The organism is Deinococcus radiopugnans ATCC 19172 (assembly GCF_006335125.1).
GTDB classification, from domain to species: Bacteria; Deinococcota; Deinococci; order Deinococcales; family Deinococcaceae; genus Deinococcus; species Deinococcus radiopugnans.
Genome location: NZ_VDMO01000027.1, coordinates 1 through 49,767, shown reverse-complemented (window position 1 = coordinate 49,767; position 49,767 = coordinate 1). Strand labels below are relative to the sequence as shown.

Annotated in this window: 43 protein-coding genes, 3 tRNA genes and 1 pseudogene; 28 read left to right on the top strand and 19 right to left on the bottom strand. The window is 68.5% G+C overall.

Features of this window, described 5'->3' with window-relative positions; translation table 11 throughout:
• Positions 1 to 87: pseudogene (locus tag FHR04_RS17890) on the bottom strand (IS5-like element ISDds9 family transposase); the annotation flags it as partial.
• Between the two features lie 69 nt (positions 88 to 156).
• Between FHR04_RS17890 and FHR04_RS17885 the strand changes: the two are divergent.
• The gene (locus tag FHR04_RS17885; RefSeq protein WP_139404580.1) at positions 157 to 774 is read left to right on the top strand and encodes a transposase; all 618 of its coding nucleotides are present in this window, start codon (positions 157 to 159) and stop codon (positions 772 to 774) included.
• An 88-nt stretch (positions 775 to 862) separates the two neighbouring features.
• The gene (locus tag FHR04_RS17880; RefSeq protein ID WP_139404579.1) at positions 863 to 1,678 is read left to right on the top strand and encodes a DUF5694 domain-containing protein; all 816 of its coding nucleotides are present in this window, start codon (positions 863 to 865) and stop codon (positions 1,676 to 1,678) included.
• Here the strand turns inward: FHR04_RS17880 and FHR04_RS17875 are convergent.
• From FHR04_RS17875 to FHR04_RS17850, 6 genes are all read right to left on the bottom strand, one after another.
• Positions 1,675 to 2,919, bottom strand: a complete 1,245-nt coding sequence (locus FHR04_RS17875; protein WP_039685479.1) for a polysaccharide deacetylase family protein — start codon at positions 2,917 to 2,919, stop codon at positions 1,675 to 1,677. The two genes, FHR04_RS17880 and FHR04_RS17875, sit on opposite strands and share 4 nt — an antisense overlap.
• The gene (locus FHR04_RS17870) at positions 2,916 to 4,037 is read right to left on the bottom strand and encodes an MGDG synthase family glycosyltransferase (RefSeq protein WP_170214013.1); all 1,122 of its coding nucleotides are present in this window, start codon (positions 4,035 to 4,037) and stop codon (positions 2,916 to 2,918) included. The genes FHR04_RS17875 and FHR04_RS17870 overlap by 4 nt, the downstream gene beginning before the upstream one ends.
• Positions 4,034 to 5,179: an LptF/LptG family permease gene (locus FHR04_RS17865; protein WP_139404577.1), complete on the bottom strand. Its 1,146-nt coding sequence runs from the start codon at positions 5,177 to 5,179 to the stop codon at positions 4,034 to 4,036. Before FHR04_RS17865 ends, FHR04_RS17870 begins: the two co-directional genes overlap by 4 nt.
• A gap of 91 nt (positions 5,180 to 5,270) precedes the next feature.
• On the bottom strand, positions 5,271 to 5,699 hold the full coding sequence (gene fabZ, locus FHR04_RS17860) for a 3-hydroxyacyl-ACP dehydratase FabZ (protein WP_039685472.1): 429 nt from the start codon (positions 5,697 to 5,699) through the stop codon (positions 5,271 to 5,273).
• 74 nt (positions 5,700 to 5,773) lie between these two features.
• Positions 5,774 to 6,814: a rod shape-determining protein gene (gene mreB / locus FHR04_RS17855; RefSeq protein ID WP_039685470.1), complete on the bottom strand. Its 1,041-nt coding sequence runs from the start codon at positions 6,812 to 6,814 to the stop codon at positions 5,774 to 5,776.
• Between the two features lie 128 nt (positions 6,815 to 6,942).
• Positions 6,943 to 8,775, bottom strand: coding sequence for a S9 family peptidase (locus FHR04_RS17850; RefSeq protein WP_139404576.1), 1,833 nt, complete (start codon positions 8,773 to 8,775; stop codon positions 6,943 to 6,945).
• Positions 8,776 to 8,876: 101 nt separating this feature from the next.
• Between FHR04_RS17850 and FHR04_RS17845 the strand changes: the two genes are divergently transcribed.
• Positions 8,877 to 10,394, top strand: a complete 1,518-nt coding sequence (locus FHR04_RS17845; protein ID WP_139404575.1) for a carboxypeptidase M32 — start codon at positions 8,877 to 8,879, stop codon at positions 10,392 to 10,394.
• Positions 10,395 to 10,748: 354 nt separating this feature from the next.
• Here the strand turns inward: FHR04_RS17845 and FHR04_RS17840 are convergent, their stop codons facing one another.
• The gene (locus FHR04_RS17840) at positions 10,749 to 12,323 is read right to left on the bottom strand and encodes a DEAD/DEAH box helicase (RefSeq protein WP_139404574.1); all 1,575 of its coding nucleotides are present in this window, start codon (positions 12,321 to 12,323) and stop codon (positions 10,749 to 10,751) included.
• 267 nt (positions 12,324 to 12,590) lie between these two features.
• The gene (locus FHR04_RS17835; RefSeq protein ID WP_139404573.1) at positions 12,591 to 13,799 is read right to left on the bottom strand and encodes a hypothetical protein; all 1,209 of its coding nucleotides are present in this window, start codon (positions 13,797 to 13,799) and stop codon (positions 12,591 to 12,593) included.
• Positions 13,800 to 13,950: 151 nt separating this feature from the next.
• Here FHR04_RS17835 and FHR04_RS17830 point away from each other — a divergent pair, with 151 nt between their 5' ends.
• From FHR04_RS17830 to FHR04_RS17820, 3 genes are all read left to right on the top strand, one after another.
• A complete protein-coding gene (locus FHR04_RS17830; protein WP_139404572.1) occupies positions 13,951 to 14,652 on the top strand; it encodes a hypothetical protein in 702 nt (233 codons plus the stop codon).
• A 77-nt stretch (positions 14,653 to 14,729) separates the two neighbouring features.
• Positions 14,730 to 15,308 carry an RdgB/HAM1 family non-canonical purine NTP pyrophosphatase gene (rdgB, locus tag FHR04_RS17825; RefSeq protein WP_139404584.1) on the top strand — a complete coding sequence of 193 codons (579 nt, stop codon included), beginning with the start codon at positions 14,730 to 14,732 and terminating at the stop codon, positions 15,306 to 15,308.
• Between the two features lie 106 nt (positions 15,309 to 15,414).
• Positions 15,415 to 15,960 (top strand): hypothetical protein, encoded by a 546-nt coding sequence (locus FHR04_RS17820; protein ID WP_139404571.1) that lies wholly within the window; start codon positions 15,415 to 15,417, stop codon positions 15,958 to 15,960.
• Between the two features lie 60 nt (positions 15,961 to 16,020).
• On the opposite strand, the gene FHR04_RS17815 is transcribed toward FHR04_RS17820, so the two are convergent.
• On the bottom strand, positions 16,021 to 16,479 hold the full coding sequence (locus FHR04_RS17815; RefSeq protein ID WP_139404570.1) for a SufE family protein: 459 nt from the start codon (positions 16,477 to 16,479) through the stop codon (positions 16,021 to 16,023).
• A 124-nt stretch (positions 16,480 to 16,603) separates the two neighbouring features.
• On the opposite strand from FHR04_RS17815, the gene FHR04_RS17810 reads away from it, so the two are divergent.
• Together FHR04_RS17810 and FHR04_RS17805 are read left to right on the top strand one after the other, a co-directional pair.
• Positions 16,604 to 17,464: a sulfurtransferase gene (locus FHR04_RS17810; protein ID WP_139404569.1), complete on the top strand. Its 861-nt coding sequence runs from the start codon at positions 16,604 to 16,606 to the stop codon at positions 17,462 to 17,464.
• Positions 17,465 to 17,580: 116 nt separating this feature from the next.
• On the top strand, positions 17,581 to 17,988 hold the full coding sequence (locus FHR04_RS17805) for a hypothetical protein (RefSeq protein WP_245616340.1): 408 nt from the start codon (positions 17,581 to 17,583) through the stop codon (positions 17,986 to 17,988).
• Positions 17,989 to 18,288: 300 nt separating this feature from the next.
• On the opposite strand, the gene FHR04_RS17800 is transcribed toward FHR04_RS17805, so the two are convergent.
• The gene (locus tag FHR04_RS17800) at positions 18,289 to 18,597 is read right to left on the bottom strand and encodes a hypothetical protein (RefSeq protein WP_039685511.1); all 309 of its coding nucleotides are present in this window, start codon (positions 18,595 to 18,597) and stop codon (positions 18,289 to 18,291) included.
• Positions 18,598 to 18,731: 134 nt separating this feature from the next.
• On the opposite strand from FHR04_RS17800, the gene FHR04_RS17795 reads away from it, so the two are divergent.
• On the top strand, positions 18,732 to 19,511 hold the full coding sequence (locus tag FHR04_RS17795; RefSeq protein WP_139404568.1) for an exodeoxyribonuclease III: 780 nt from the start codon (positions 18,732 to 18,734) through the stop codon (positions 19,509 to 19,511).
• Positions 19,512 to 19,538: 27 nt separating this feature from the next.
• Here FHR04_RS17795 and FHR04_RS17790 read toward each other — a convergent pair whose 3' ends face one another.
• The gene (locus FHR04_RS17790; RefSeq protein WP_139404567.1) at positions 19,539 to 20,771 is read right to left on the bottom strand and encodes a benzoate/H(+) symporter BenE family transporter; all 1,233 of its coding nucleotides are present in this window, start codon (positions 20,769 to 20,771) and stop codon (positions 19,539 to 19,541) included.
• A gap of 106 nt (positions 20,772 to 20,877) precedes the next feature.
• Here FHR04_RS17790 and FHR04_RS17785 point away from each other — a divergent pair, with 106 nt between their 5' ends.
• The gene (locus FHR04_RS17785; protein WP_139404566.1) at positions 20,878 to 22,299 is read left to right on the top strand and encodes an aminotransferase-like domain-containing protein; all 1,422 of its coding nucleotides are present in this window, start codon (positions 20,878 to 20,880) and stop codon (positions 22,297 to 22,299) included.
• A 16-nt stretch (positions 22,300 to 22,315) separates the two neighbouring features.
• Here FHR04_RS17785 and FHR04_RS17780 read toward each other — a convergent pair whose 3' ends face one another.
• The 3 genes from FHR04_RS17780 to FHR04_RS17770 form a co-directional block, all read right to left on the bottom strand.
• Positions 22,316 to 22,825, bottom strand: coding sequence for a YsnF/AvaK domain-containing protein (locus FHR04_RS17780; RefSeq protein WP_139404565.1), 510 nt, complete (start codon positions 22,823 to 22,825; stop codon positions 22,316 to 22,318).
• A gap of 81 nt (positions 22,826 to 22,906) precedes the next feature.
• A complete protein-coding gene (locus tag FHR04_RS17775) occupies positions 22,907 to 23,761 on the bottom strand; it encodes a PRC and DUF2382 domain-containing protein (protein WP_139404564.1) in 855 nt (284 codons plus the stop codon).
• A 343-nt stretch (positions 23,762 to 24,104) separates the two neighbouring features.
• A complete protein-coding gene (locus FHR04_RS17770; RefSeq protein WP_139404563.1) occupies positions 24,105 to 25,337 on the bottom strand; it encodes a 2,3-bisphosphoglycerate-independent phosphoglycerate mutase in 1,233 nt (410 codons plus the stop codon).
• A gap of 92 nt (positions 25,338 to 25,429) precedes the next feature.
• Between FHR04_RS17770 and FHR04_RS17765 the strand changes: the two genes are divergently transcribed.
• From FHR04_RS17765 to FHR04_RS17705, 13 genes are all read left to right on the top strand, one after another.
• Positions 25,430 to 26,704, top strand: coding sequence for a nitrilase-related carbon-nitrogen hydrolase (locus FHR04_RS17765; RefSeq protein WP_139404562.1), 1,275 nt, complete (start codon positions 25,430 to 25,432; stop codon positions 26,702 to 26,704).
• A gap of 74 nt (positions 26,705 to 26,778) precedes the next feature.
• Positions 26,779 to 26,866: transfer RNA gene (locus FHR04_RS17760), tRNA-Ser, on the top strand.
• A 25-nt stretch (positions 26,867 to 26,891) separates the two neighbouring features.
• Positions 26,892 to 26,979, top strand: a tRNA-Ser gene (locus FHR04_RS17755).
• A 23-nt stretch (positions 26,980 to 27,002) separates the two neighbouring features.
• Positions 27,003 to 27,079: transfer RNA gene (locus tag FHR04_RS17750), tRNA-Arg, on the top strand.
• A 315-nt stretch (positions 27,080 to 27,394) separates the two neighbouring features.
• Complete coding sequence (locus tag FHR04_RS17745) at positions 27,395 to 28,738, top strand: ABC transporter substrate-binding protein (RefSeq protein ID WP_139404583.1); 1,344 nt, start codon at positions 27,395 to 27,397, stop codon at positions 28,736 to 28,738.
• Between the two features lie 123 nt (positions 28,739 to 28,861).
• Positions 28,862 to 29,809, top strand: a complete 948-nt coding sequence (locus FHR04_RS17740) for a carbohydrate ABC transporter permease (RefSeq protein WP_139404561.1) — start codon at positions 28,862 to 28,864, stop codon at positions 29,807 to 29,809.
• The gene (locus FHR04_RS17735) at positions 29,806 to 30,669 is read left to right on the top strand and encodes a carbohydrate ABC transporter permease (protein ID WP_139404560.1); all 864 of its coding nucleotides are present in this window, start codon (positions 29,806 to 29,808) and stop codon (positions 30,667 to 30,669) included. The genes FHR04_RS17740 and FHR04_RS17735 overlap by 4 nt, the downstream gene beginning before the upstream one ends.
• Before the next feature lie 2 nt (positions 30,670 to 30,671).
• Positions 30,672 to 31,742: a glycoside hydrolase family 43 protein gene (locus FHR04_RS17730; protein WP_139404559.1), complete on the top strand. Its 1,071-nt coding sequence runs from the start codon at positions 30,672 to 30,674 to the stop codon at positions 31,740 to 31,742.
• On the top strand, positions 31,739 to 32,668 hold the full coding sequence (locus FHR04_RS17725) for a glycoside hydrolase family 43 protein (RefSeq protein WP_139404558.1): 930 nt from the start codon (positions 31,739 to 31,741) through the stop codon (positions 32,666 to 32,668). The genes FHR04_RS17730 and FHR04_RS17725 overlap by 4 nt, the downstream gene beginning before the upstream one ends.
• 656 nt (positions 32,669 to 33,324) lie before the next feature.
• Positions 33,325 to 34,074 carry a spermidine synthase gene (locus FHR04_RS17720; protein WP_211344214.1) on the top strand — a complete coding sequence of 250 codons (750 nt, stop codon included), beginning with the start codon at positions 33,325 to 33,327 and terminating at the stop codon, positions 34,072 to 34,074.
• A 344-nt stretch (positions 34,075 to 34,418) separates the two neighbouring features.
• Complete coding sequence (locus tag FHR04_RS17715) at positions 34,419 to 37,055, top strand: sensor domain-containing protein (RefSeq protein ID WP_139404557.1); 2,637 nt, start codon at positions 34,419 to 34,421, stop codon at positions 37,053 to 37,055.
• Positions 37,056 to 37,184: 129 nt separating this feature from the next.
• Complete coding sequence (locus tag FHR04_RS17710) at positions 37,185 to 37,922, top strand: YebC/PmpR family DNA-binding transcriptional regulator (protein ID WP_039685534.1); 738 nt, start codon at positions 37,185 to 37,187, stop codon at positions 37,920 to 37,922.
• A 30-nt stretch (positions 37,923 to 37,952) separates the two neighbouring features.
• Positions 37,953 to 38,465, top strand: coding sequence for a trypco2 family protein (locus tag FHR04_RS17705; RefSeq protein ID WP_139404556.1), 513 nt, complete (start codon positions 37,953 to 37,955; stop codon positions 38,463 to 38,465).
• Here FHR04_RS17705 and FHR04_RS17700 read toward each other — a convergent pair.
• Complete coding sequence (locus FHR04_RS17700; protein WP_139404555.1) at positions 38,462 to 39,976, bottom strand: amidohydrolase; 1,515 nt, start codon at positions 39,974 to 39,976, stop codon at positions 38,462 to 38,464. The genes FHR04_RS17705 and FHR04_RS17700 overlap by 4 nt on opposite strands.
• Positions 39,977 to 40,115: 139 nt before the next feature.
• Here FHR04_RS17700 and FHR04_RS17695 point away from each other — a divergent pair, with 139 nt between their 5' ends.
• Together FHR04_RS17695 and FHR04_RS17690 are read left to right on the top strand one after the other, a co-directional pair.
• The gene (locus tag FHR04_RS17695; protein ID WP_039685540.1) at positions 40,116 to 41,150 is read left to right on the top strand and encodes an AfsR/SARP family transcriptional regulator; all 1,035 of its coding nucleotides are present in this window, start codon (positions 40,116 to 40,118) and stop codon (positions 41,148 to 41,150) included.
• Between the two features lie 201 nt (positions 41,151 to 41,351).
• Positions 41,352 to 42,707, top strand: coding sequence for an HD-GYP domain-containing protein (locus FHR04_RS17690; protein WP_311734742.1), 1,356 nt, complete (start codon positions 41,352 to 41,354; stop codon positions 42,705 to 42,707).
• Positions 42,708 to 42,717: 10 nt separating this feature from the next.
• Here the strand turns inward: FHR04_RS17690 and FHR04_RS17685 are convergent, their stop codons facing one another.
• Complete coding sequence (locus FHR04_RS17685) at positions 42,718 to 43,764, bottom strand: serine hydrolase domain-containing protein (protein WP_139404554.1); 1,047 nt, start codon at positions 43,762 to 43,764, stop codon at positions 42,718 to 42,720.
• A 298-nt stretch (positions 43,765 to 44,062) separates the two neighbouring features.
• On the opposite strand from FHR04_RS17685, the gene FHR04_RS17680 reads away from it, so the two are divergent.
• Both FHR04_RS17680 and FHR04_RS17675 read left to right on the top strand, forming a co-directional pair.
• Positions 44,063 to 44,476, top strand: coding sequence for a rhodanese-like domain-containing protein (locus FHR04_RS17680; protein ID WP_039685545.1), 414 nt, complete (start codon positions 44,063 to 44,065; stop codon positions 44,474 to 44,476).
• A gap of 214 nt (positions 44,477 to 44,690) precedes the next feature.
• On the top strand, positions 44,691 to 46,802 hold the full coding sequence (locus tag FHR04_RS17675; protein ID WP_139404553.1) for a S9 family peptidase: 2,112 nt from the start codon (positions 44,691 to 44,693) through the stop codon (positions 46,800 to 46,802).
• 87 nt (positions 46,803 to 46,889) lie between these two features.
• Here the strand turns inward: FHR04_RS17675 and FHR04_RS17670 are convergent, their stop codons facing one another.
• Positions 46,890 to 48,122 carry an MFS transporter gene (locus tag FHR04_RS17670; protein WP_249039201.1) on the bottom strand — a complete coding sequence of 411 codons (1,233 nt, stop codon included), beginning with the start codon at positions 48,120 to 48,122 and terminating at the stop codon, positions 46,890 to 46,892.
• Positions 48,123 to 48,150: 28 nt separating this feature from the next.
• Positions 48,151 to 49,230, bottom strand: a complete 1,080-nt coding sequence (locus FHR04_RS17665; RefSeq protein WP_245616342.1) for an FtsW/RodA/SpoVE family cell cycle protein — start codon at positions 49,228 to 49,230, stop codon at positions 48,151 to 48,153.
• A gap of 69 nt (positions 49,231 to 49,299) precedes the next feature.
• Between FHR04_RS17665 and FHR04_RS21060 the strand changes: the two genes are divergently transcribed.
• Positions 49,300 to 49,473 carry a hypothetical protein gene (locus FHR04_RS21060; RefSeq protein ID WP_156123254.1) on the top strand — a complete coding sequence of 58 codons (174 nt, stop codon included), beginning with the start codon at positions 49,300 to 49,302 and terminating at the stop codon, positions 49,471 to 49,473.
• Positions 49,474 to 49,767: the final 294 nt, after the last annotated feature.

The window sequence follows — 49,767 nt, the reverse complement described above, 5'->3', positions numbered from 1 at the left end:
ACAGCGAGGCCGTCCACGTTTGGTGCGCTTGACGGGTTGGGGGAGAAGGGGCGCCAGGACGGCCCACTGATTGTCGTTCAGCCGCATCGCCAGAGTGTGCCGCTCCCTGGGGCGGCACACTGTTATCCAATTTCCGGATGACCTCTACTCCGCACTGTGACAGCCCCGTTGCTGAAGGGGAAACGTCGCCCCCGTCTGCATGCAGATGGGGGCTTCGAGAGTGTCGAGTTCATTCAGGGCGTCCTCGCCCGTGGCCTGGACATCGTGGTCGGCGTGCGCTGCTCCCGGAAATTGGAGGATGGACGGCAGGTCCGTGACCTGAGGGTGCGGGGGAGTCTGGTCCAGCCCACCGGGCTGGATCAGCCCATGTGCGTTTCCTGGGTCTGGCTCTACCGCAACACCGAGCCAGAACAACGCTTCGTGATGTCCAATCTTGATCTGGGGGGCAAGTACCTCGCCCGCGTTGGGAAGCGCCGTTGGCGAATCGAGGCCTGCTTTAAAACGGTCAAGGGGAGATTCGGTCTTGAACGTTTCGCCCAGCACAGCAAGCAGGGGGTCATGCGCTGGTGGTGCCTCTCTGGGATGGCCTTCTTGCTCTGCCATCTCCAGAACCTCGATCTGCCCGTGGAGGGAGCAGGCACGTGGCCCGACTGGGGCGAGCTGGCGAGAACCGTACGGTTCTCGTTCGTCCCCGAAGTGCGTCGTCAAGCCCTCCAACTGGAGCTGGACGCGCTCGACGCCTTTCAGCACGCACTTCTCGCCCCCTCAAAATAAACTGCAAGATGTCAGAGAAGAAACCACTGACAACGCCCTGCAATCCACGCTGGAACGCCTGGCAGCCTGGACACCGCAGGCTGTGGCGGTGGAACTTCTGCCGGGCGACGTGGTGCAGGGCTACCAGCTGGAGGGTGGGCTGTACGCCGGTCTGCAGGTGGGCGGCTCTCCTGCGGCGTTGCGGCTGGAGGCGGGGGCGCGAAAACACCGCACCTGGAGTCGGGCCGAGGCTGAGGCGCTGGCCCTTCACCCGGACACGGCCCCCGCCGAACGTGTGCTGGCCTGGCTGGTGGCGCTAGAGCCAGCAAATGCGCTGCTGACCTGGACGCCAGACCTTCAGCTGCCGCCGGATCTTGCCGCAGGCCTGCAGGAATACACGGATCACAAGGGCGAGATTCAGCGTCTGGCCGTGCCGCTGGCCCGTCAGCTGGGCCAGACCCGGCTGCACCACTTTGATGACTTCACGACGAACGCGGCCCTTCAGGAGCGGTTAAAAGTCCTCCCCGAACTCTGGGAGGACGAGGCGTTCATGGCGGGTATTCATTCGTCCCCGGCCATGACGGAAGGTGACGAGCATTTGCAGCGGGCCAACGCTGCTGGGGACTACTGGGCTTACTTGAAGTACGCCAACGGCCCCCGGTGGATCGCCGACAGCGAAACCCTGGAAGTCGGCTCGTATCTGGGGCGGTCCCTGCCCGGCGGCGAACACCGCACCCAGGTCGCGGACTGGAATGCCCGCAACATCTTCATGGCGGCGCGGCTGCGGCACATCACGGCGCTATTTCCTGGTGGACGCGTGCTGGCGCTGGTGGGGGCCGCCCATAAGGGGCCGCTGGAAGCGGTGCTGTCGGCCATCGCTCCGGATCTGCGTCTGGTGGAGTTGTCGGAATTGGAGGGGGGTTAGCGAGCGTCTGGTCCGTACTGCGCCAGAAACGCCGCCCGACTCAGGATGCTCAGCCGCGGCTCGGCCACTTTCGGGGCGCCGCTGTAGCCCCAGCGCATCACGCGCGCCCACAGACGCAAGCGTCGGGCGTCGGCAGGCGGCAGGTCGTAGGTTTCAAAGCCCATCACCGCCATCAGCGGCGAGACGGCGCTGATGCAGAAGATGAATTGCGCGCCCCGCAGGTCGGGCCGGTTCAGCAGATCGGCGGCCACCAGCCGGTAATCCCGCTGCGCCTGCCGGATGCTGGGCCGGCTGATGCCCAGATCCACCATCAGGGGATTGTTGACGTGGAACTCGGCGCAGGGTGCGCCCTTCGGAACCGGGGTGCCGTCGGCCAGCGTGACGCCCTCCAGCGGAAAGGCCACGGGGCCGGTGCGAAAGAGGTTGTCCGCCCGGCCCGCCGTGGGCTGAATGCGGCCCACCCGGTCGAACACATGGTCTAGCGCGATAAAGGCCCGCCGCCGCAACGCTGCCCCATCCACCGGGGCCGCACCTTCCAATTCAGAGACGGTCTTGAAGGTGTAGCCGCGTGCCTTCAACTCCTGCAACAGCCCTGGCAGCATGGGCACGGTGTTGGCTGCTCCTGGCCCGGCGTCGTGCAGGACGACGACGGCGCCGGGGCCAGCGCGGAGCAGCAACCGCTCTCTCACCCCGTCCGGCGTCTGTCCCGCCTGCCAGTCCTGGCCCTCCACGCTCCAGTGGACGCCGCGCACCCCGGCCGCCCGCTGGCCCAGCACCGTCGCCAGGGTGTACGCGCCGTGCGGTGGACGGTGATGCTTAATCGGCTGTCCTGTGGCGTTCGCGGTTCGCCTCACGGCCCGAACCACATCCAGGAATCCGCCCCAGGGCGTGCGAATCCAGGCATGCACGTGTTTGTCGGCATGGGCGGCCACCTCGTGTCCCTCGGCCAGCATCCGGGCGATCAGCTGTGGATGCTCTGAAGCCCGGCCTGCAAGCACGAAGAAGGTGGCCCGCGCGCCCACGGCCTTCAACGCGTCCAGCACGGCGGGCGTGGTCACGGGGTCTGGCCCGTCGTCGAAGGTCAGGGCCAGCTCACGCCGCCCCCGACGGCCCTCGCGGATCAGGCCCAGGTTGGCGAACTGCACGGCCAGCACGGGCAGGACCAGATACGCGCCCAGGGCGGCGAGGGGAAGGAGCCGGGGCCGCCTGCCCCCCTGCTGCCCCCTCTTCCCCTGGCTCACCGGCCCAGTCTCCGCAGCAGCGCCGCCGCCACCCGGTCAGCCGCGTCCGGCCGGCTGATCTGGCGGGCACAATGATTCATGCGGGCATGCTCATCCCCGTCCAGCACCCGTAGAACGGCGGGCCGGAGCTGATGCAATTCCCGCGCCCACAACGCCGCGCCGTGGCGCTCCAGGTAGTCGGCGTTGTGTTCCTCCTGACCGGGAATCGGCTGGTGAATGACCTGCGGCACGCCCAGCGTGGTGGCCTCGGCCACGGTCAGGCCACCGGCCTTGCCCACCACCAGATCCGAGGCGGCCAGCAGTTCGGGAAAATCGCTGGTGTGCCCCAGCTGATGCAGGGTGGCCCCGCCGTGCTGGGTCACCCCCCGCGTCCTGGCCCCGGCCAGCACCAGCACCTGCACGCGCCGTCCCAGGCCGGCCAGTTCGTTCAGGACCGGTTTCAGGGCGCGGTAGGTGCCGGTGCCGCCGCCCGAGATCAGGATCAGGGGCAGGTCCGGGTCCAGCCCGTGTTTGAGGCGCAGGGCCGCCTTGTCGGCCCCGATCAGGGCGCGGTAGGCCGGGGCAATCGGAATGCCCGTGACCTCCACACTGTCCGGCGGAATGCGCCAGCGGGCCATCTGCTCGCGGGCCTCCTCGGTGGCCACCAGCAGCAACTCGGCCTCGGGCCGCGCCCAGTGGTGGTGGACACGGTAGTCGGTGACGATCAGGGCATTCAGAAAATCCACGCCCAGCCGTTGCCGGGCGGTGTTGGACAGCGCGACGGTGGTGGGGTAGGAGCCGACGACGACCTCCGGCGCCACCTCCTGCACGTCGCGGGTCATGCCGCGCAGGCCCAGCCAGCCGAAGGTGCCGGTCAGCGCCCTCGGCTCGGTCTCGGAGTCGGTCCAGTCGTAGAACGCCCGGTACATGGCGGGGGCGTGGCGCAGCCACAGATCGTAGGTGCCGGCGGTCACGGCCCGCTCGACGGGGTTCAGGTAGGCCAGAAAGTCGGCGTGTCGGGCGGCCAGGTCCACGCCCGCCGCCCGTAGCGCCTGATCCAGCGCGTCGTTGGCCTGGTGGTGCCCGCTGCCGAAGGACGCCGAGAGAATCAGTGCCCGCAGCTCTGTCCGGTCTGTCATGTCCGCCTCAGCAGCCACAGCCCCGCTCCGGCAAAGACGATGTTGGCCAGCCATACGCCCAGTTCCGGCAGGGCAGGCAGCGCCGCCGCCACCGTCAGGCCCACGAAGAACAGCAGGTAATACGCCACCGCGATCAGCAGCGCGATGCCCAGACTGACGCCCAGCGTGCGCCCGAAGCGCAGGGCAAAGGGCAGTGCCGCGAGTGCCAGCACCAGATTGCCGAAGGGCAGCGCCAGCTTGCGGTTCAGGTTCAGCCGCGCGGCCTGCCGTTCGGCGTCCCTCACGTCAGGAGCGGTCAGCGCCGTGATCAGCTCCGGCCAGCCCTGCGCGTCCGCCCCGATGGCGTCGGCGTAGGCCGCCAGCGTCTGCTTGCGCGACAGCCCGGTGTCCACGTTCAGCGTGTCGCTGGCCGCCCCTGGAATCACCACGCTGGGAAACACGTCCTGCACCGCCGCGCGGAAGGCGGCCGGATCATTCTCCGGCACAGCGGAAAGTCGCGCCGCCGCCGCGTAGTCCACCGTGTAGACGGTGTAGCCGCGCAGCGAGAGCAGGTTGTTCTCGAAGGTTCCGGCGTCGGCGAAGATCAGGGTGGCCCGCCGGCCCGCCTCTGCCGACCACTTCTCGACGCGCACATTCTTCAGCTCGCGGGTGGCCGGGTCGTAGCCGCCCAGCGCCAGCGTCAGGCCCGCGCCCAGGTCCACCGTTTTGCCCACCAGCTGCGACAATCCGGCCCCGGTCAACCCGTCCCAGTACAGCCCACGCGTTTCCACGTTGGCGCGCGGGGCCACCCACAGGCTCAGCCACACGGCCAGCGCCGTGACCAGCGCGGCCACCACGCCCACGGGCCGCGCCACCCGCCCCAGGCTGATGCCCCCCGACTGCACCGCCACCAGTTCACGCTCGGTGCTCATGCGACCGAAGGCCACCACGGTCATCAGGACCACGGCCATCGGAAAGACCTTGACCAGCGTGTCCGGCACCTGCAGGGCGATCCAGCGCCCGATCAGCGTCACCGGCACCCCGGTCAGCCACTGGCTGGAGATGAAGAAGTACCCGAAGCTCAGGACCGCCGTGAACAGCAGCGTGCCGGCCAGCAGCGGCGGAAGGAGCTCGGCGGTGACGGCGCGGGTCAGGCGGGTCATGGGGCGCCCGTGGTGGGGGAGGCGGGACGCGGGAGGCGGGACGCGGTGAACAGCTCCTCCCGCGTCCCGCGCACCGCGCACGGCGCTCGGTTCACCCCTTGCCCACCGCGAACAGGATCGTGGCCTCCGCCGCCACCTGCCCGTCCACCTCCGCGCGGCAGGTGGTCTTGCCCAGGCCCCGGCGCATGAATTCCAGCTTGGCGTGCAGGTGCAGCGTGTCGCCGGGCACCACCTTGCGCTTGAACCGCGCGCCGTCCACGCCCGCCAGGTAGCCGATGGTGCCGGGTTCCAGAGCCTCGTGCATGCAGAAGAAACTGGCCTGCGCCAGCGCCTCGACGATCAGCACACCGGGCATCACCGGTTCGCCAGGGAAGTGGCCGGTAAAGAACGGCTCGTTCACGCTCACGTTCTTGATGGCGTGAACCTCGCCGTTCTCGACATTGAGTACACGGTCGACCAACAGAAAGGGAAAGCGGTGCGGCAGGGTCTTCATGACCTCTTGAATCAGGATGGGTTGCATGGGGGAACTCCTTGGGGGCGCGGCTGGCCGGAAGAAGGCTCTGGATGCTCCTCCTTGCCGTCCCGCAGCGCTGCTTAACGGCGCAGGTAGTAGTCGCTGGACACCAGACTGTCGCCCAGCACGGCAAGCATGTCCAGCGCCATGCCGGTGCCCACGGCCACGGCCTCCACGGCGTTCTCGGCCACGGAAACGGGAATGCCGGTGGTCTGACGCAGCAACTCGTCGAAGTTGCGCAGCAGGCTGCCGCCGCCAGTCATCACGATGCCCCGGTCGATGATGTCGCTGACCAGTTCGGGCGGGGTGATCTCCAGCACGCGCTTGACCCCCTCCACGATGCGGGTCACGGGTTCGGCCAGGGCTTCGACCACGTCGCGGCTGTCCAGGCTGATGGTGCGGGGCAGGCCGTTGATCAGGTCCCGCCCGCGCACCTCGGCCACCAGATTCTCGGCGTCGTCGACCAGCATGGCGGCGCCCACCTTGACCTTGATCTCCTCGGCGGTGCGCTCGCCGATCAGGACGTTTTCCTTGCGGCGCACGTAGCGGATGATGCTCTCGTCGAATTCGTTGCCTGCCACGCGCATGGACTCGCTGACCACGATGCCGCCCAGCGAGATCACGGCCACGTCGCTGCTGCCCCCGCCGATGTCCACCACCATGCTGCCCAGCGGCTCGGTGATCTTGAGGCCCGCGCCGATGGCCGCCGCCAGCGGTTCCTCGATGAGAAAGGCCCGTTTGGCATTGGCGTTCAGGGCCGCCCGCAGCACGGCCCGGCGCTCCACGTCGCTGACGCTGCTGGGCACGCCCACCATCATCTGCGGCTTGAACCCGAACAGCCGCCCGGCGTTGCCCTGCACCTTGGCCAGGAACATGGTGATCATCTTCTCAGTCAGACCCTCGTCGGCGATCACGCCGTCCTTGATGGGCCGCACCGCCACGATGCCGCCGGGGGTGCGCCCGATCATGCGGTACGCTTCCTCGCCCACCGCCCGGACCTGCTTGCTGTCGCGGGTCATGGCGATGACGCTGGGTTCCTGCAACACCAGCCCCCGGCTGCGGGTATAGATCAGAAACGTCGCCGTTCCCAGGTCAATTCCAATGTCTTCTGACAGCCTCACTCTCTGCACCCTCCGGTCAAAACGCACTGATCGTATCACGCACTACAGGCGCTTCCCGGCCCGGTTCCATGAGTGTTTCAGGATGGGGTGGAAGGGTGACGGATTGAAGTCGGGGCGTCCGTTCCGCGCTACAGGCGCCGCGCCAGGTAGTCAGTCAGCAGGCGGTAGCTGCGGGTCTTTCCGGCGATGTCGCCCGCGCCGTGGCCCTCGTCGGAAAATTCGACGTACTCGAAGTCACGGCCTTCCTGGCGCCCGTTCGCCAGCAGCGCGTCGCGGAAACCTCTGGCCTGATTGATCGGGCAGCGGGGATCGTTGGTGCCGTGCATCATGAACAGGTGCGCCTTTAGATCGGCGGCGTGGGTGATGGCACTGCGGTCCCGCCACAACTCGGCGTTCTCTACCGGATCACCCATCATGGTGCGGAAGTAGTAGCCCAGTTGCGGCATCACGCGGCTGTTGTCCTCGTACAGCCTGTGCAGGTCGGTGATGCCCACGATGGGCACGCCCACCTTGAACAGATCGGGTTCTTTCACCACCGCCATGTAACTGAGGTAACCGCCGTAGCTGCCCCCGAAGATGCCCAGGCGGGTGCCGTCCACCTCTGGCAGCGATTTCAGGTATTCCGCCCCGGCGGCGATGTCGGCCAGGTCGCGCCCGCCCCAGTCCAGCAGGTTGGCGTCGCGCCACGTCACGCCGTAGCCGGTGCTGCCGCGCACGTTGGGGCACAGCACCAGGTAGCCCTGATCGGCCAGAAACTGCGCCTGCGCGTCGAAGCCCCGGAAGAACTGCGCGGTGGGGCCACCGTGCGCGTGGATCAGGGCGGGGGAGGTTTTGCCGTCCTCCAGCTCGCGCGGCCGGTAGAGGATCGCCGGCACCTCCAGCCCGTCCGCCGTGGGGTAGCGGACATACTCGCCCGGCACGAAGTCGGCGGGATCGACGTCGCCGTATTCGGCGTCCAGCAGCACCTCGGTGGTGTCGTCGGCCAAGTGGTACAGCAGCACCTGCGGGCGGGTGGTGGAGGTCACGTAACTGAACAGCAGGTGGCTGCCGCCGTGCGCGAACTGCGTGCCCACCGCCAGACCGGGCGGCAGCTTCAGCTCGCGGGCCTCGCCCGTGGCCGTGTCGTACAGCACGGGCGTTAGTGTGCTGTCCACGTTGCGAATGACGCTCAGCCAGCGCCCATCCGGGGAGAACTGGCCCGCCGTTTCCTCGATGCGCTCGTCGGCAGGGGTGAGCCACTGCACTTCGCCCGTCTCCACCGTGAGCAGACCCACCCGCCGATTCCCGTCTGCGTCGCTGTTGGCGGCCACGCGCTTACCGTCCGGGTGCCACTCGCCCACGCTGTCCTGGCTGCCCTCGCGCACGCGCAGCACGCGGCGCAGGCTGGAACCGTCGGCGCTCAGCACGTAACCGTCGGTGTTTCGTAAATCCGCGCTCTCGTTGGTGGTCAGGGTCAGCCGCGTGCCGTCGGGACTCCAGGCGGCGGCCTGGGTGGCATTGGGCAGGGTGGTCAGCACCGTCCAGGCCGCCTCTCCCTCTTTTTCAAGGTCATAGACCTGCACGTTCATCTGCCCGCCGCGCGTGCTGTTGACCAGCAGCCGCGTGCCGTCGGGGTGCGCGTCCACCGCGTAGTCCATGCTCTGCGGCGCGTGCTGAAGGGCCGTGACCTCGCCCGACGCCAGCGCCAGAGTGAACAGCGCCTGCCGTTCGTCGCCGTCCTGATCGCGGCTCAGGAAGATGCGCGAGTCGTCCGTCGCCCACACGAAGCCCGCGCGGATGGCTTTGGGGGCCTGCCCATCGGTGACCTGCCGCTGCTCGCGGGTCTTCAGGTTCAGCGTGTACAGCTCGAAGCGCCCCGTCCAGTCAGCGTAAAAGGCCACCTGATCGCCGCCGCGAGAGACGTTGAGGGCCGAGACCGTCGGCAGGGCCGCCAGGGCTTCCAGGGAGATGCGTTGGGGCATGTGAGGGAGTGTTTCATACCGGGCCGGGGGCACGGCGCGGGAAGCATGGTAGGCCAATCGGCCTAGCGGGGCAGCTAGCGTCCCTGCGCTACCCTCACGCCATGACCTCCACACCCGCCACGGACACCGCATGGGAAGCCCTCCAGACCCGCTGGCAGGAACTGGCCGATCTGGGCGGCATCGGCTCGCTGCTGGGCTGGGACCAGAGCACCTATCTGCCCGCCGGGGCGGCGGCGGGGCGCTCGCGCCAGCAGTCGCTGCTGTCGCGCCTGGCCCATGCCCGCGCCACCGACGCCGAGTACGGCAGGCTGCTGGACGGGGCGCAGAACCGCAGCGATCTCTCGCCCGCGCAGACGCGCATGGTGGCCGTGGCCCGCAAGAACTTCGAGGAGGCCACCCGCCTGCCCGCCGATTTCGTGGCCGCCTGGAGCCAGCACGGCGGCGACAGCTACAGCGCGTGGACGACGGCGCGGCCCGACAACGACTTCGCGCGCATGGTGCCGTATCTGGAAAAGTCGCGCGACTTCAGCCTTCAGGCGGCCGCCTACTTTCCCGAATTCAGCGATCCGATGGACTACTTCATCGATCAGTCCGACGAGGGCATGACGGCCCAGCAGGTAGGCGACGTGTTCAGCAAACTGCGTGAAGCGCTGGTGCCGCTGGCCGACGCCGTGATTGGGGCTGGGCCGCCCCGCACCGACTTCCTGGGCCGCCATTACGACAGCGGGGCGCAGCTGGCCTTCGGCGAAGCGGTGATCCGCGATTACGGTTATGACTTCACGCAGGGCCGCCAGGATCTGACGCACCACCCCTTCATGACTCGGCTGGGCGGCCACGACGTGCGCATCACCACCCGCGTCAAGACGAATGATCCGGGCGAGGCGCTGTACTCCACGTTGCACGAGTCCGGGCACGCCATGTACGAGCAGGGCGTCCGGGACGACTTCCTGGGCACGCCCATCGGCGGCGGCGTCAGCGCCGGGGTGCACGAGAGCCAGTCGCGGCTCTGGGAAAACCAGGTGGGGCGCAGCCGTGCGTTCTGGGCCGCCTACTTCGGCAAGTTCCGCGACGCCTTTCCCGAGCAGCTCGCGGACGTGTCCGAGGAGGAGATGCACCGCGCCGTGAACACCGTGGCCCGTTCTCTCATCCGCACCGACGCCGACGAGCTGACCTACAACCTGCACGTCATCACCCGCTACGAGCTGGAGCGCCAGTTGCTGGGCGGCACGCTGACCGTGCGTGACCTGAACGACGCGTGGCACGCCGCCTATCAGCAGAACCTGGGCCTGCGCGCCCCCAGCGACGTGAACGGGGTCTTGCAGGACGTCCACTGGTACTTCGGCAGCATCGGCGGGGCCTTTCAGGGCTACACGCTGGGCAACGTCCTGAGCGCGCAGTTCTACGCCGCTGCCGAGGCGGCCAATCCGGGCCTGGAGGGCGACATCGCCCGCGCCGACTTTTCCCGCCTGCACGGCTGGTTGAAAGAAAACGTGTATGCGCCCGGCAAGCTGTACAAACCCGCCGAACTGGTGGAGCGGGCCACCGGGCAGGCCATGACCGTGGAGCCGTACCTGAAGTACCTGCGCGAGAAGTACGGGGAGCTGTACGGGGTGAGCTGAACAGAACTGGCAATCAGGGGAAGAAGCCGCCCCCTCCACTCCACCGAAACAGCAACCGAAGGCCGTCGGGCGCGTAGCGCACGGGCCGAACGCAGCGTCACGGAGCCGGGCATCAGACCTGGAGGCCGCCGCCCTCTCCCGCCCTCCAGGCCCACTCCTCCTGCCCAGTGCAGCGCCGCTCCCCCGGCCCCCCTGGGGATGAGGGCTGGGGGGTGGGGCTGCCCGAATGACGCTCCGGCCGCGCACCCGCCGTAATCCAGAAGGCCATCCGACAGGCCAGGGCTCAACGCTCCATTGCCTGCCAAAGAAGAAGGACGGGCCAATCCTCGCGCCCGTCCTTCTTTGGCTCGGCGGTTAGCCGCGCCCGCGTCCACCCCGCCCCCGCGCAGGCTGCGGCCCCACGCGCCCCGCACCTGTGCCAGCACCGCCGGATTCAAAGCGGCGCTGCCCCGAGGCCTGCGCGCCGCGCCCGCCCCGGTCGGAATGCTCCGTCTGTCCACGTCCCTGGGCCTGACCACGCGACTGGCCGCCGCCCTGTCCGCCTCGACCCTGACCGCCGCCCTGGCCCCGGCCACGTCCGCCGCCGCTCTCGCCGGGCATCAGGCCGTTGCCGGAGCCGCGGCCCTGTTTCTCCTGAATGGCGCGGTCGACCTGTCCCTCTTGGGGGGTCAGCGGCGGGTGCAGCGCGGGCGGCAGCCCCCGGCGCACCGTCTGCCACAGCCCACGCTGTTCGGGAATCAGCAGCACCAGGTTCACGCCAGGACGGCCGGCGCGGGCGGTGCGGCCCGAACGGTGGACGTGGTCCTCGGCGGTCTGCGCCACGTCCATGTGAATCACGAGGCGCACCTCGGGCAGGTCGATACCGCGTCCGGCGATGTCGGTGGCGACCAGTACGCGGGATTTGCCCTCGCGCAGCAGGGCCATGGTGCGCTCGCGCTTTTTCTGGTCCATGTTGCCCTGCAGTGGGCTGACGATCTCGCCCGGCAGCATGCCCTCCAGCCGTTCGGCGCGGCGTTTGACCAGCGACTTGGTGCGCGAAAAGACCACCACACAGCCGCCCGGCGCCCGCAGCGCCTCACGAATCTGCTCGGCGGCCACGTCCATCACGTCGTCGCGCGTGGTGTGCACCAGCAGGTGCGTGGCCCCGGTCGCCCCGCCCAGGATGTCGTCGGGGTTGCCCTGCTCGGCGCGGGCGGCGGGCGCGATGTCGATGCGCTCGGGGTTGACCATGAACTGCTGGGCCACCGTGCGGATTTCGCCGGGAAAGGTGGCCGAGGCCATCGCGATCTGCAGTTTTTGTCCGTTCTGGGCCTGACTCTGGGTCTGCGCGGAGCGCAGGATGTCGCCCACGTCCTTCAGGAAGCCCAGCGACAGCAGTTCGTCGGCCTCGTCCAGCACCACGTAGCGCAGGCCAGCGAGGTTCAGTTCGCGGCGGCTGATCAGGTCCTTGAGGCGGCCCGGCGTGCCGGAGATCAGGCCCTTGCCCGTCGCCTCGCTGCGGGTCTGCCCCGGCGTGATGCCCCCGGTGATGCGCCCGGCGGTCATGCCCAGTTCGCGGGCCACGTCGCGGATCTGCACGGCCAGCTCGCGGGTGGGCGTGACCACCAGCACCTCGGGGCGGATGCCGCGCACCTCCTTCATGCCGATGCCGCGCGCGGCGGCCGGAATCAGAAAGGCCAATGTCTTGCCGCTGCCGGTGCGGGCGGTGGTGATCACGTCGCGCCCACTCAGGAGTGCGGGGATGGCCCCGGCCTGCACCGGGGTGGGCGTGCGGCCGCCCAGCATGGCGTGCCAGTCGGCCACAGGCGCAACCTGACCGGGGGAAGGGGTTTCGCCGCGAGGGGCCGCCGCACGCTGAGCGCGGTCCTGCGGCTCGGCCTGGGGGCGCTGTTCGTTCTGGGGACGGTCTGGGGTACGGGTTCGGGTCATGGGGGTCCTATGGAGGCGTCCACGGCGGGACGCGCCGGAAGTCGGCGGAGGAAGAAGCGTCAGAGGATAGGGCGGGAGGGCCGTGTCAGACTGCGGAGATCTCAGCGAACGTGCAGTCCAGGCACCTCCGGCAAAAGGCACCAGCAGGCAACAGACACCTGCGTTCGCCCCCACTATGCCGCATCCGCGTGAGGACAACACGGGTCCAGCTCACCACGGCAGCGCCCAGGCGTATCGGGTTCCCGGAAATCTGGCCGCGCACAGGCGCTATTTAGACAGCAGCCCCACCTTGATCCCTGCCGACTTCAGTTTGTTCTGCCAGCGGGTGTACTCCTCACGCTCCATGGTCAGGGTGACGCGTCCGGGCACGACCCGATTGCCATAGCACTTGCCCGGCTCACAGTCGGGAAACCAGGTGGGGTTCTGCGCCTCGCGGCCACTCAGCGGTTTGCTCCAGCCCACCAGATTGTCATGCACCGAGATGTTGAAAAAGGTGTTTCTGGCCTTGTCGCCGCGCGCGTCCCACACGTACAGGCCGACGTTCTGGGCCGGAATGGGCGCGCCGCTGGGCAGATACCCACTGGAGATCACGCGGTTGTGGTAGACCTCAATGTCGTGCCCCGCAGACACGGCGATGCCGTTGTTCGACGTCGAGACGATCTGGTTTCTGTAGACCAGGATATGGCCTGCCGCCTGGGCCACGGTCTTGGCGCTGCCGTCCGCAGCATTGATGCCGCCGCCGGCGTATGTGTTGACCCGTGGGTTGACCGCGTAGGCCCCCTGAATGTAATTGTCATGAATCTTGATCCGGCTGCTGGGCACGCCGCTGGACAGGTACATGTTGATGTTTTCCTCGGGACGGCTCTTGCCAGGTTCGTTGATCACCTCGTTCCACGCGATCTCTGCGCCGCTGATCTTCCGGACGGCGTTGAACTGCACGAACTGCACCAGCCGGTATTCCTTGTCCGAATACCGGCCCACGCCCACGCTGTAGCGCCCATCAATGTTGCGCGCCTTGTTGCGCAGAATCTTGACCGTCTCCCCCAGTTTCGCTGTTCCCCTGTAGTCTCGCAGGTAGATCCCCGAGGTTCCGATCAGCTCATTGTTTTCCACCACAATGTTCTTGAATTCCTCGGCCGCCAGAAAGCGGCCCGGATAACGGTGCTCCTTGAGGGGCCGGTCCGGATTCAGGGCCACGCCCCTGGTGTTGCGGATCGTGAGGTTGGCGTTGGTAAATGCGGTGTAGATCAGCGTGCCCTTGCTCTGGATGTTGGACTTCTCGATGATCACCCGCTGACTGGTGGCCACGGTCACCGCCGGAACCTTGGGGTCCAGGCTCTGCCAATTGCCCCGGTAGGTGCCGCCCTTGCGGATCACGATGGGCTTGTCGTAGCGAATGGTCTGGGCCTCGCCCGTGGAAGCGGCGAGCAGAACGCTGGGCAAAAGAAACGACAGCATGCGGGGACCGAGGGGCATGAGGGTCCACTATAGACGAGTTGGGCCGCCTCAAGAGGACCCGATCTTCATTAGGGCGCAGGCCCATTCTCTCCAGCCCGGCGGGGGATGAGGCAACGGCGCAGCGCAGCTCAGGCGGCCAGCGCCACGCGGCCATCTGCCACAATTCCCTATGTCAGACCCCGACGCCAGCACGCGCTTCGCCGTCTACCTGTGCCCGCCTGCCGATACGGCGCTGTACCGCATGGGGACCGAGCTCTTGGGCTTTGATGTGCGCGCGCAGCGGGAGGTGCCACGACCCGCCTTCCTGCGCCCGGAATGGCAGACCGACGCCGGGCCGTTCGGGTTTCACCTGACCGTGGTGGAAGGTTTCGGGACCGATCCGGGGTGGTGGCCTGACATCGAGGCTGAGGCGCGGGCCTGCGCCGCGTGCCTGTCGCCGGACGCGGACCTGTCCCTGACGAACGGAAGAATCGAGGTCTGGGACAGCGGCGAGACCTGGGTGTTGCGCCTGGATCCCTCCCCCGCCCTGCTGGTGGCCCACACCCTACTGCTCGCGCGCCTGTCGCGCTTCGTGACCGACTCGCCGTTCACCGGCCAGGTGGCGCGGGGACTGTGGGGTCAGCCGCACGAGCGCGCCCGCATGACGCTGCTGCACACGCCGCGGGGGCTGGACACCTGGCAGCCGCATTTCACCCTGGTACAGCCCTACCGGGGAGCCGAGCCGCAGGCCCTGAGCCGGGCACTGGAAGCGCGCGTCGCGCCGTTTCTCCGTCAGACCTACACGGCCCTGACCCTGTTCGAGCACAGGGCAGACGAGACGCACTGGCGGGTGCGGGCCGAGCTGCCGCTGGGACCGGCCCGCGGGGGGTGAGGGGTGCGAAGAACGGATTTTCCCATCCCCCGCCGTGTTTTTCCCCCTACACTCTGGGCGTGAGCAACTCTGGGCAGATGCAGGTAATCGTGGCGACTGGAAACGCCGGAAAGGTGCGCGAGATCGGGGAGGCGCTGGCCGGACTGGGCTGGAACCTGCGCCCCCTGGAGGGTCTGCCCCTGCCCGAGGAAACGGGGGCAACCTACGAGGAAAACGCCGCCCTGAAGGCCTGCACCGTGGCCCTGATGACCCGCACGGCGGCCATCGCCGACGACAGCGGCATCGAGGTGGAGGCGCTGAACGGTGAACCCGGCGTGTACAGCGCCCGGTTCGGGGGACGCGACAGTGACCTGGAGCGCAACATCCACCTGCTGGAAAAGCTGCGCGGCCACGCGAACCGCCGCGCTAAATTCGTCTCGGTGGTGATTCTGGCGCATCCCAACGGTCAGGTGGAAACCTACCGGGGGGAATTGCACGGCACCCTGCTGGAAGGCCCCCGCGGCACGGGCGGCTTCGGCTACGATCCCCTCTTCGTGCCCGACGGCGACACCCGGACCCTGGCCGAGATGAGCGTGGCCGAGAAACAGGCGATCAGCCACCGGGGTAAGGCGCTGGAGGCCCTGAAGGCGGCGCACCAGCGGCCTGCAGCCCCCTGAAACGCTTCGCACAGGAGCGGCAGGGGGCCAGACCCGCCCGCAGGGCAGACCGCCATCGATCCTTTACCTTTGCCGTTCTGAACAGCAATTCTTCTTACGATGGAGCATGGCACTGTTCCGAAATATCGTGATTGGGCTGGTCGGTGGGGCCGTGGGCACGCTGGCGATGGGCCAGTACTGGACGCGGGTGGCCCCGCTGCTGCAGGACGACGAGGGCGAGAGCAGCGGCGACCACAAGCCCACCCCGGATCGGCACAGCATCGCCCCGCTGGGGCAGCTGCATGCGCCCGGCGAGAGCAGCACCGCCGCGCTGGGCCGTCTGGCCTACGAGGCCGCCGAGGGCCACACCCCCAAAAAGGAGGGCACCCGCACCGCGCTCAGCGAGGGGGTTCACTGGGGGATGGGCGTCCTGAACGGCGGGCTGTACGGCGCGCTGGCCGGACCGCGTGAGCCGCTGAAGGCCGCCGCTTTCGGCGTCGGCCTGTGGGCCCTGATGGACGAGGGGCTGGTGCCGCTGATGGGCCTGCAGGACGGCCCCGCCGGTTCCACCCCCAGGGGCCACATCAATCGTCTGGGCGCGCACCTGGCCTACGGGCTGGGCCTGGGCCTGATGGCACTGGCGCTGGATAAGGTGCTGCCGGACGGACAGTAAGGAACATCTCTCCCGCCAACATCTGTTGTCTGATTGAGAGGGTGGGACGGCGGGGGCGCACTAGCTTTTCGCGTTCTTGCCCTCGCGCACCACGTTCTTCAGCCGCATCAGGATCGCGCCCATGCCGCGCAGGCGCATCGGCGTGATCAGTTCGGACAGGCCCATGTCCATATAGAAGGTGTCGGGGACGCTCAGGATCGTCTCGGGCGACTCGCCGTCCAGCGCCTCGTGCAGGATGCCCGCGTAGCCGCGCACGGTGGGGGCCTCCTCGGGCACCTTGAAGTGCAGCCGCACGCTGCCGGCGTCCTGCTCGGTCACCAGAAAAAACGGGCTGGTGCATTCGGGCACCGGCTGCATAAATTCTGGATGTTCCACATACTTCTCGGGCAACGGCGGCAGTTTACGGCTGTACTCCAGCAGGGCCTGCAGGCGCAGCGATTTGGGCGCACTCTTGAACATGCTCACGATGCCCTGGAGTTTGTCAGGCAGCGCGGGTTGGGCGGAGGAATCAGAGGTCATGCGTCACTGTACCGCCGCGCCCCGGCCCGCTATGGTGAGGGCTGTCCAGTTGACAGGTTTGGTCAACTACTCTGGAAGGTTAAACTCGGCCCGAGAACGGTGGATCAGAACTGTGGAGGTTCATATGGAATATGCAAAAGACGTGCTGGTGGACACCGACTGGGTGGCCCAGAACCTGAACACCCCCGGCGTGCGCCTGATCGAGGTGGACGAGGACATCCTGCTGTACGACACCGGCCACATTCCCGGCGCGGTCAAGGTGGACTGGCAGACCGACTTCTGGCATCCCGTCGAGCGCGACTTCATCGGCCCCGACGAGGTCGCGGCGCTGCTGGGTCGCCTGGGCATCCGGCCCGACGATCAGATCATTCTGTACGGTGACAAGAGCAACTGGTGGGCGGCCTACGCGTACTGGTTCCTGTCGTACAGCGGCGTGGGGAATCTCAAGCTGATGAACGGCGGCCGCCAGAAGTGGATGGCCGAGGGCCGCGAGGTCAGCACCGAGACGCCCAGCCACGAGGCCACCACGTACCCCCAGTTGACCCGCGACGAGTCGCTGCGGGCCTACCGCGACGAGGTTCGGGCGCACCTGGACAGCGTGCAGGCCGGCCAGGGCGCGCTGGTGGACGTGCGCGGCCCCGACGAGTTCTCGGGCAAGGTCACGCACATGGCGAACTACCCGCAGGAGGGCGTGCTGCGCGGCGGCCACATTCCCGGCGCCCGCAGCATTCCCTGGGCGCGGGCCACCAACGAGGACGGCACCTTTAAAAGCGCCGACGAACTGAAGGAACTGTACGCGGGCGAGGGCGTCACCCCCGACAAGGACGTGATCGCGTACTGCCGCATCGCCGAGCGCAGCAGCCACAGCTGGTTCGTGTTGCGCGAGCTGCTGGGGTATCCCAAGGTGCGCAACTACGACGGCAGCTGGACCGAATGGGGCAACGCCGTGGGCATGCCCATCGAAAAGACCTACAGCGAGGCGTAGCCTGCCGCAGCGGGCCGCCCGTTGGGGGCAGCGCTGTGCAATTCCCGTCATTCATGCCGCCCCCCGGCAGAGTGCGGTGAGAACGCGGGCCGTAAGGTGCGGCCATGATATTCGTGGTGGTTGTGGCAGTTCTGCTGCTGGCGGCGGTGTGGTGGCGGGGCAAGGGTCTACGTGGGCTGCGGCCGCCCGGCACCGCCCATCTGGACGAGGAAACGGCCGAGCGTCCGGAGCTGGACCCCGCCGCCGTGGCCGCCGCCCGCGCCCGCATCTCGCAGCAGGTGCCCGACGAGGTGCTGTCGGACGTGCTGCTGGACGCCAGCCCCACGCAGGCCGCCCGGATGTTCTCCGCCGTGCCCGCCGCCGTGATGGCCGACGCCCTGGGCTACGGCCAGGACGAGCCGCAGCCCCGTGCCAGCGCCGCCGAACTCGCGCAGCTGCGGGGGGCGGGCAACGCGGTGGACGACCTGGAAATTTTTAATTTCATTCCCGACGATTTCTCGGCAGGCGAGGGCAGCGCCCGTTAGAGCATTCGTCCGAATTGCCGCATCAGAAAAAAGACTTCTGATGCCTCCATTCTCTCCTTCGGAGCTGAATCAGTCCCAAGTGCTCAGCAAAACTCACTCACTCTCTGCGAGCTGTGCCAGTCCGTTCGGTCAAAAGCAAACAGCACTTTTGACCAATGCTCTAGGCCGAAAAGCCCGACAAGAAAGACTGGAGGCCACTGAATGTGGCGCTCCAGTCTCTCTTTCTCTCTTTTTTGGGGCGGTCAGCAAAAGCAGGCTCAAAACCAGTCCAGAGGCCAGCCTTCAGCCGCGCTGCGACGCCTACTTGTCGAACTTGGCGAACCCGGCGGCGCTGCGCCGCTGCGCGCCACGGGCGTAGTCCATCTGCATCTCCACGGTCTCGTGCTTGCCCTCGGTGAAGGTGGAGTCGTGGATCCAGTAGTTCAGCCGGTCATCGCCCAGCTGCACCCACAGCTTGTGGGCGTCGTCGGCGTCGCGCCAGAACGCGACATGCTCGAACCCGTTGCTCTGCGCCCACGTCATGATGTCGCCCAGGACACGGGCCGCCTTGGGGTGGGTCATCTGGAATTCCTGACCGTCGGCTTCGTTGAGAAATTTGATGTCGGCCATAGTGTCTCCAGCGTAGCCGAAAGCACCCGGCCGGTGCCCACGAGTTGACTAAGTGTGTCTTGACTCAGGGCCGGCCGGCGCACTCCAACCCTGTGGCCGGGAAGCGCGCCCGGCTCAGCGTCTATCTTCGGTCCATGAGCGCCCCCACCCAACCCTCCCCTGCCCCCCTGAAAATCACCACCCTGAACGCCAACGGTGTCCGCAGCGCCCTGCGAAAAGGACTGGCCGGGTGGGCCGGGCGCGAGGCCCCCGACGTGCTGCTGCTGCAGGAGGTGCGGGCCGCCCCCATGCCCGACGCGCTGGCGCACCTGGGCTACCACAGCGCGTGGTTCCCGGCGCAGAAGGCGGGGTACAGCGGCGTGGCGATCCTGGCGCGGCAGCCGCTGGAAGATGTGCGCGTGGGCATGGGCCAGGGCGAGATGGACGCCGAGGGCCGCGTCCTGAGCGCCCGCATCGGCGGCGTGCGCTACGTCAGCGTGTACCTGCCCAGCGGCAGCAGCGGCGAGGCCCGGCAGGGCTTCAAGGACCGCGTTCTGGGCGCCTTTCAGGACTGGACCGCCGCGCTGCTCGCGCAGGGCGAACCGGTGGTGATCGGCGGCGACTACAACATCGCGCACCAGGAAATAGACCTGAAGAACTGGCGGGCCAACCGGGGCAACAGCGGCTTTCTGCCGCACGAGCGCGAGTGGATGGGTGCCCACCTGGCCTCGGGACTGACCGACACCCACCGCGCCACGCTGGGCGACGCAGCCGAATACACGTGGTGGAGCAACCGTGCCGGGGCCTACGCCAACAACGTCGGCTGGCGCATCGACTACCTGCTGTCGGCGGGCGTGGCGCTGGGCGGCGTGCGGGTGGACCGCGAGGCGCGGCTGAGTGACCACGCGCCCCTGAGCGGGCAGCTCAGCCGCTGACGTTCAGGCGGTGAAGACAAGAACCGATTACCCCTTGGCCTGCGCCGCCCGCGCCCGGCCCCAGCCCTGGCCCCGCCGCTCGGCGACGTACACCGCCAGCCCGGCCAGGATGCCCCAGAAGGCCGCCCCGATGCCCAGCGGGGTCACGCCGCTCAGCGTGACCAGGATGACCATCGGGGCGGCCAGACTGCCCGGCTGCCCCTGGAACGCCCCCTGCAGGCTGCTGCCCATCGCGCCCAGCAGGGCGATGCCGGCCAGGGCAGCCAGCGCTTCGCCGGGCAGAATGCCCATCAGATGCACGAAGGTGCCGGCGAACAGGCCGAACAGGATGTTGATGCCCCCGGCCCAGATGGCAGCGGTGTAGCGCCGCTGGGGGTCCGGATGTGCTTCCGGGCCGCTGACGATGTTCGCCAGCAACGCGCCCAGCGTCAGGTTGTGACAGCCGGCCAGGGCCGCGCCCAGGCTGGCGACGCCGCAGCTGCGCAGCACCGGCCCCGGCGCGGGTTCGTAGCCGTTGGTCTTCAAGACGCCGAAACCCGGCACGAACTGCCCGGTAAAGGCCAGCAGCGTCAACGGCAGCGCCAGATTGACCGTAGCATGCAGGCTGAAGACCGGCAGCACGAACTGCGGCTGGGTCAGCGCAAAGCTGATCGGCGCAGGGTGCCACAACCCCAGGCCGGCGCTGGCGGCCACGCCCACCACCAGCACGGCGGCCACCGCCCAGCGCGGCGAGAGCTGCCGGATCACGAAGTACGCCACGATCATGGCCCCCACCAGCGCGGGCTGCACGCCGAAAGCCTGCGCCGCCCCGAAGCCGAAGGGCAGCAGGATGGCAGCGTTCAGCGCGGCGGCCAGATGCGGCGGAATGGCGCCCAGCGCCCGGGTCAGCGGTCCGAAGGTGCCCAGGATAAAGACCAGCACGCCGGAGGTGATGAAGGCCCCCACCGCCTCCGGGAAGGGAATGCCGGGCAGCGCCGTGACCAGAAACGCGATGCCCGGCGTGGACCACGTGCTGAGAATCGGCATCCGAGTCCGCAGGCTCAGGAAGATGCCCACCAGCCCCGTGAAGATGGCGTGCGCCCACAGCCACGACATGGCGGTGGCGTCGCTGAGGTGCGCGACCTGCGCCACGCTGTAGACCAGCACGTTTGGCCCGGCCCAGCCGATGATCACAGCGATCAGTCCGGCCAGCACGGCGCTGGGCTGGGTGTCGCGCCAGAAGTGGCGGGGCGCGGGAGAGGCCAGCACAGGCGCGGTCATGGCGCCGATTGTGGCGCCGCGATTGGCCCCCTGTCGAGGGGCACTGGCCTGAAGATTGGACTGCTTGTCTGGATAGGGACCGCAAGTGGACTGTTATGCTGGCGGCATGGATGCGCCTCGCTGGTCTGCGCTGCTCTCGGGTTGGCGGGCGTGCGGCGGCCCGCTGTACGGCCGGCTGGCCGAGGCGCTGCGCGCCGGCATCCGCAGCGGGCAGCTGCCGCCGTCCGAGGCCCTGCCGGCAGAACGGGCGCTGGCCGAACTGCTGGGGGTCAGCCGCAGCACGGTGGTGGCCGCCTACGACGCGCTGGCCGATGGAGGCTGGGTCATCCGCAAACGCGGCAGCGGCACGTGGGTGGCCGCCACCGCACCGCGCGGGGCGAACGTGCTGGCCTTGCGGACGCCCTCGGCCCTGCCGCTGGGCGGGGACGAATTCGATTTCACCATTGCCGTGCCGCTGCTGAACGACGCCCAGCGCCGCGAGATGCAGGCGGCGGCGCAGGACGCCTTTCAGGAGTCGCTGTACCACCCGCACGGCCTGCCCGACCTGCGCGCCGTGCTGGCCGAGCTGTACACGCGCGAGGGGCTGCCCACCACGCCGGAGGCGGTGCTGATCACCAGCGGCGCACAGGGGGCCATCTCTCTGTTGACCGGGGTGTTTCTGCGGCCACGGGACCGGGCGCTGCTGGAAACCCCCACGTATTTCGGGGCCATTGACGCCTTCCGCGCGGCAGGGGCCGAAACAGTGGGCGTGCCGGTAACGGCGCAGGGCGTGGAACCAGCTGCTTTTGCCAGGGCGGTGCAGCACCACTCGCCGCGTCTGGCTTTTCTGACGCCCACCTTCCAGAACCCCACGGGGACGGTCATGCCGCCGGACGCCCGAGCGCGGGTGGCGGCGACGGTGGCCGAGTCGGACCTACCCACCATCGAGGACGACACGCTGATCGACCTGGGCTTCGAGACCGGCGCACCCCCGCGCATCGCCACCTTCGCACCGGACGCGCCCATCTTCAACGTGGGCTCGCTGAGCAAGCTGTACTGGGCCGGCCTGCGGGTGGGGTGGCTGCGCGTGTCGGCGACGCACAGCGGGCCGGTGGGGCAGGCCCGCACCCTCTCGGACTTCGGCAGCAGCCTACCGGGGCAGCACATCGCCCTTCAGCTGCTACAGGCCCTGCCCCGGCTGCGCCAGGAGCGGCGCGAGGCCGTCACGATGGCCCGCGATCTGCTGGCCGAGCTGCTGCGCCGACATCTGCCGGAATGGCAGTTCACGGTGCCGGGCGGCGGGCAGTTTCTGTGGGTGGAACTGCCCACCCGGCAGACCAGCGCCTTCACCCTGTGCGCGGCCCGCTACGGCGTGCGGCTGTTTCCCGGCGCCTCTATGGGCGTGGCCCTGCCGGCGGAGGGGCTGCCCGACAGCTTCCTGCGCCTGCCCTTTACCCTGGACCCGGCCCAGTTGCCGGAGGCGGTCCTGCGCCTGAAAGCGGCGTGGGAGGAGTTCTCGCTGCGACAGGGCGTGGACCGACTGGCCTAAGTGATCAACTGGGCGATCAGCGGTCCAGGGCTTCGGGGGGCCGTTCGGTGACCTCCACGTCGCCCTGCGGGTCCACCACCAGTTCCTCGCGGGCCAGCGTGGCGTCGAAGGTGCGGGTCTCGACCACCTGACGCTTGCTGATCTTCACCTGCTCGCTGACCACCACGCGTTTTTCCACCTGGGCCTCCTCGCGGTAGACCACCAGTTCGCGCCGTTCGCCGGGGGCCAGCGGCGTTCCGTCCAGGGTGATGGCGTGTCCGCCTTCGGCCCCGCTTCCCAGATGCTCCACCACCAGCACCTCGGTTACCAGTTCGACGGGCACCTGCACGGTCTCGCGGCGGACCTCACGGGTCAGGGCCACGCTGCCGGCCACCTCCCGCTCCTTGTGAACGATCAGGCGCTCCTCGCGCAGTTCGATCACGCCCTGAAGCTGCATGTCCTGCACTTCCACTTCATGCTGGGTCGGCGGGGTGGAGGCCAGCGTCGGATTCAGCCCATCTCTGTCGTCATTGCGTCGGTCGGTCATGTCGTCTCCTGTTTGCCGTCTGAAAAGCGAAAAGAGCAGGGCAACCTCCGGAGAGAGTCGCCCTGCTCGGTCACCGCACTGTCAGAGCTTGCGGTTGGTGTCGTCCATCATCGGCTTGCCGTCGGCGTCCAGGCGCACGTCGCCGGTCTTGTTGACTTCCAGCACCTCGCGGCTCACGGTGTCGGTCACGGTCTGGGAGTCGGTCACTTCCCGCTTGCCCACGGTGACTTCCTCGGTCACGAAGGCTTGCTTGCTGACGTTGGCGCGCTCGGCTTCCAGATCGACGCGCATGGTCTGGGAGTCCGCGCCTAGCACGGCGCCTTCCACGGGCTGACCGTCGGTGACGGCGTGACGCTCAATCACGACTTCTTCGCGCTTGAGGTCGACGTTGACGTTTTCCTGGTGGGACTCGACGCGCTTGCCGACTTCCACACTACCGGCCACGAAACGGTCCTTGTTGACCATCAGGCGCTCTTCGAGCAGACGCAGCTTCTCGGGGGTCTGGTACATGGCGTCGTCGTCACGGTAGCCGGCCTTGGCGGCGTACTGGCTCTCGTCCACCTGATAGTCCTTGTGGGCGGCGCGCAGCACCCGCTCGTCGGACATCTGGGCCTCTTCGCCGTACTCCTCGCCCATGCGGTACTCGCGCATGTCGCCGACCTGTTCCTTGGTCAGGTTGGTGAAGTGGACCTCATCACCCTGGAACTGCGACATCCCCACGGGCACGACCACTTCCTTGCTGGAGAACCAGCCGCCCACATCCACGATCAGGTAGCGGATCTTGCCGGTTTCGGGTTCGGCCAGCGCGCCGCGAATGGTGCCGATCTTGTCGCCGTTCATCCCGTAGGCGGTCTGCCCGGTGGGATCGTAGTAGTCGTTGCCGAGAACGTCGGAGTGCTGGGCAGTGATATCGGACAGGGGCATTAAACGGGCCATGTGAGTCTCCTTGGAATGAATGCGGGTTTCGAACACTGAGAGTCGGAACGTGACGGGCCAGAAGGTCTGCCCTGTTCCGCTTCGTTCGTGAGGGTCATCCTGTCGCAGCCGCCGGCGCAAAGAATGGCGACCAGCTAAAGACTGTGCTGGAGAATCTTTACCCAACGCAAAGCGCATTCGCATGGGTCTAACACCTGCACGGCTGCCGGCAGCGAGGCGACCACTCGTCTAAACAGGGAAAAGGGCGACCAGATACACTTGGCCGCCCCGCGCCTGCCCCTCCATACCCACTCATCTGGTCTTCAACGGACCTCCATAAGTCAAGCCCAGGTCAATTCAGGGCTCAGGCGCCGTACTTGTTGAGCTTCAGGGCATTGGCCATCAGCAGGGGCATCAGGTCCGTGCCGTGGCGCAGGCCCAGGCTTCCCCTCTGGGCCTCTTCCTCGGTGTAACGGGCGGTCAGGTCCTTGCGCCCGTGATCGCTGCGAATCAACACCGGCACCGGGTGCCACGAATGGGTGGACAGCTTGCTGGGCGTGCTGTGGTCGCCCACGATGCACAGCACGTCCGGCCCCAGCGCCAGGATGTCCGGCAGCAGCGCGTCGAACAGCTCGATCTTCTTCACCTTGGCCGCGAAGTTGCCGTCCTCGCCGGTGCTGTCGGTCTTCTTGACGTGGAAGAAAAAGAAGTCGTACTTCTCCCAGTGCTCGCGCAACACCTGCACCTTGCCCTCCAGCGCGTCTTCCTCGCCGGGCACGTCCAGCACGTCCATGCCCACCAGACTGGCCAGCCCCTTGTACATGGGGTACGAGGCGATGCACGCGGCATTCAGCTTGTAGGCGTCGTCGAAGCTGGGAAAGTGCGGCACGTCGCTGTAACCCCGGAACAGCACGCCGTTGACCTGGGCGTCGTCCTTCAGGGCCGCCTCGGCCCGATCCACAAAGGTGTTGACCAGCCCCGCCGTCTTGACGCTGGCGTCGTCGTGCGCCTCGGCCCGCAGCGGCGGCACGCCGATGGCCTGCGGGTCCACGTCGCCGATGTTCGCGCCCAGCACCTCGCCGCCCTGCGCGCGGAACACCACCACGAAGCGGTGCTCGGACTCGGTGTAGATCTCGACGGGCACGCCGTCGATCTCGGGAATGGCGGCCTTGAGCTGCGCCACGATCTCGGCGTTCTTCTCGTCGCTGGGGCGGCCTGCGCGGCGGTCTTCCACCACGCGGCCCGCGCCCAGCGTGGCGAAGTTGCCGCGCACCGCCACGTCGCCCTTGTTCAGCTTGACGCCGATGCCGACGGCTGAGAGCGCCCCGCGCCCCACCACGTAATGCAGCGGATCGTAGCCGAACAGGCTCAGGTGGCCGGGGCCGCTGCCGGGGGTAATGCCCGCGCCCACCAGTTCCACCTGCCCCAGCTGCGAAGTCGCCGCCAGCGCGTCCAGATTGGGGGTTTTCGCGGTGGCCAGTTCGGTCTCGCCGTTGGGCTCCAGCGGCAGGCCACCCACGCCGTCGAGCACCACCATCACGATCTTGCTCTCGGTCTTCTTGGACAGGCCGCGAATCGTCTGAAGTAAATCGCTCATGGGGGCCAGTCTACGCCGCGCCCCACAGCGGACATGGGGGGCCGTACAGCCAGGATTCACGTCTGACCGCGTGCCAGCCGCTAGCCTGCGCCATGTCGCTTCCCGCCCCCCAACCGCCGCGCGTGTTCCGCGCCGTCGCCGTGCAGCCCAAGTGGGGCGCCGAACACTTTGTCAGCGCCGACGCCTTCCGGGCCTGGATGCGCGGGCAACTGGAGGCGGCGCGGCCCTACCTGTCGCCTGACCGGCCCAATCTGGTGGTTCTGACCGAGCTGAACGGGCTGCCGCTGGTGCTGCGCGGCGCCGGCTGGGCGCTGCCGCTGAAGACCTTTGAACGGGTGGCGCTGGCGCTGGTGGTGGCCCGCCTGCCCCGCGTGCTGCCCGTGCTGCTGCGCGAGCGGGTCTCCCCCATCCGCGCGCTGCAACTGGCCGACAGCGAGGCCAACACCCGGCTGTACCTGCACACCTGCCGCGGTCTGGCGCGCGAGTACGGCGTGTACCTGTGCTGCGGCTCTGCGCCGATGCCCCGCTACCGTGTGGTGAACGGCCGGCCGGTGCGCGAAGCCAGCACGCTGACCAACCAGACCGTGCTGCTGGCCCCCGACGGCACGCTGGTCGGCGTGACCGACAAGGTCCACCTGACGCCCGACGAGGAGGCTGGCGGCGTGGACCTGAGCCCCGGACGCCTGGAGGAGTTGCGCGTCTTCCCGACGCCAGTGGGCGATCTGGGGGTGGCGATCAGCCTGGACGCCTTCCGCGCCGACGTGATCGAGCGGCTGGAGGCGTCGGGCTGCACCGTGCTGCTGCAACCCGATGCCAACGGCGCGGCCTGGACGTCCCTGGAGGGCCTGCCGCCGGACCCGGACAACGTGCGCGATCAGCCGGTGGCTTGGCTGGAATCAAGCTGGACCGCCACCACCTCCGGCCACAGCATTCGCTACGCCGTCAACCCGATGGTGGTAGGCAACCTGCTGGACCTCAGTTTCGACGGCCAGAGCGCGATCACTGGCCGCGCCGAAGATGCCCAGCGGGAACGCAGCTACGTGATGACCGAGCCGCGCCCCGGCTTTCTGGCCCTGGCCCCCTGGGTGGCGGACGGCGAGCCGGAAGAGGTGCGGACGATTGGCCGTCAACTCGCGGCCCACAGCGGCCATCCCCGCGAGAACGCCTACCACGTGGACGTGCTGCACGCGGATCTGTCACTGCCCGCCAGCACCGTGTCGCCGCCGCCCCGACTCCCACACGAGGCGGCGCTGGAAACCATCCTGGCTGACCAGGCCGCGCCACGCCGCGCTTCTCCAGCCAGCGTGTGGCTCGCGGCGGCGCTCGGCCTGGGACTGGCTTTGCTGGCCCTGAAGCGCAGGCGTTGACAAGTTGGGGGGGCCTCCCTATACTTCCCTTCGCGCTTTTGAGGCCAGTCCTTAGAAACGCACCCGCCGTGAATGGGGGGTTGGCCGAGTGGTTGAAGGCAGCAGTCTTGAAAACTGCAGTGGGGGAACCCACCGGGGGTTCGAATCCCTCACCCCTCGCCACGTCACAGCGGCCCAGCACAGTCGAGGAGAGGTGGGTGAGTGGCTGAAACCGCATCCCTGCTAAGGATGTGTACCGCAAGGTACCGAGGGTTCGAATCCCTCCCTCTTCGCCACAGCGCTGCCACCCTACACATGTGTACCCGTAGCTCAGCTGGATAGAGCGTCTGACTACGGATCAGAAGGCCAGGGGTTCGAATCCCTTCGGGTACACCAGCGAAACCTCGTCCTGGACGAGGTTTCTTTTTTTGGTCAGTTTTGCGGTCGGCGTGTGTGCAGTAGTCCTGGGAGTCTGACCTATCAGAACTCAGCACCTCAAAATTGCCCGGCGGGCGAACGACGCCAGACCACCTCAGATTCCCTTGAGTCTTCACTGATCTGATTGACGGTCCCCGCACATAGAGATACGCTTGCGGACGAATACCCTCAATTCGTGGCCGCCACGGCCTGTCGTCCGGTCATGGCCTGCATCCACCGCCGCATGGCGCGCTGCGGTCCTGCCGCGCCCCTGTTCTCAGGAGGTTCACCGTGATGATCCACCCCACCCGTTCCAGAAGTTTTTCCGGTCACGGCGCGGCCGTGCTGGCCCTGCTCGCCCTCGGCGCCGTTCAGGGGGCCGGGGCCCAGGGCTACAGCGGACCCAAGGTGCAGCTCACCTTTCTGCACGGTTTTACCGGACCGGACCGGCCGGTGATGGAAGGGCTGATCAAGAAATACAACGACAGCCATCCCAACGTGCAGGTGCGCGGTCAGGCGCAGCCGTGGGGCACCACCTGGCAGCAGCTTCCGGCGCTGGTGGCCTCGGGCAAGGCCCCGGACGTCGTGGTGATCAACGAGGACCAGATCACCAACTTTGTGGCGCGCGGGGCGGTCTCCCCGCTGGCCCCCGCCGAGTTGAAGGCGGCCGGCATCGACAAGACCAACTTCTTCGGCCCGCTGTTCGCCACCGCCGACTACAAGGGCCAGTCCTACGGCGTGCCGATTTCAAGCGTTGCCTACGTGATGTTCTACAACAAGGACCTGATGAAGAAGGCCGGCCTGGACCCCAACAAACCGCCCCGCACGCGCGACGAATTCCTGAAGGCCGCGCTGGCCTGCACCGTGGACAAGAGCGGCAAGAAGGCGGGCGAGACGGGCTTCGATCCCAAGGCCCTCGATACCTGGGGGGTCAGCCTGTACAACAACTGGGTTGGCGCGCGTGCGGCCTACGCCGCCATTCTCCAGAACGGTGGTCAGATGGTGGACAAGGACCAGAACGCCGCCTTCAACTCGCCGCAGGCGGTCAGCGCCGTGCAGTTTCTCGTCGATCTGGTGCAAAAGCAGCATGTGGCGCGGCCTAACAGCACCGAGGAGGCTGAGCTGGCCGCCTTCAGTCAGGGCAAGGTGTGTTTCTTTCCCAGCGGGCAATGGTACCTGGACCGCTTCGAGCAGCAGAAGATGAACTTCGGCGTGACCTTCATGCCGCGCGTGGGCGGCACGGTCAAGGACGCGGCCTGGGGGGGATCGAGCCACCTGACCCTGCCCAAGCAGCGCTCCGGTTACGACGCCAACAAGCGCAAGGCCGCGCTGGACTTCATGGCCTGGATGACCCAGCCCGCGCAGAACCTGACCTGGACCAGCACCGGCAGCCTGCCCACCCAGGCGGCCGTCGCCAAGAACCCCACTTTCGCCAAAGCGCCCATTGGCGGCATTTTCGACCGTTTGAACAGCGTGTACGCCACCAGCGGCTATCCGTGGGTGGGCCAGGTGATGGGGCCGTTCGATCAGGCGTGGGAGGCCGCCTACCTGGGCAAGAAGCCGGTGGCGCAGGCCCTGAACGACGGCGTGAAGGAGTCCAACAAACAGATCGAGCAGGCCCGCAAGAACTTCCAGTAACACAGGCGGCGGCCCGGTGCCTTTGCCTCTGATGTCGGGGCGAGGGCGGCCGGGCTTCCTGCGCCCGGCGTCCATGATGACCGGCGTCCACGTTGAAGCGTGACTGCGCGAGGTATCCCGTTCATGACCATCACCCAAGCGTCCGCCCGGACGAGCACGGCCCGCGCCCCCACACCGCGCCGCCGCGTTCCGCTGGAACCCTACCTGTACCTGCTGCCCCACGCGCTGCTGTTTTTCCTGTTCACGGTGTACCCCATCGGTTACGGGCTGTACATCAGCCTGCACCGCTGGGACCTGCTCAACCCGGTCAAGGCCTTTGTGGGCTCCGAGTTCTACCGCAACCTGTTCACGCCCGGCACCCCGCAGGCCGATTTCTTCTGGAAAACGCTGTGGAACACCACCTTCTTCACCATGGTCAGCGTGCCGCTGCTGCTGTTTGCGGCGCTGGGGCTGGCGCTGCTGCTGCACCGGCCCATCTTCGGGCGCATCTTTTTCCGGGCGGTGTTCTTCATGCCCGGCATCCTGACGGTCTCGGTGATGGGCATCCTGTGGCGCTGGATGTTCGACAACCAGATCGGGCTGGTCAACGCCGCGCGCGAGGTGCTGCTGGGCGCCCCGCCGATTCCCTGGCTGTCCACCGAGGGGCTGGCCTGGGTGCCCATCGTGATCGGAACGGTGTGGTGGACGGTGGGCTTCAACATGACGCTGTACCTGGCCGCGCTGGGCAACGTGCCCATCAGCCTGTACGAGGCGGCCTCGCTGGACGGCGCGACACCGTGGCAGAGTTTCCGCTTCATCACCCTGCCGCTGCTGGCCCCGGTGACGCTGTTCGTGTTCGTCACCACCGCGCTGGCGTCGTTTCAACTGTTCGGGCAGTCGCTGCTGATCACGAACGGCGGACCGAGCCGCTCGACGCAGAGCGTGATCCAGTACATCACCGAGGAAGGCTTTACCAACGCGCAGTATTCCAGCGCCGCCGCCATGGGCTTTGTCTTCGGGCTGATCATGCTGATCTTCACCGCCGCGCAGTTCGGCCTGATGGCGCGCGACGTGAAGGGGGGCGAGGGATGACCGGTGCTGCCCCCACCACCGCCCGGCGGGTCCGCCGCCGGATGCCACGTGATCTGCCGCGCTTCGTGCTGCTGTGCGTGCTGGCACTGATCTTTCTGGCCCCGGTCTACTGGATGATCTCCACCTCGTTCAAGACCGAAGCCGACGCGATCTCGCTGCCGGTGCAGTGGATTCCCACGCGGCCCACCCTCGACAACTACCGTGAGGTGCTGACCTCGCCGGACGGCAACATCCTGCGCTGGACCGGCAATTCACTGTACGTGGCGCTGGCCTTTACCGTGCTGCACGTCGGGCTGTGCGCGCTGACCGCCTACCCGCTGGCGCGCATGCGTTTTCCGGGGCGCAATGCCTGGTTCTGGTTCATCCTGTCCAGCCTGATGATTCCCGGCATCGTCACCCTGATTCCCACCTACATCATGATGCTCAATTTCGACTGGATCAACTCGTACCACGCGCTGATCTGGCCGGGGCTGAGCGGGGTGTTCGGCGTGTTCCTGCTGCGCCAGTTCTTCCTGGGCATTCCGCGCGAGCTGGAAGAGGCCGCGCGGCTGGACGGCGCCAACAGCCTGCAGATCCTGTGGCGGATCATCCTGCCGCTGAGCGTTCCCTCGCTGGCGACGCTGGCGGTGTTCGCCTTTATGGGCTCGTGGAACAACTTCCTGTGGCCGCTGTTCACCGTCACCGACGTCGACAAGATGACGCTGCCGGTGGGCATCACCACCTTCTCGCAGAGGTACGTGACCGAGTACGGCAAGTTGATGGCCGCCACCACCCTGGCGGCAGTGCCCGCGCTGATCGCCTACCTGCTGGCGCAGCGCTTTCTGGAAGCGGGCCTGTCCACCACCGGCCTCAAGGAGTGAGTATGTCGCGTTTTCCAGTGCTTCTGGGTCTGGGCCTGACGGCCACGCTGCTGTCCTCGGCGTCCCAGGCCGGTGGCGGTCATGTCCCGGTGACTTCAAATCCGGCCCGCCCCGCTGCGGCCCGCCCAACGACAGCCACCCCTACCCCGGCCAGCGCCGCCACGTTCCGCAATCCAGTGCTCGACGAGAACTTTCCCGATCCGGGCATTCTGCGCGTCGGCAAGGTGTACCACGCGTATTCCACCAACGGTGGGGGCGCCAACGTGCCGCACGCGGTCAGCCGTGATCTGGTGCACTGGGAGGTGACCGGCGACGCCATGCCCGTGTTGCCCCCGTGGGCCATCGGGGGGCGCACCTGGGCCCCCGAGGTCACGCAGATCGGCGGGGGCTTCGCGCTGTACTTCACCGCGCTGGACGAGGCCAGCGGCCGCCAGTGCATCGGCGTGGCGACGGCGGCCTCCCCGGCGGGGCCATTCAGGGATGCCAGCCGCAAGCCTCTGGTCTGCCAGATCGGGGAGGGCGGCAGCATTGACGCCAGTCCCTTCAAGGACGCCGACGGCAAGCGCTACCTGCTGTGGAAAAACGACGGCAACTGCTGCAGCCAGCCCACCAATCTCTACCTCCAGCCGCTGAGCGCCGACGGCCTGAAACTGACCGGCAAGGCCAGCGCCCTGATCCAGAATTTCCAGCTCTGGGAGGGCAACGTGATCGAGGCCCCCACCCTGTACCGCGCGGGCGGCGTGTACTACCTGCTGTATTCCGCAGGACCATACGACAGCGACTTGTACGCCGTGGGCTACGCCACCGCACCGCGCGTGACCGGCCCCTACAAGAAGGCCCCGGAAAACCCCATTCTGGTCAGCAAGGGGGAGGTGGCCGGGCCGGGCCACCAGACCGTGGTCACCGACGGCGCGGGCAAGACTTGGCTGGCCTACCACGCCTGGACCGCCCCCCTGACGTCCGACGCCGTGGGTGGCTACCGCAGCCTGCGCCTGGATCCGGTGACGTTCGCCGGGGGGCGGGTTAAGGTGGCGGGGCCGACCCTCACGCCGCAACGGGCGCCGACGCCATGAGCGATCCCGATTCAGCCGTCTCGCTGCCGCCCGGCCCGCTGTATTCCGGCGACTTCGCCGATCCCTTCGTGCTGAACGTAGACGGCACCTACTACGCCTACGGCACCGGCCAACACGGGGAGCTGGGGAGGCGGGCCTTCGAGGCGCTGTCCTCGCCGGATCTGGTGAACTGGACCCCGCACGGCGGCGTGCTGGAGCCTCTGAGCACGGAGCGGATGGACTACTGGGCTCCCGAGGTCGCCCGCGCGAACGACACTTTTTACCTGTACTCCTCGGTGGGTCACGGTGATCAGGGCCACCATCTGCGGGTGGCAGCGGCAGCGCACCCGCTGGGGCCATTCGTGGACCGGGGCCTGAACCTGACGCCGGACGAGCCGTTCGCCATTGATCCTCACCCGTTTCAGGCCCCGGACGGAACGTGGTGGCTGTTCTTCGCGCGTGACAATCTGGGCAGTGCACGCCCCGGCACTGTGCTGGCCGTCGCCCCGCTGCACGACATGACCCGGCTGGGCGACGCGCAGACCATCCTGCGCGCCAGCGGCGACTGGCAGCGTTACCAGGCGGGGCGGGCCATGTACGGCGGTGTGTACGACTGGCACACCCTGGAGGGGCCCTTCGTGCTCTTTCGAGACGGGCTATTTCACCTGCTGTACTCGGGCGGCGCGTGGATCAACGAGAGCTACGGCGTCGGCCACGCGGTCGCGGACCACCCGCTCGGCCCGTGGACCGAACCCGTGCCGGGGGCGAACGTGCTGCACAGCGCCGGAACGTTGCGCGGCCCCGGCCACACCAGCGTCACCACCCTGAACGGCCAGGACGTCCTGATCTTTCATGCCTGGGACGCCGGGCACACCCGGCGACAACTGCACGCCGCCCCCCTGCGCTGGAAAAATGGACGCCCCTGCGCCATGCCTCCAGTGTCCTGAGGCTTCGCACTGGAGTTCGCTGCAGATCCGTGTCCACGGAGTTGTCCGGCCTTCGGGTCTGACCTGTCGGCTTCACCTGGGCTGTTCGCCCCGGTGGGGCTGCCTGGGGTGGGAGGCGCTGCCAGCCCATGCAGCCGCCTGCGGGGGTTGGGGGCCGCCGTCCAGTCGGGCACTGTCGAGTCCCGGAGGAGGTGCAGAATACGGGCAGGCCAGAAGTCACTCGCAGTGGGCCGCCCGGAAACCCAGACGCGGTGAGAGACAGGGCCACAGCAGTCTGGGCAAAGATGAGAGCGGTTGGCGACCGCCATATGGGCAGTGGCGTGTGCTGTAGAGCCCTTCCGCTGGCTTGGTTTGCTGTCCGCTCGGTGCCTCAATCTGCCTTAGTGCTGCCTTCCAGATGGAAAAATCCCATCTGGGCACCCTGTCCCACCGGTCTGCGTGTCCTCTTGGTATACGACAACAGGCAAAGGCCAGCGCAGAGGAAAAAACCACCCCGTCGCCAGATGCTGTGCATGGCCTGGAAGTCACCCATATGCAACGAGAGCAGGTGCCAGAACGGACGGGGGCCGGTAGAGTCAGACCGTGCGCCTACGACTCCCGACCGCTGACATCGTTCTTGACCATCCCCGAATAGCGCGCCCGCCACTGGACGCGGCGTGATCCCCTGGGTGCCGCTGGCCCGCGCCCCCATTCCTGGCACGCAGCAGGAGCTGTGCCTGTACCGCCATGGAGACCAGCTGGAGTTCTCCATTCAGATCTCGGGCTATGTCAGCGAGTTGATGAACAGCCGCATGCACGCCTCCGAAGACGCGCTGGCCGAACTGGGCTGCGCGGTGATCGCCAGTCGCCCGGCGCCGCGCGTGCTCGTCGGGGGCCTGGGCATGGGCTTTACGCTGGCCGCCGCCCTGAAGGCGCTGGGGCCAGACGGCGTGGTCACAGTGGCCGAACTGGTGCCGGAGGTCATCGAGTGGAACCAAGGCCCGCTGGGCGAGTGCGCGGGCTTTCCGCTGAATGACCCCCGCACCCACGTTCATGTGGGCGACGTGGCCGAGCTGCTGCGGCGGGGTCAGGCCGCCTACGACGCGGTGCTGCTGGACGTGGACAACGGCCCCGAGGGCATGACGCACCACGGCAACGGCTGGCTGTACTCGCCGCCCGGACTGGCCGCCGCGCAGCGGACCCTGCGGCCCGGCGGCGTGCTGGCCGTCTGGTCCGCCACCCCGGATGACCGCTTTACCCGGCGACTGCGGCAGGCAGGCTTCGAGGTCGACGTGCGGACGGTGCGCGCCCGGCCCGGCAAGGGGGCACGCCACACCATCTGGCTGGCCCACCGGCCGCAGCGGGCCGCCGCTGCCCTGGCCCCCTCCCCACCGCGGGTCCGGCGGCAGCGAAAGCTCCGGACCTGAAGGAGCCGCTCCTTCTGCTGATTTGCCGCCGTGACCCCTGACGGTTCGCCGGGGCCACCCCTCCAGCTCCACGGCGGCAGCGAAGCCGGGGCGTGACCTCATTCCGCCCAGCGCAAGACGGCTGTGAGACCCGCTCAGCTAGAGTCCCTGCTGTGGATCTCCGTTCCAGGCTGCGCCCGTCTGTTCCTCGCCCGGTCTTTTCGGGGAGATCAGCCCGTCCCAGACCACGCCGCACTGCCGCCTTTCTGGTGGCGGCCACTTTCCCGGCACGCCGCGCGGACCCCCCGATGTCTGTGATTTCACCCATGCGTGCGGCTCCAGCCGGTAGGGTTCAGGTCGAATGAGTGTGGCTTCACGTGTACGACACCTTCGGCTGCGGACTGCGGTTGACCCTGCCCAGCGGAAAACCGGTGGCGCTGATGACGCTGCGCCCCGTGCAGGAACTGCTGGACACCGTGTCGTTTTACCAGCGCGTCCTGGAGGAACTGCCGCTGGGCCTGACCGTGCAGGACCCGGCAGGCCGGTACGTCTACATCAATCCGCACGCCTGCCCCGATGCCGAGCGGCGGGCGCAGGCCCTCGGCTGCACCGTCCATGAGGTGCTGGCCGCCGAGGGTAGACCCGAAGCCACCGCCCTGGAGCGGGAGGCCCACTTTCAGCTGGCCGCGCAGACCCGCGCGCGGGTCGAGTGGCAGGAAGCGTCCACGCGCCCGCATCTGGACGCGCCGCAGCTGACCCACCGGGTGGCCGTGCCGATCTTCGAGGACGCCAATGGCCCCCTCAGTCTGATGCTGTGCTTCGCGCGCGACGTGACGTTCACGGCGTGGCAATCGGAACGGTTGCAGCTGCTCGAGAGCCTGATTCAGGTGTCGGCGGACCCGCTGGCCATTCTGGACGTCCGGCCCGGCCCCACCTACCGCCAGATCATCCACGCTAACCCGGTGCTGCGGCAACTGGACGACGACCCGCCCGGCGCCCAGATTCACCCCTTTCACGCCGATCCGCTGGCCTGGGTCAGTGGGCCGCGCGACCGGCAGGTCATCGAGAACGTCCTGGAGGAGTTGCGCCACCACACCGCTGCCATTCGGATGGAAGACGTGCATCTGCCGGACCTCGACCTGTGGTTCGAGGTGTCGTTTACGCCGGCGTACCTGACCCCGGACCAGCTCACGCACTGGACCGTGGTGCTGCGCGACGTGACCACCCGCCGGCGCGAGCGGGCCTTCTTGCAGAACTTCATGGCGGCCACCCTGGCGGCGCTGCGGGACGCCCCGTTGCCGGTGGCCATCAACCAGATGCTGCGCGGCATGCAGCAGGTCCTGCCGTCCTGGACCGCCGTGCTGATTCTCGCCGAGGGAGAAACGCTGCAGGTGTACGGTGACCGGCTGCCTGACGGCGTGTGCCGCTGGATCGGCAGCCGCTCGGCGGAGCAGTTGCGCGGTTTCTGGGCGCAGCACGATCCACAGCGTCTGGGACGGACGCTGACCACGCACGATCCGTTCGGGGCGTACGATCAGGCCGCCGGATTCCAGACCTCGACCGGGCTGGCGCTGTACGACTCGCAGCGGACCCTGCTGGGCACGCTGGCCCTGCTGCATCCTGATCCGCTCACCGTGCCCGATCAGGCCAGCGAGGTGCTGAGCGGCGGCGCCGGCCACATCGCGCTGGTGATCGAGCACCACCAGCAGCGTCAGCAATTGCAGTGGCTGGCCTACCACGACCCGCTCACCGGACTGCTGAACCGCAGCGGTTTCGCGCGGCAGGCCGCCTTGACCCTGACCCAGGCCGGCGAGACCGGCGGCGCCCTGGCCCTGGGCGTACTTGATCTCAACCGCTTCAAGACGGTCAACGACAGTCTGGGGCACGCCATCGGTGACCGGCTGCTGCAGGCCTTCGCCGGGCGCCTGCGGGCGGTGGCCGGGCACCTGCCCTTGCAGCATCTGACCCGGCTGGGCGGCGACGAATTTGCGTTCGTGATCGGCGAGCCCGCACGGATGGACGAGGTGAGCGCCGCGCTGTCCGGGATGCTGGGCGAACCCTTCACGCTGGAGGGCCGGCTGGTGCACATCGGTCTGGCGCTGGGCTGGAGCGTGTATCCGTCCACCGCCGCGGACCTCGAGACGCTGCTGCAGCAGGCCGACAGCGCCATGTACGTCGCCAAGCGCACGGGCCGCGCCGCCAGCGTATACGCGCCCACCACCCGCCCCAGCATCTTCGGTTTCGAGCTGGAAAACGCGCTGCACCGGGCCATCGAGGAGGATCAGCTGTCGCTGGTGTACCAGCCGCAGGTGTCGGTCGCGGACCGCCGCATCGTCGGCGTGGAGGCGCTGCTGCGCTGGGTCCATCCCGAGATCGGCAACATCGCCCCCTCGGAGTTCATTCCCATGGCCGAGAGCCTGGGGCTGATGGACCGCCTGGGCCGCTGGGTCTTCGAGCGCGCCTGCCGGGACGCGGCCCGCTGGCCCGATCCGGACCTGACCCTCAGCATCAACGTCTCGGTGCTGCAGGTGCAACACCCGCAATTTCAGGCAACGCTGGAGGCCGCCGCGCGGCGTCACGGTCTCGGTCCCCACCGGCTGATCATCGAACTGACCGAAACCGCGCTGGTCAGCGATCTGGCGGGTCTGCAGTCCACCCTCGAGCAGGTGCGGGCCTGGGGCGCCCGCGTCTCGGTGGACGATTTCGGCACCGGCTACTCCACCCTGCTGTTCCTGCGCCAGCTGCAGGTCGACGAACTCAAGATCGACCAGTCGTTCATTCAGGATCTGGGCCAGCCGGACAAGGCGGGGCGGGACAGCTGCGCCATCGTCGGGGCGACGCTGACGCTGGCCGCCGCGTTCGGACTGGGCGTGGTGGCCGAGGGGGTCGAGACCGAGCAGCAGGCGTCGCTGCTGCGCGACATGGGCTGCCCCAGCATGCAGGGCTGGCTGATCGCGCCGGGATTGACCCAGGCCGAATTGCTCCGGCGCCTGGAAAGATAGCTCGCCGCAGCACACCGGCCGACGCGGCCCACCCCGCCAGCCGTTCGTAGAGGTTCGTCTGCCCTGAGTCTCTTCTGCCCTGAGCCTCTTCTTGGAGCGCCTCCCCGGTCACGCTAGAATGCCCCTCTAATGGCAGGTCACAGCAAATGGTCCCAGATCAAGCGCAAGAAAGGCGCCAACGACAAGAAGCGCAGCGCGATGTACAGCAAGCACATCCGCGCCATCGGGGCGGCGGTCCGCTCGGGGGGCAGCGGTGACCCCTCGGGAAATCTGGCGCTCAAGAACGCCATTGCGGCGGCCAAGACCGACACCGTGCCGGTGGACAACATCGACAACGCCATCAAGCGGGCGCTGGGCGCGGAAGCCGGGGCCGCCGAGTTCAAGGAAGTGACCTACGAGGGCTACGGCCCCGGCGGCACCGCCATCTTTATCGAGGCCCTGACCGACAACGTCAACCGCACCGTGGCCGACATCCGCGCCGTATTCAACAAACGCGGCGGCTCGCTGGGCACCAGCGGCAGCGTGGCGTGGCAGTTCGAGAAAAAGGGTGTGCTGCTGCTGCGCGACACCGCCGAGGCCGTGCAGGAAATCGCCATCGAACACGGCGCGGAGGACATTCAGGAATCCGACGAAGGACTGGAGATCAGCACCGGCCCGGCTGACCTGTACGCCGTGCAGGAGGCCCTGAGCGGCGCGGGCTACGAGATCGAGAACGCCGCGCTGACCATGGTGCCCAACGTGCTGGTGGCCGTGGAAGGCGACGACGCCCGCAAGCTGCTGGTGGTCATCGACGCGCTGGAGGAACTGGACGACGTGCAGAACGTGTATTCCAACGCCGATCTGCCGGAGGATGAGGAAGAAGCGTAACCGGACCCACCCCGCTTTCAGGAGAAAGACATGCCCAACAGAGCCGTGTCGGTGCTGGACTTCGTGACGGCGGTGCAGGCCAGCGTCGCCCGGGACTTTGGCCGTGAGGGCGGCGATCCCAGCGCGCTGGTGGTGCAGCACATCGAGCTGGAGCTGAAAACGGTACTGTCTGAAAAGGCGGGCGGCGGCTTCGAGTGGCGGCTGGTCACGGCCACGGGAGAGGCGACCAGCGCCCAGACCCAGACTCTCTCGCTGTGCTGGGAGCGCAAGGCGCCGGAAAAGACCGCCACCACGGAAGCGCTGCCCGCCGATCTGGAGTACCAGCTGATCACCGGCCTGAGCGCCCTGCGCATCGGGGCCGATGAGTGGACGCGGCTCTCCCGCAACCTGCCCTTTCAATCGGTGGGCGGGCAACTGGTCTTCGCGGTGGCGGTCAGGGAGGACGGCAGCCTGTACATCGGCAAATTTGGGGGTGGCGCGGGCCAGGAACGGCTGCACACCGTAACCCTGAAACTGGCCCCGCTGGCTGCACCGGACGCTTAAAGCACCAGCGCCCGCGCGTGACCCCCCAGCCGGTCCCACAGCGTGAAGGCCGCGCGGGCACCGGGGCGGATGTGGCCCTCGTCATCCCAGCCCGCCGCCATCGCGGGGCCGCGCGTGTGCGCCCACAGAACGTCCTCGGCGGACATGGCCTCGTGCGGGGCCAGCTGCCCGCCGCCGTCGTCCACCCGGGTGACCGCTGCGGCGAAGCTGGCCCGCGGATCGGGGGCCGCCACCGGGGCGTCGCTGCCGAAGGCCAGAATCGCCCCCGCCTCCATCAGGGATTTGAAGGCGTAGCTGCCGTCCGCCAGATGCGGCATCAATTCGCGGATCATGGGCGCGTCGGCCTGCAGGTGGATGGGCTGCACGCTGCACACCAGGCCCCGGTGGCGCGCGATGTCCTCGGGGCGCAGGTGCTGGGAATGCTCGATTCGCAGGCGCAGGCCCCTTGCTTCGGCGGCGGCGCGCAGATCGTCGTACACGTTCAGCACCTCGGTATTGGCCCGGTCCCCGATGGCGTGGGTCACGGGGGTCAGCCCCAGCGCGATGGCCTCCAGGCCACGCTCGCGAATCAGTTCGGGCGGGTCCAGGGCGATGCCGGTGCCGGAGCCGTCCGCGAATCCCGGCGCGTGCAGCCAGGCAGTGCGGCTGCCCAGCGCGCCGTCCGCGAAGAACTTGACGCCGCCCCACCCGAACAGCCCGCCCGTGCAGGGGCCGAGCCCCAGTTCGCGGGCCGCGTCCAGACGGGTGTGCGGCAGGCAGGCCCAGACCCGCAGCGGCAGCTCGCCGCGCGCTGCCAGCGTCTGCAGGGCGCGCGGCGCTCCGGGCGATTCATAGGCCATCGTGTGCGTGCTGACGTAGCCGCGCGAGGCCAGATCGTCGGCCCCCACCCGCGCCGCCGCCAGATATTCGGCCTCGCTGGGTTCAGGCATCACGGCCGACACCAGCCCGCTGGCCTGTTCCAGCAGGCAGCCCAGCGGGCGCACGATCTGGCCGCCCTCGGGGTCCGGGGTGGCCTCGGTGATGCCGGCGGCGCGCAGGGCGGCGCTGTTGACCCAGGTCATGTGCAGATCGCGCGAGTACAGCTGCACCGGGTGGTGCGGGCTGACCTCGTCCAGCAGCGCCGCCGTGGGGTAATCACCGAGCCCCAGCTCGGACAGCAGAAAGCCGCCGCCGCGAATCCAGGTGCCGGCGGGCGTGTTCATCGCCACCTGCCCAACTCTGGCCTGCACCTCCGAGATGCTGCGCGCGCTGTGCAGATTGATCTGCGACAGCGAGAAGCCGTAGGCCACCAGATGGGTGTGCGCGTCGCACAGGCCCGGCGTCAGAATCAGGTCGCGGTGATCCCGCACCTCGGCGCGCGGCGCCAGCGCCCGCAACTCCGGGAACTCGCCCACCGCCAGCACGCGTCCGCCGCCGACCAGCACCGCCCCGGCACGCGGCAGCGTCTGGTCCTGGGTGATCACCTGGGCCTGGATCAGCGTCAGTGGAGCCGTGGTCAGTGGAGAGGGCATGGTCGGCAGAGTAATACAGATGCGGGCCGCCACCGGGTGAGGCGGCCCGGTCATGGCAGCAGGCGGCTTTCCCCTGCTGGCCCACCCGCCCATGAGCTTTCATCCATGTGGTCCTCACCCGTCTGTTAGACTGCCGGATATGCCCCGCATTCTCGTGGTGGATGACGACGCCGCCATCCTCAAACTCGTCAGCGTGATTCTCAGCCGCGCCGGCCATGAAGTGCGGACCAGCAACCATCCGGTGGAGGCGCTGGAACTCCTGAAGGTCTTCACCCCCGATCTGGTGATCAGCGACGTGGTGATGCCGTACATGACGGGCCTGGAATTTCTGGAAAAGCTGCGCGAGCACGAGCAGCACTCGGCCATTCCCTTCATGCTGCTCAGCAGCCACGCCGAGCGCGGCGACGTGCGCCGGGGCATGAACCTGGGCGCGGACGACTACCTGCCCAAGCCGTTCACGCCGCAGGACCTGACCACCGCCATCGACGCCCGGTTGCGCCGCGCGGGCCTGACCCTGCAGGCCGAGGGCGGCATGCAGGCCAAGGCGCTGGGCACCGCGCAGGTGGTCTGGCAGGGCACGCCGGTGTCATGGGTCAGCCGCAAGGCGCTGGAACTGTTCTTCTTTCTCCTGGAACACAAGGAGGTCACCAGCTGGGAGGCCGCCGAGGCGCTGTGGCCGGAAAAGGACGAGGCCCGCGCCAGTTCGCTATTTCACACCACCCTGCACCGCCTGCGCCGCAGCCTGAGCAGCGAGACGGTGGTCAGCGCCAACCGCCGCTACGCGCTGGCCGGCGACCTGAATCCCGAATACGACGTGTACCGCTACGAACTGCTGGCGACCCAGGCCGAACACGGCAGCCTGGGCCTGGAGGAAATGCGCGAACTGACCGGGCAGTACGGCACCTTCCTGCCCGGCGCGGACAGCCCCTGGGTGGACGACGTGCGCGCCCGGCTGGAGCAAAAGCAGATGAGCGTCCTCAGTCTGGCCGCCCGCGCCGCCACCGAGGCGGGCCGGTCCAAGGACGCCGCGCAGTTCCACCAGCGCGCCCTGGCCATCGATCCCATGAGCGAGATGGACTGGCAGGGTCTGGCCCGCGCCCTGGACACCATCGGCGACCCCCGCGCCCGCCTGGCCGCCCAGCGCGAGGCGTGGTGGGCCGTGGACCTCGACTGAGTCAATCTCGGTCAATCTCGCCTGGGCCACTCTCGACTGGCTGAGTCTTAACTGGAGCACCCACGCTGGAGCCCCTGGGCTGGGCAGGAGCGTCCGGCGCACGGCCTGCCCCATCGACTGGACAGGACACGCAGCCCGGAGTGTGTGAGAACGCCCCTGAAAACATTAAGTTTGTCGGGCGGTCGGTGCTAGACTTCCGCTGTGTCCTTCCCCAGCCTCTGGTCCTATCTGTTGCTCCTGTTGGGCACCGGAACCGTGGGTTACGCCGCCTACGCCCATTACCCTGGCCTGATGGCGGGGGCCGGCCTGCTGTTGACCATCGGGGCCTGGTCCCTGGGCATGGCGTGGCGCTGGGCCGCCGTGCTGGCGTACGTGGCAGCGTTTGTGGCCTCGCTGGTGCTGGCCGGCCAATCGGCCACCCTGCAGGAACTGCTGGGCGCGCTGCTGATGATCGGCGGCCTGGGCTACATCATCTTGCGGGAACAGAGCACCGAACGCGAGCTGGCGTGGCAGCGCAACACCGTGGTGGCGCTGCGCAACGGCAGCGAGCGGCTGGCCGAGGCCCGGGACGATCAGGGCATCATCCGCGCCGGCATCGGCATTCTGAGCACCCTGAAAGTCGCGCCCAACCTGGCCTTCGTGGCCTACCGGCAGGGCACGCCGTACATCCTGGCGGCCAAGGGCGCCTACGAGGCGTTCCTGGAACGGCCGATCCATCCCAGCCACAACGACAGCCGCAGCGTGCAGGCCGACCACTGGGTGGCCGAGGAAGCGCTGGACCTGCTTAAGAAGCCGCAGCGCCGCCGCTACCACGTGGCCCCGGTGTTCGGGCGGGCCTCCAACCATCTGGGTGTCCTGATCCTGACCCGCGACACCGACGTGGATTTTGACGAGGAGGAAACCTCGGTGGTGGCCGCCTTTGCCCGGCTGCTGGGGGCACAGCTGGGGCAACTGGGCGCCATCCGCGAGCTGCGCGACGCCAACGACCTGACGCTGCGCTCGCTGGGCGCGGCCCTGGAACGCCGCGACGACGATACCGGCGGCCACACCACGCGGGTGGTCAGCATGAGCCTGCGGCTGGCCCGCCGCCTGGGCTGGGACGAGGAACAGGTGCGGGCGCTGCGCTGGGGCGCGTACCTGCACGACCTGGGCAAACTGGCGATTCCCGACCAGATTCTGCACAAGCAGGGGCCGCTGGACACCGCCGAACGTCAGGTGATCCAGACCCACACCACCGTGGGCTACGAGATGCTGCAGGACCTGCACTTCCTGCCCGCCGAGACCCTGGATCTGGTGCGCTACCACCACGAGCGCTGGGACGGCACCGGGTACCCGGCCAGCCTGCGCGGCCAGAACATCCCCGAAACGGCCCGGCTGTTCTCGATTGTCGACGTATACGACGCGCTGTCCAACGCGCGCCCCTACAAGCCGGCCTGGACCCGCGACCGCGCCCTGGCTGAGATCCGCTCGCAGGCCGGGCGGCAGTTCGATCCGCAGTACGTGGACGCCTTCCTGCGCATGATGGCCGAGCAGGACGACGCCGTGATCGTCAGCTGAACCCGCCGTCTTAAAGCCTGTCGCCCCCCGCCCCCAGCAGCGACAGCAGCAGCGCTGGCACCGCCCCACGCACCCCCAGCGGCGAATCGGTGCCGCGCGCCAGTACAGTCACCACCGCGCCGGAGCTGAGATTGAACCCTAGCCCCGTGCGGGTGCCACGCGCCAGCCCGTCGTGCCAGCGCACCTCGCCGTCCGGCCCAGAACCTCTTGCCCCGGAGACCATCCAGCCGGGGGTCACGCCGCCGATGTGGCGGGGCAGGCCGGGGGGCCGCAACACCTGGGTGGGGGGTGCCGCCTGTCGCATCTCACCGAAGACCAGCAGATCTGTCGCCGTGCCGAACAGCCCGCCCGCCCCGGCCAGTGGGCCGAAGCCGGTGACATTCGGGCCGCCCAGCAGGCCCGTCGGCCGTACCACCGCGCCTCCTGGGGTCAGGGTCACGCCCAGCCCCAGCGGCCCGGTCACCCAGCCGCACAGCGCCCGCCCGTAGCCTGCCGCGCTGGCTTCCTCGCCCGCCGCGTGCGCCAGGGCCAGGGCCAGCAGGCCCACGCCCAGGTTGGAATACGCAAAGCGTGGCGAGCGTGTCACCTGCGCCCCACCCAGACCAGACCAGCGCCGCGCACTGGCGATCACGTCGGCGGCGGCCATCCCGCCGTAGGGATCGTGGAAGCGCGTGAACACCGTGACCACCGCCCGCGCCGGGTGCATCGGCAGGCCCGCCGTGTGGGTGGCCAGCGCCAGCGGGGTCAGGTGCGCGGGCAGGCGGCGCAGCGGGCCGCCCAGGCTGGACAGTGGCGCACTCCAGTCCAGCCGCCCGGCCTCCACCAGCGCCCCGGCCAGTGCCGCCGTGAACGGCTTGGTCACGCTGGCCAGCTCGAAGAGGCCGCCCGCGTCCACGCCACCCAGCGGCACCGTCACGGTCTGGGCGCCGCGCGAGACCGCCAGCACGCCGCCGCGCCGGAAAACGCTGCGGGTCAGCCCCAGCAGCGGGCGGGCGTCCACGTCCAGCACCGCCGAGACGCGGGCCAGCGCCTGTTTCACGGGATCGCGGCGGAACATGGGCGCAGGGTAGCGCTCCAGCCAGCGCACCGTCCGGTCGGGCGGCGGGGAAGGGAGCCGGCGAACGCCCCCGTTCTCATTGCGCCGCCGTACCATAAATCTCGCCCTCAGCGGGCACCCGGCTTCGCGTCTGCCGTCTGCCTGACCTGCTCCGGTTCATCCTGACAGGCAGGGCAAAACCGACCTCGCAGGCGGACGCTGAAGCCCCAGACGCAGGAGCAGGCCCACCCGCCGCCGCGTCCCTTCGCCAGCCTCTCTTTCCCGGCCCCACGGCCGGGCAGCCCAAGGAGAAAGCCGCATGTCGACCAGGACAGCCGCTCAGATGGTTCAGGAGGCCAGGCAGCGCGTACACAATCTCTCGGTGGATCAGGTGGCCGCCGAACTGGCTGGCGGGGACGTCCTGCTGGTGGACATCCGGGAGCCGGGTGAATCGGCCCAGGGTGGCGCGATTCCAGGCGCCGTGGCCGCGCCGCGCGGGATGCTGGAATTCTGGGCGGATCCCAGCAGTCCCTATCACCGCCAGGAGTTTGACCCCCAGCGCCGCGTGATCCTGCACTGCGCCTCGGGTGGCCGCTCGGCCCTGGCAGCCGACACCCTGCAGCAGATGGGCTACACCAACGTGGCCCATCTGGACGGCGGCCTCAAGGCCTGGGCCGAGGCCGGACAGCCGGTCTCGCGGGCCGAGGCCGCAGCGGGCGGCCAGCAGGACTGAGCCGGTTTGCTGTTCAGGTCGTGATCGGCACAGAGCAGCGCGGCCTCTGCCTTCCCCGCCACCGTCCTGTTCCTTCCCGCGCTGCTCCTGCGAATGCGGATTGCCCTGTGGCAGACACAGGGCAATCCGCATTCGCAGGAGGCGCGTGTGTCCGGGCGATCAGGCCAGGACGCTTCCGGAGATGTCACGTTCCGTCGGCTGTTACCCTTGGCCTATGCCAACTCCAGAGCAGGCCCCGGCCTCACCGGCGCAGCCGCCCGTTGCCACGCGGGAACAGGTCATCCACGACATCCACGGCGAGCAGCGGCCCGACGACTACCACTGGCTCAAGACGCGCGGCAAGGCCGACGCCGGGGTGCTGGGGTATCTGAACGACGAGAACGCCCATCTGGACGCGGTGATGTCGCCGCTGCGCGAGACGCAGGCCACCATCTACCACGAACTGCTCTCGCACGTGCAGGAGGACGACGAGCAGCCGCCCATTCAGGACGGCGACTGGCTGTACTTCACCCGCACGCTGGAGGGTCAGGCGCACCCGGTGTTTCTGCGCCGCCCGGTGGGCGGGGGCGACGAGCAGACCCTGCTGGACGTGAACGCCCTGAAGGAGCGCGAGGAGCTGGACAACGTGTGGGTGTACGTCACCCGCGCCAGCCCGGACGGACGCTACTGGGCCTACCTGATGGACAAGACCGGGCAGGAGGTCTGGGAACTGCGCGTGCTGGACACCCAGACCGGGGAACTGGCCGAGGCCCCGCTCACCGGCCTCAGCGGCTGGACGCTGGCGTGGCACGCGGAGGGCCGCGCCCTGCTGTACGCCACCGAGGACGCCACCCAGCGCCCCGACCGCGTCTGGCGGCACGTGCTGGGCCAGCCGCAAAGCGCGGACGAAGCCCTGTTTCAGGAGGCCGACCCCACCTTCCGCGTGAGCGCGTCGCTCTCGGAGAATGGGGAGACGCTGCTGATCGTCAGCGCCGCCAACATGGCGCAGGAATGGCTGGCGCTGGACGCCCGCGACGCCACCGCCCGGCCGACGCTGATCCTGCCGCGCGAACGGGGCACCGAGGTCACCCTGACCGACGGCGGCGACCACTGGCTGGCCCTGACCAACGCCGGGGACGCGGAGGAGTTCAAGCTGGTGCGGCTGCCCAAGCAGGGGGCGATCAGTCTCCAGAACGCCGCCGAGGTGCTGCCCTACACCCCCGAGCGTTACCTGACCGGAATGCACCTGTTCAAGGAGGATCTACTGCTGTCCGGGCGCGAGGACGGCTTCACGCGCCTGTGGGTGCTGCCGCGCACGGCCAGCCCCGACGGACAGGGCGGCTACGGCGCGGCCCGCCGGGTGGATTTTCCGGAAGACAGTTACACCGTCCGCATCGGCGGCAACCGGGTCTTCGACACCGGGACGGCCCGCCTCCTCTACACCAGCCTGACCCGCCCCACCGAACATCTGGATCTCGATCTGAACACGCTGGATACAGCGCTGGTCAAGGCCACGCCTGTGCCCAACTACGATCCCGCCCAGCACGTCTCCGAGATGGTCTGGGCCACCGCCCCCGACGGCGAGCGGGTGCCGGTGAGCGTGGTGCGCCGCCGCGACACCGCCCTGCCCGCGCCGACGCTGCTGTACGGCTACGGCAGCTACGGCATTCCGGTGGATCCGGCGTTTTCCATGTCCCGCCTGCCGCTGCTGGACCGGGGCTGGGTGTGGGCCATCGCCCACATCCGGGGCGGCTCGGAGCGCGGGCGGCGCTGGTACGACGCGGGCCGCCTGGCATATAAAATGAACACCTTCACCGACTTCGTGGCGGCGGGCGAACACCTGCGGGAAGCGGGCCTGGCGACCGAGTTGGTGGCGATGGGCCGCAGCGCGGGCGGGTTGCTGATGGGCGCGGCTGTTAACCTGCGTCCAGAGTTGTGGAAGGCGGCCTTCGTGGGCGTGCCGTTCGTGGACGTGCTGAGCACCATGCTGGACGCCAGCATCCCGCTGACCACCGGGGAATACGACGAGTGGGGCAATCCCAACGAGCCGCAGGCCTACGCTGTCATGCGCGCCTACAGCCCCTACGACAACCTGAAGGCGGGCGTGTACCCGCACCTGTTCGTGTCTACCGGGCTGAACGACCCGCGCGTGGCGTACTGGGAACCGGCCAAGTACGTGGCGCGGCTGCGGACGCTGAGGGAGCCGGGCAGCGGCGTGCTGGTGCTGAAGACCAACATGGGCGCGGGCCACGGCGGCAGCAGCGGGCGCTACGACGCCCTGAACGAGGCGGCCGAGGAATACGCCTTCGCGCTGGCGGCGGTGAACGGAGAATTGCAGGGCGAATGAATTCCGGGTTGGGGCGGCGGACCGGACAGAACGCGGTGTCATCAGCGGACAGGGCGTTCGGGACGGTGGCCCACGCAGTCCTGCCCCTCAGCGTGGGGCGGGGGCCAGATCGCGCAGCGCCCAGCGCAGGCCCCAGGCGGTCACGAAGCCGGTGGCCGCCAGCAGCAGCCACGGCAGGGCGGGCAGGCCCAGGCTCGCCCCCATGTCCACCAGCCAGCCGCCCAGCACGCTGCCCAGCGCCCCGCCTATCCCGAGGCTGATGGCGCTGAAGCCGAAGTAGCTGCCCAGTTGCTCGGCAGGCGCAAAACGGGCGGTCAGGGTCTGCTGGGTGGGGTAGACCAGCATGGTGCCCAGGCTGTACAGCCCCACGCACAGCAGCAGCGCGCCAAACGTGGAGGCCAGCGCCATCAGGCCCAGCGCCAGTCCCACCGTGCCCACCGCCAGCGTCAGCACCGTGCGGACGCGCAGGTAACGCTCGGCCAGGCGCAGCAGCGGGTACTGCAGCGCCACCGCCAGCCCCGCCGACACCGCGTACAGCGGCCCCGTCGCCTGTGGCCCGGCCAGCGCGATGGCCTTGAGGGTCACCGCCACGTTGATCTGGGTGCTGAGCAGAAAGTAGCCGATCAGCACCAGGGTGAAGCGGCGAAACGGCACGTTGGTGGCGGCGGCCCACAACCCCGCCATGCCGCTGCCCGGCGGACGCCGTGGCGGGCGCACATGCGGCAGGGTCAGCCCCATCACGGCGGCGGCCACCAGATACACCGACGCCGAGGCCAGCGCCGCCACCTGAAAGCCCAGCCCCAGCAGCGCCGCGCCGATCAGCGGGCCGGTCACCATGCCCAGGTTGCCCGAGATGCTGGTCAGGCTGAACAGCCGCGAGCGGTGGGCCGGGTGGGTGACCGCCGTGATCGCCGCGTTCTTGGGCGCGTCGAACAGCCCGCCGCCGATTCCCGCCAGCAGCGCCGAGGCCAGCAGCACTGGAAGCGTGCCGCTGAAGGCCATCCACGCGAAGCCCAGCGCCCGCAGCACGCAGCCGGCCAGGATCAGCGGCTTGGGGCCTATCCGGTCGGCCCACGCCCCGCCCAGCACCGTCAGGCCCTGCTGCGTCAGCTGCCGCAAGCCCAGCACCAGCCCCACGCTGGCCGCCGCCCAGCCCAGCCCACCGGACTCGGGCGAACCGGCAAAATGCACCGTGACCAGCGGAATCACGGCGAAGAACCCACCCCACATCAGGAAGTTTGACGCGATCAAGCCCAGTTGCGCTCCCGACAGGCGCAGAGGTGGCGGCGGGGCGGGTGGGGCAGGCACGGCGACGGTCACTCCACCGCCTCCCTGGTCGGCTGACCGTTCAGATGGACCCCTCGAAGCGGTCCCGGTACACCACGTAGGCCAGCCCCAGGGTCGCCAGGGTGCTGACCAGACTGCTCAGGCCGTAGCTGATCAGCGGCAGCGTGATGCCGGTCAGCGGCAGCACGCCCAGCGCCGCCCCGATGTTCTCCAGCGCCTGAAAGCCCACCTGGCCCAGCACACCCGCAAACAGGATCTGGTCCTGCAAACGGGGTGAGCCCGCCGCCATCCCCGCCAGCCCCCAGAACAGCAGCCCGTACAGGACCAGCACGGCCAGACCGCCCACCAGCCCCTGTTCCTCGGCCCAGGTGCTGAAGGCAAAATCGGTGTGCGCCTCGGGCAAGAAGCCGTTGTGCGACTGGCTGCCCTGCTTGTATCCCTTGCCCTGTACGCCACCTGAACCCACCGCGATGGTGCTCTGAATGACCTGATACCCGGCCCCGCGCGGGTCCTGATACGGATCGAGGAAGATGGTCAGCCGCTTTTGCTGGTACGGCTCCAGATGCGGATACACCACCGTGGGCACGGCGGCGCCCACCAGAACCACCGCCAGCAGCGCGTGCCACCACGGAATGCGGGCGGCCAGCAGCATCACCCCGAAGATGACGCTCAGAACCAGCGCCCCACCGATGTCCGACACGGCCACCAGCCCCACGGCCGGCAGGAAGACGGCAAAGGCCCACAGGTAGGACCGGAGTCCCCGGTACCCGGCGCGCAGGGCCACGGCCAGCATCAGGATCACGGCAAATTTCAGGATTTCCAGCGGTTGAAACTGAATGGGGCCGATCTCGATCCAGTTGCGCTGTCCGTTGACCTCGCGGCCAATCACAAAGGTGCTGGCCTGGAGCAGCAGCGCCGAGCCGTAGACCCACGGCGCGAAGGCGTAGATGCGGTCCCGGCCCGCCCACCACAGCAGCGCCAGCGGCAGGGCGGCCAGCGCCACCCCAATCAGCTGCTTGCTAAAAATGCCCGGCGCGGCGCGCGGCGACAGCGCGGCGGTGCTGACCGTCATCAGGCCCACCAGCAGCAGCGCCGCGATCACCAGCGGAAAACGCAGGTCGTACTTGAAGGCTTCCCTCACGCCCACAGGCTACGGCACAGACCGGCCCGTGAGGTGGCACTCCCGGCGCGCGACAGGCAGAGTAAGCCCATGAAGTTCAAGAACCGGAGGGAAGCCTGGGTTTCGGGTCTGGTGTTCGGCGTCGGGCTGGGCATGCTGCTGGGCGCGGCCACCAGTCTGGGGCTGGCGGTGGGCGCAGGCATCGGCGTGATCGTGGGCGTGGGCCTGGGCGCCTACTGGAGCCGGGGGCTGCCGGGCGCATAGACCGCCGCCTTGACGGCGCACTCACGGTCAGGCCACGGCCTACCGCTAGAGCATTTGTCCGAATTGCCGCATCAGAAAAAAGACTTCTGATGCCTCCATTCTCCCAAATGCTCAGCACAATTCACTCACTCCGTTCGGTCAAAAGCAAACAGCACTTTTGACAAATGCTCCTCTGTACCGGACATCTTCGAGTTGAGGCTGTGCTGGACGGGAAATCCCTGAACGTGTGACAGGTTGCGAATCGGCAGGATAAACGGCGGTGTTTTGGGTGTGTGACGACTCCAAAACCCGCCG

Excerpts from the sequence above, each read along its gene's own strand:
- FHR04_RS17870 (WP_170214013.1), bottom strand. The coding sequence starts at position 4,037 with ATGACAGACCGGACAGAGCTGCGGGCACTGATTCTCTCGGCGTCCTTC.
- FHR04_RS17705 (WP_139404556.1), top strand. The coding sequence starts at position 37,953 with ATGCCCAACAGAGCCGTGTCGGTGCTGGACTTCGTGACGGCGGTGCAG.
- FHR04_RS17850 (WP_139404576.1), bottom strand. The coding sequence starts at position 8,775 with ATGCCCCAACGCATCTCCCTGGAAGCCCTGGCGGCCCTGCCGACGGTC.
- FHR04_RS17845 (WP_139404575.1), top strand. The coding sequence starts at position 8,877 with ATGACCTCCACACCCGCCACGGACACCGCATGGGAAGCCCTCCAGACC.
- FHR04_RS21060 (WP_156123254.1), top strand. The coding sequence starts at position 49,300 with ATGAAGTTCAAGAACCGGAGGGAAGCCTGGGTTTCGGGTCTGGTGTTC.
- FHR04_RS17710 (WP_039685534.1), top strand. The coding sequence starts at position 37,185 with ATGGCAGGTCACAGCAAATGGTCCCAGATCAAGCGCAAGAAAGGCGCC.
- FHR04_RS17785 (WP_139404566.1), top strand. The coding sequence starts at position 20,878 with ATGGATGCGCCTCGCTGGTCTGCGCTGCTCTCGGGTTGGCGGGCGTGC.
- FHR04_RS17790 (WP_139404567.1), bottom strand. The coding sequence starts at position 20,771 with ATGACCGCGCCTGTGCTGGCCTCTCCCGCGCCCCGCCACTTCTGGCGC.
- FHR04_RS17695 (WP_039685540.1), top strand. The coding sequence starts at position 40,116 with ATGCCCCGCATTCTCGTGGTGGATGACGACGCCGCCATCCTCAAACTC.
- FHR04_RS17725 (WP_139404558.1), top strand. The coding sequence starts at position 31,739 with ATGAGCGATCCCGATTCAGCCGTCTCGCTGCCGCCCGGCCCGCTGTAT.
- FHR04_RS17765 (WP_139404562.1), top strand. The coding sequence starts at position 25,430 with ATGTCGCTTCCCGCCCCCCAACCGCCGCGCGTGTTCCGCGCCGTCGCC.
- FHR04_RS17865 (WP_139404577.1), bottom strand. The coding sequence starts at position 5,179 with ATGACCCGCCTGACCCGCGCCGTCACCGCCGAGCTCCTTCCGCCGCTG.
- FHR04_RS17780 (WP_139404565.1), bottom strand. The coding sequence starts at position 22,825 with ATGACCGACCGACGCAATGACGACAGAGATGGGCTGAATCCGACGCTG.
- FHR04_RS17840 (WP_139404574.1), bottom strand. The coding sequence starts at position 12,323 with ATGACCCGAACCCGTACCCCAGACCGTCCCCAGAACGAACAGCGCCCC.
- FHR04_RS17815 (WP_139404570.1), bottom strand. The coding sequence starts at position 16,479 with ATGACCTCTGATTCCTCCGCCCAACCCGCGCTGCCTGACAAACTCCAG.
- FHR04_RS17800 (WP_039685511.1), bottom strand. The coding sequence starts at position 18,597 with ATGGCCGACATCAAATTTCTCAACGAAGCCGACGGTCAGGAATTCCAG.
- FHR04_RS17685 (WP_139404554.1), bottom strand. The coding sequence starts at position 43,764 with ATGTTCCGCCGCGATCCCGTGAAACAGGCGCTGGCCCGCGTCTCGGCG.
- FHR04_RS17770 (WP_139404563.1), bottom strand. The coding sequence starts at position 25,337 with ATGAGCGATTTACTTCAGACGATTCGCGGCCTGTCCAAGAAGACCGAG.
- FHR04_RS17735 (WP_139404560.1), top strand. The coding sequence starts at position 29,806 with ATGACCGGTGCTGCCCCCACCACCGCCCGGCGGGTCCGCCGCCGGATG.
- FHR04_RS17795 (WP_139404568.1), top strand. The coding sequence starts at position 18,732 with ATGAGCGCCCCCACCCAACCCTCCCCTGCCCCCCTGAAAATCACCACC.
- FHR04_RS17820 (WP_139404571.1), top strand. The coding sequence starts at position 15,415 with ATGGCACTGTTCCGAAATATCGTGATTGGGCTGGTCGGTGGGGCCGTG.
- FHR04_RS17730 (WP_139404559.1), top strand. The coding sequence starts at position 30,672 with ATGTCGCGTTTTCCAGTGCTTCTGGGTCTGGGCCTGACGGCCACGCTG.
- FHR04_RS17775 (WP_139404564.1), bottom strand. The coding sequence starts at position 23,761 with ATGGCCCGTTTAATGCCCCTGTCCGATATCACTGCCCAGCACTCCGAC.
- FHR04_RS17835 (WP_139404573.1), bottom strand. The coding sequence starts at position 13,799 with ATGCCCCTCGGTCCCCGCATGCTGTCGTTTCTTTTGCCCAGCGTTCTG.
- FHR04_RS17745 (WP_139404583.1), top strand. The coding sequence starts at position 27,395 with ATGATCCACCCCACCCGTTCCAGAAGTTTTTCCGGTCACGGCGCGGCC.
- FHR04_RS17810 (WP_139404569.1), top strand. The coding sequence starts at position 16,604 with ATGGAATATGCAAAAGACGTGCTGGTGGACACCGACTGGGTGGCCCAG.
- FHR04_RS17740 (WP_139404561.1), top strand. The coding sequence starts at position 28,862 with ATGACCATCACCCAAGCGTCCGCCCGGACGAGCACGGCCCGCGCCCCC.
- FHR04_RS17700 (WP_139404555.1), bottom strand. The coding sequence starts at position 39,976 with ATGCCCTCTCCACTGACCACGGCTCCACTGACGCTGATCCAGGCCCAG.
- FHR04_RS17680 (WP_039685545.1), top strand. The coding sequence starts at position 44,063 with ATGTCGACCAGGACAGCCGCTCAGATGGTTCAGGAGGCCAGGCAGCGC.
- FHR04_RS17675 (WP_139404553.1), top strand. The coding sequence starts at position 44,691 with ATGCCAACTCCAGAGCAGGCCCCGGCCTCACCGGCGCAGCCGCCCGTT.
- fabZ (WP_039685472.1), bottom strand. The coding sequence starts at position 5,699 with ATGCAACCCATCCTGATTCAAGAGGTCATGAAGACCCTGCCGCACCGC.
- rdgB (WP_139404584.1), top strand. The coding sequence starts at position 14,730 with ATGCAGGTAATCGTGGCGACTGGAAACGCCGGAAAGGTGCGCGAGATC.
- FHR04_RS17830 (WP_139404572.1), top strand. The coding sequence starts at position 13,951 with ATGTCAGACCCCGACGCCAGCACGCGCTTCGCCGTCTACCTGTGCCCG.